Source organism: Neorhizobium huautlense (genome assembly GCF_030811685.1).
GTDB classification, from domain to species: domain Bacteria; phylum Pseudomonadota; class Alphaproteobacteria; order Rhizobiales; family Rhizobiaceae; genus Neorhizobium; species Neorhizobium huautlense_A.
In genome coordinates this window covers 56,872-98,862 of record NZ_JAUSRF010000020.1, presented here as the reverse complement: position 1 = coordinate 98,862, position 41,991 = coordinate 56,872, and the positions used below count along the sequence as shown (strand labels likewise).

The following is a 41,991-nucleotide window of genomic DNA, read 5'->3' as shown; positions in this document are numbered from 1 at the left end:
TCTTCATTGCCTCATTCGAACGCGGCCGGCAAACCCGGTGGTTCGCATAAAACAAAACCCCGCCAAAAAATGACGGGGTTTGTCAGCGGTCTGAGGCCGCCTTACCGGCGGCCTTTCATTTTCCTGGTGGTTCAGGCAGCTTTTTTGCCCTTGTCGTTTGCGGATGCTTTTGCAAGCGACGTCAGTTTCTTGTCGGTAGCAACCTCTTCCGAAAGGTTTTGCTCAAGGAGCGGCACAGCTTCCTTCAGACCGAGCTGCGTGGCCCATTCGATCAGAGTTCCATAGCGCGCGATCTCGTAATGCTCGACAGCTTGGGCTGATGAAATCAAGCCAGCGTCGAGCGCGGATGAGCCCTTGAATTCCTCAATAATCTCTTCGCCTTCGGCAATGATGCCCTGGATGGCTTCGCAGGTTTTGCCCCGTGCGGGTTTTCCGAGAAGCTCGAACACCTGTTCAAGTCGATCGATCTGGCCTTGGGTTTCTTCGCGATGTTGGAGGAAACCTTGCCTGCCCTCTTCGGACTGGGATGCTCGTGCCATCTTGGGCAGGGCCTTCAGGATCTGCTTTTCTGCGAAATAGATATCCTTCAAGGTATCAAGAAACAGGTCGTCGAGTGTTTTGGCATTAGCCATAACCGTCCTCCAACTTTTTCAGATGATGCAAAAGGCGGCAGGACTTGGCCGCACCATCCAGAATCAGAAATGACTGGTGGTCGCAATCAGTTCCCGTACGGCAGCGTACAAGGTGTTAGCTGAGACAGCTCCAACTTACCGCCTTCATCGTCGGCACGACGACATTTCATCGCATAGGATCATGCTGGAAAACTCTTAGTGGCCGCACCAGGCTCTAAGGATGCTGCAGTCTCGGCCACAGCACGCACCGATCGAAGCGAGCTGACGAGCCAGAGACGGCGCACGCGATTGGAACAATCTGATGTCTGATCAGGTTACCAAATAGCTTCTCACTGCGGCCGATCGACCGTGGAGGACCGACTTATATTGCGAATTGGATGATCGATGACTGAACTTTGGGAATATCCGGTGGAGATAGATACCGGTGCGAGCGGTGGATTGAAATGTATCAAAAATAGCCGAGAGGCAGTTGCGTCTCTGGCTATCGATTTTCCTAGAGGCGGGGCGGATGCCGGATTGGCAAAGAAAGTCTGCCTTCGGGCGGTCTCTGGTACCGTCCCGGGCGACAGCGCGGCTCAGGCTTTCAGGGTTGCCGCGCGAAGTGCTGGCATACTTCGGGAATGAGCCTCTGATGAAACCAACGTCGCTTTTACTGGTTCATCTCTCATCACCCTAAGGAGCGATCTGATGTCAGACAATAGCACCACCACAATCCGTGCGATCTTCGCAACACGCGAGGAAGCCGATCTTGCGGTCGAACATCTTGTGCAGAAACATGGCGTTCTCCGCCCGGACATTTTCGTTCAGGCCGAAGATGCTGAAAACACCGTCGGTTCGGCGCCTTCAGGCGGTGACATGTCTCGGTCCAAAGGCGCACGCAGGGATGCCCCAATTGCCGGTGATATCGAAGTTTCGGCAGACATCGCCGCAGACCAACCGGCTTCTATCCAGCGCACCATGGGCGAGATTGGCGCCATGCGGGTTTCGGGCCGATAAATGGTGGGTGGGATTATTGGAAACGTTGAAAGCGCAATGCCCAAATGGGGAATATTGGAGGCTACGAAATGGATGAGTGGCGTCGACGGATTTCAGACGACCTGGAAAAAATGGTCGATCGCGCGGTAACGGCGGGTGCGAGGCAAGAGGATATCTTTGTCGAACTTGCAAGTTCAGTCGAGAAACTGAAGAGCGCCCACGACAGGGATCCCGATCCAGCGGACGCACCCTCCGAGATTGCCGTTGATGAACCTGCCAACGAGTGGCCGGCCGCAGAAAAGTGACCGGCGGTGGTACGGTTTTGCGGCAAGCACACTTGTCGGATGCGCATGATCGTGATGCACGCATTGTCCTGATCTTTGCAAGCAAAAGAAGACGCGAGCTTGGGCAGCGCGTGTTTTACCTATCTTGCGAGCTGTTTGATATGATGATCAACCGGTTCTGGCGGAGTTCCGGCGTTCTGTGACGGGCATGTGGAGGGGAATCGCGCCGTGCGTTCCGCTGCGGGTCCGTGCAGCTACCGATCAAGGTTGGTGACTTCACTCGCCGCAGTAAGGCTGTAAAATTTTCCGATAGAGGTCAGATAGCTGGAAATGTCGGCGACGAGATGTGATCGCGAGCCGTACCTTTCTACGATACGGTCGAGCTTGTGCGCGACCTCTCTGTATTGGCCCCGGGGAAGGTCGGCATCGCCAATCACATAGCCAAGACCGGGCAGGGCAGTGATGTCACACCCGGTATCGACGATTGCCGCTACAAATTCCGGGATGTCCTGTCTCTGCATCGTTTTCATTTGCTGTCTTCGCTTCGTTACGGTTGCTTTCGAACATAGGTAGTCGGCAATAGCTATGCGGAAAGCACTGTCCGTCAACGCGTGCTCCATGGTCCAATACCGTACATTCGGTGTTTCGTTGATGAATTTGGTGCTCTTGTCGCTATGCTCCGCAGCATGAATGTTCGCATATCGGGATTTCGCATTTGCCTCACAATTCTTTTAGATGGTTGCAGCCGCCAGGCTCTGAAAGCTGGTATGGCTTTTTCCACGGAGAGAAGTGTGCCGAAGTCTGGGCTGAGGGGATTAGAGGAAATCGTATAGCGCGTTGGTGTTGGGAGGTAGCCGAGTTCAACCTGCATGGCGACATCGGCGGCACTGGCAACGATGACGTTGATCGTTATTCCGCCCAGGTCGTTGCGGCCGATGCCTATCTGGAGAAGGACACTTTATCGTAACTCGCATTGGTACGATTCCAGCCCGTAGACCTATAAACTGGAACTTCGTCATGCGGCCGCCGTCCACGGGAACGGCTTCACCAGATCAGGCGGCGGAGTGGGTTTGCAGATGTCATATCAATCCTTGAGAGGGTCGTGGCCCCAATTCATCAACGAGTGCCGCCACGTCGAATGTTCGACATCTTGCTTAGGCCCACCCTGAGCGAGATGCCGGTGGACGTACCCGACGACCTTATTCATGTGAGCATAATCGTCCTCTTTGAGATCTGCCTTCGACTTGTGCTTGATCTCGACGATCCGACGACCGGAGTGGTGTCCGACGGTCTCGCCACCACCGTCGCCCGACCACCTCGCAGCCTTGCTTTCGTCAGTATCGAGCCAGTCCTTGAGCGTTGCGGGTGCCATGTTCACGGCCTGGCGGAATTCGGCCAGACCTTGTCGCGATCCATCTTCTGCGCGGTCATATGGCATCTCCGGATACAGCGTCGACCGCGGGCAATTCGATACGCTCATTATCTTCGCCGTCCCAGTACTCGATCGCCCGTGCCGATACCATGATCAGCAGAATGCCCGGAGTATCGACGCCCTTTGGAAACCAGCGATCGAGATCCTTCACCCAATGTTGCTCGAACTGGGCCTTGTCGCGGATCAGGCTCGCTTCGCCATCGATCGCAATAAAGATGCCCGGCTTGCCGAGGATGCTCGGTGGTGCGGTAAAGGTGAGGGCGACCCTGTTGTCGCGGCCGATCTCGCTGACCTTTTCCGTGTCTTCGTATGAGAAGAACCAGGAGTCGCCATCATACGCGACATCGCCGTTATTGCTCATTGGACGGCTATTGATCCTGCCGGATCCACCGTTGGTGTTGAACATGCAGAAGTCGATCTTTGCCAGTTTTTCTGAAAGCTCTTCCATCGTCATCGTGCTTATTGTGTTCTCCTCATCGGTCATGATGTGAGAACAACTGGCGTCACTCTACGTTCCCCGCGACATCCTCAGTGTACGAACTGATCTCGAAGAGGTTGCCGTCGGGATCGCGGCAGTAGACCGACATGAGCTTGCCGCGAGCACCGTCTCGTGCAACAGGACCAAGCAGCACTTGAACATCGCATGCCTTCAGATGGGCGATGGTATCATTCGGCGAGGCTTCGGTCAGGAAGCAGAGGTCGTCGCTTCCTGCTGCCCCATGATCAGCGGTGAACCATTCGTCCTTGCTCACGGAGACCGGCCTAAGATTGATGCGCTGCTTTCCGAACAGCATGGCCGTTCTCGGACGTTCAGGATCCGTGCCGTATTCCAGCCGGTCCATTCCTAGCACGCGAGTGTACCACGCGGCTGCTCGCTCGACATCCGCCACGTTCACGACAATGTGGTCAACTGCCTGCACCGTAAACACCGATTTCATCTGCGATCTGTCCTTCCTTCGTGATTAACCAATTGCATCGGGTGACCGAGAGCCATAGCGTGTGTGCCATGCGCGGAAGATTACCAGCAGATGTCGCACTTCGTCCGGACGACTTGGCAAAACTCGAAAGGGTGTTCGCGCAAATGATCCCGGAGCACGACACACACACGGACGAATTGGCCATGCTGCTCATCCGCCTCTTTCAGGATGGCATTGACGACGAGCGCCAACTGCTTGCCGCCGCTGAGAAGTGGTTCCGATAATATTGATCATCCTACCGTCCCGAAATCGGATGATCCAACGCAGTTGCCGCAGGAATTGCACGTGAAAGTCCGTCTCAAGCGCTCAGGCTCGAGATCTTCCGGATGTGATAATCTCCGCTAAGCGCTTGGGCGTTAATCCACGAGCATCAACACCGACATCGAACTGTCGAGGAACTGGTTTGAGCCTCCCGTGCGAGTGCCCATGCAGGTTGATCGAACCCTTTCCCATCTGGTTCCACGTCCGGAACGCGTAATGACAAATGATAAGATGGTGTCCTTCGTCATGAACTTCTGCGTAGTGCTGAACGCTGGCCCATCCGCTTGAGTGAGTGGTCGTTTCCGGATCGTTGTTGCCGATGATGAGGTGTTTGCGGCCGTTAAGCTCGCCAAGGAGCGCTGCACAGTCTCCAGCTCTGGCCGACATGAAGTCGCCCAGATGCCATACGTCATCATCGTGACCGACCACCTCGTTCCAGTTTACGATGAGCTGAGCGTCGTGTTCAGCTATGGTCGCAAAGGGTCGGCGATCGATCCGGAGGACACGGGGATCTCCGAAATGCGTGTCGCCAGTGAAGAAATTCATGTCCTTTAGCCGAATTGACGGGCCGCTGCATAACCGCACGCACTTGCAGCCGCGGTCAGCACCGTTCCCCATACCATGTCGACGATGCTTAGAGTCACTGGCCAGCCTTTGAGGGTCGAGAGGTTCGTCATGTCATACGTTCCGTAGGCAGCGAGTCCGAGAAGGGCACCGTATCCCACTGCTGTCCATGGCGAACCCGCGTCCAGACCCGGGCGCACCGCTAGTATGACAATTGCGGCTGCGAAGAAGAGATAAAACATCGCGGCAACCGCCAAATTCGGGGAAGGTAGCATCAGGTCGCCGAGCTGGTCTCGGTAGAAGCTCTTGGCGATCAATCCCAGCCAGACTGCGTCGATCAATAGAAACGAGAACAGCGTCCCGGCGTAGGCGATGCCAAATGTCTTCATTGGGTGAGCGATCCTGCTTGGGCTTTTGATGTTGGACTGAACACCCGAAGGTCTGTGTTGTTCCCCACGGCGGATATCAGACGCTCGGATCCGGGATCGTGCGCAAAGCAGGCCGGAAGCAATGCACGGCGAACGCCGATCATCCGCATGGCACGACCGGTGACAACCATCCCAAACGCGTCTTGGGCACGGAACAAATTCCATCGTGGACGGTTCTTTCAGTGCATTCGAACCGGGTGCAGGAATTTGGAGTAAGACCATGAAAAAGATTGCTTTTGGCGTTGCCGCCGTTCTTCTCTCGACCTCTGCTGCCTTTGCTCAGAGCGAGACGCCGAAGACCTCGCAGACGACCCCTGCTGTCTCGACTTCGGGCGAACAGAATCCGGGCGCGCCTGTTGCTGGCAAGAACAGCTTCACCGAAGCTCAGGCGAAGGAGCGCATCGAGGAAGCTGGCTACACCGATGTGTCCGGCCTCAAGCTCGACGATCAGGGCATCTGGCGCGCGATGGGCTCCAAGGACGGCAAGCACGGCAACGTCGCGCTTGATTTCCAGGGAAACATCACCATGGCCCAGTAAGCCAGTCCCGAACCAACAAGAACAATACAAATAGGAAATTCCCATGCGCACGATTTCAGGTCTCTACGACTCTTACGACGATGCCCGCTCGGCCGTTAAGGCTCTCGAAGATGCGGGCGTGCCGTCTGATCACATCAGCATCATCTCGAATAAGGACGGCAAGGAAGACATCGAAGGCCAGGGCAATAACGCTGCCGAAGGCGCTGGGACGGGAGCTGGCGTCGGCGCTGTCGCCGGCGGTGCCGGCGGACTTCTGACAGGCCTCGGTATGATGGCCATCCCGGGCGTAGGTCCGGTCGTAGCCGCTGGTTGGCTTGCTGCTACCGCCGTGGGTGCAGTGGCAGGCGCTGTGGCCGGTGGCGCGGTTGGCGGCATCGTTGGTGCGATGATCGAATCCGGCGTCAAGGAAGAAGACGCCCACGTCTATGCCGAGGGTATTCGCCGTGGCGGATCGGTCGTCGTGGTTAAGGTCGAGGACGACAAGGTCGCGGCCTCGGAAGCCATCCTCCGCAGCTCGCGCTCCGTTGACCTCACTGCTCGCCGTCAGGCCTACACGACCGAGGGCTGGGATCGTTTCGATGAAACTGCAGATCCCTACACCGCGGACCAGATTGCGGCCGAGCGTGGTCGCTACCGTACGGACCCGCGCATCTGACGTGTACGGACATCGCTAGACGTGAAGGCCACTCCATGGAGTGGCCTTTTTGCATCATAGAGCTCGAAGGATTGCTCGAGAGGCAAGGCGGCGCCTGTCGAGTTGGAACGAAGTGAGGCCGGGCATGGTTGGCTCTGAGCCCCAGGATTGGAAGGAAGGTCAGATGAAGCATGTTATCGTAGAGGTCTCGGTCACCAGTGCTGAAGGAGAACGCATACCGGTCGGTCTCATGAACACGGAGCAGGCACTGTCGCTCCCGCATGATATGAACATCGAGGTCTCCCATCCTGACCACGATGCGGGCGACACTGAAATCTTCATGGACCGGGCCACCTTCCAAGATCACTTGGCGACGCTTTAACGCGACGCCCCACGAGACAGCATTCTGATAAGCAAAGGACTGGAACCGATATGCGAACAGCGTGTTGGATCACCAAGGTCGCGGCGTGCCAATCGGGCGTGACGGAGACGGTGAACGCAACGGTTTTCCCGATTTCTCGCTGCGGGCAACGGAACGCCAGGCGAGCACCTTTACCTGTCCACTGCGGCCTTAACCTGTAGACTGGCCAAGTACGTACCTTCGACCAAATGGATCACTTGTTATGCTCGAGGGAATGGATTCGAGCTCCGTCAAGGGCCTATTGCGCAGTCGTGATTTAGACGCAGTCCCGGCTATGCATCTCGTTCAACTATCGCCCCAACGTGAATCATGCCCGCTTTGAGGATGTCACAGTAGACGCCAAGGGATCGGCCGGCGTGCCGGACAATTGACCTCAGGACTTCCGCTTCTTCATCCAATCCAGGCTGGGCAACAAGCGTCATACCACAGCGTTTCGCTGGTTCGGTTATCTTGCACATCGAGGCACCGAAGTGCACCGTTTCATCGATCCAGCCCATTTCGGCGAAACCTGCATCCGTTTTAGCATCAACCAGGATGTTGGGGCGAAATCGCCGCCGGTCGATCCTCGCTAATGGCACGAACGTTTCCAGTTTCTTCAACGAGGCGGTGGTCACGACGTGAATGGGAGCCACGCCGTAGCGATTGCTTACCTGTGGCAGCGACACCGTTCGCTGATCCGGTTCCATATACCGACCAACAGCAACGTTAAATCCGAAATGGTCACTCAGCATCGGCGGGAGCCGTGGATCTGCGACATGATGCCAAGTCCCATCGGGAAAACAAATCCTTGCGCCTTCGGCGTCGATGGCGCTGTTCAGGAACAGTGCCGGGCGCCATCTTGCGTCCTTTTCCGGTGCAGCCACGGATCCAGTTGCGGGATCAAAAAGAGCGTATTGGCGGTCGCCCTCTACACCTTTTCGTCCAACCAAGACGTCGCTGCACAATTCTCCGCCCAGCGAACTGACAGGGTAGCGCCAAATTTCCTTGATGGTTCCGATCGTTTCCATGGTCTGCGAATGCAAGGACACAGAGTTTGTTCCCGAGCTCAATCAGGCGGACATCAACAGAGGTGATTTCGCATCGGCGATGTGTTTCAGGATAGCGTTTGCTGCGGTTTCGCCCAGCTCGGCCGCACTGGTGATCCCTTGAACAAACGGGCGCGCGTGCAACAGGAAAGGGATCGCGACACAATAGAGCTGGTTGGTCAGAGGTGCGGTTTTGACCGGGCGGTACTTTTCGTCGACATCGATCCCTCCCGTTCGCATGATTGCTGCAGTATCGTCTTCGCGGATGAGGTCTACGGGCGCTGAGGTCGGCGCTTTTTTGACGCCGCGTTGCTGCAGCAACGTGGGAAAGGGAAGGTCCTGTGCAGACAGCGCAGTTTGACCAGTCGCGTCGATGAAGCTGTCGAAGATCTCCACTTGTTCACCCATAACAACCCTCGCACCCCGTGCAAGGTCGTCCGTCTCGATCTCATAGTTCTCATCCAGCCGAACAATTTCCAGCCGGCCGGCATTTCGAAGCGCCAACAGCCGCTTGATCGACAGGTGCGGTACGGTCGCATATTCATCGACAAAGATGCTCTTGAACGAGCGATTGAAGCGCTGCAGGTCATTCGCGTCGAGATGCGGGATTGCCCGTTCAATGATCTCGTGGGTGATCAGGATTGCATAACGCCATGGAATAGTGAACTGCCGTTCGTAATTGCGCTCGGCTTCGGCCAGATTTGCGGCCGCCCAGACGAATGGGTCGATGTTCGAACGTCGGCCGTAATAGGCTTCAGCAAACGTATCGACAGTCAGAAGGCTCAAGCCGATCTCGGCGGCGTAGTCCGGATCTGCAGCAGTGATCTCCTTGCGGAAAAGATCGAAAACTCTGTCCAGCAGCTGCACGGAACCGGATTCAATTTCTGCATCGATAGCCTGTTTCGTGCAGACCAATGGCGTACGATAGGGAAGTGGGCAGTAGAAATCCGCTTCGGGCAAAAGCCCCTTGCGGGACATCATGGCAGCGCAAAAGTTATCGCCGCCGGAGGCCGGCTGGAATTGCAGATCTCCGGCCGCGTCAAGTACGAATGATCCGCGCGATGACGCAACCGTCAAAAGAGCATCTATTCCGCTCAGAGACGTGCCCAACACACCGAGCCTGCCGTGCCCAGCCGATCTGAGCGCTGCCGCCGGCCATGGCGACGAAAAGTAGCCGGGCTGTACCTCGGTTTGTGCCGGCCAACTGTGTCCCGTTGCCATCACGACATGATCGAACACCGCGTCGAATTCGCCGTCAGGTCCACCGACTATGAGGCGGATATCGTCCGCACCGAGAGCGATATCGGTCACCCGGTGGCCGCTGTAAACTTCGATAGCGTGACCACGGTTTCGACCATTCGTCAAAATCGCTGTGAATTGATCCTGAAAATAGTCGCCTAGGACCAGTCGTGGGTAGAATTCCCGTTCGTTGATTTTCGTGCGCACGATGGAAAACTGGTCGAGATATTCGTCGCTCTGGTGATTGAGCCAATCGACGAGCGTTTCACCCAGCATCGGGATTTCGATGCTGGGAATGTTAGAGAGCATGACCGGATCATTTGCACCGGGAAGGTAAGGGGTTCCTTTCCCCGCATTCTGCTCGGCCTCATAGACGTTAATAAATAACGGGATGGCGGATGTGATCAGGTTTTTGAGAGTGAAGATGCCGGTGGGCCCGGAACCGATAATGCAAATCCTGCCGATCATACGCGATTACTCCAGCGCTGCCCGTCGCGGTATTTGCATCTAACGGCGACGGTGCGGCGCGGTTCCTGCGAAAGCTTGATCTGTACGTTTGCGGACTGATGACAGAGTGTGCCGCTCCCAGGACGCCGGGAACCGGATCAAGGAGGAATTGTTGGTCCTGTTACAACGCCAAAACAAACGGAGTTCAGGGGAAACGATGTCACGTCTCGTGTGCGCAATATTTATCGACGGCGAGAAGGTTCTGCTGGTGAAGCGTGCCCGTCACCGAAAATGGTCGCCAGACAAATGGGATCTGGTCGGTGGCCACGCAGAAAAAGGCGAGGGGCTCGATATTGCTCTCGTCCGCGAGTGCCAAGAGGAAGTCGGATTATCGCCTCTAGCATTCAATGAGGTTGCCACACTCTACGAGGCGGATGACAAGGATAGGGGATCGCCATTTCACATCTACGTCGTCAGACAATGGACAGGCGGGGTGGCCAAACTACTGGGTCATGAACATTCGGAACTTGATTGGTTTACGGCTGGCGATATCGAAGCTCTTGAATTGGCAATGCCGGAATACCGCGAAGTGCTGATCGAAATTTTGAGTCAGGATTAGGCGTGTTTGCGATGATAGCAGCATAGGAACGGCATTTTGTTATCGCGGTTCGAACGCGCGGCGTCTGCCCTATGTGGGCGGACGATCAACACAGACTGCCCTATTTGGGAAGCCGCGCAAACCACACGGCGTAGGGTGAGTTTTTGACAAGATACTGATTAAAGTCAGGTTCGCCATCGTTCCACCAGACCGGCCCTCGCTCGCCGAGCGCTACCTTGGCATCGTTCACGCGTTGGCGCGCGTCTGCGAGTGCGTGAGCGTCTCCTTTCGCAGCTCGCACATCCCGCCTCGCAGACATCAATGCCCTAACCAGTCGCTGTCTGGTTTCTTCGTCAAGGGCGGGATTGCTTCTGCGCCAAAGGCGACCGCGCACAACAAAATATCTGCCGTCCGAAGTTTCAGGATATCTGTCGGCCGTTTTCGCCATCACAACAACGAGCGTTGCGCGGGTTCGACGGTTTGGTTCTCGCGAGCGTATCCACGGCTCGTCAACTCACTTTGGGCGCTGAAACGAATATCGACATCCCGGTCGCCAAGAAATTCCTGAAGGCCGGCCAGACTGAGCCGATCCCAGCTCTTGCCACGGTCCGGCCCCGAGGGTACGCGCGGGAGCAGTCCCGGTTCGTTGCTCCACTTCAATAATTGCTCGACGGATGCGGCATTCAACAGGTCTCGCAGGTGACGGGCGGTAACATAGGCGTCAGGCATGGCTCTGTGGGCGGGCAAGCCAATATCGTGGATCAGTCCCTCCGGCATTCGCTGATAACGCAGCATCTGATTGGAAAAACGCGGTAGATCAGGCCAGATCCGCAGCGCGCATTTCCAGGTGCATATCCAGAACGCGCCGCCCGTGAGGCTTGGACGGCAATATCTTTGCTCGAAAGCGGCGCGGTGTGCCGCCAAGGCCCGAACACCACCTTCCGGCTGCAGGATGCCAGGCGCCACCTGCTTCCAGAAGGGTGCGTTGATAACGTCTTCATCGCGAATGTGGTGGATTGCCATCGTCTCGGCGGAGATCGCGCGGCCGGGGTTAACGAAACGAGCTCCGCGCTCCTCGCTGAGGCTCCATTCGCCATCACCGACACGAATGACGTCCTGCCAGCCGATCTCGCAGACGTCGTTCGGTCCGTTTCCGGCTGTCTCCAGATCGATGACGCGAATGCGGGTTATCGACACGATCGCTGCTCTTTCAATCTTTGCCCGATTGTAATCGAGATGAAGTGGGACTGGTTCCCTTAAAATCGATTGCGTGCCGATCGGATCGGATCAGGAACTTCTGAGAGGCTGTCGCATTGGCGCTTGAGATATAGGAGAAACCAATGACCCTGACGCATCCCGCCCCCAGATACACTCTCGAAAAGCTGCAGGAGTCATATGACTTGAGTATCCCGCAGGCCGTCAACATCATGGAAAAATTCGGATCGGAAAAAGATCGGATCGATCGCTTCATGCGCCGTTGTGATAGACATCGCGGCCTCAAAGCCGGAGGAACAAAATCCCGAACCTGATGTTTTCTCATCATCAGAACAACAAAAGGAGGAAGCATCATGGACTGGAACCGCGTTGAAGGGAATTGGAAGCAGGTGAAGGGCAAGGTCAAGGAACAGTGGGGCAAACTCACTGACGACGACCTCGATGTCATCAATGGTAAGCGTGACCAGCTCGAAGGAAAAATCCAGGAGCGCTACGGTTACCAGAAGGACCAGACCAAGAAGGATATCGACGACTGGTATGGTCGTCAGACTTGGTAAACCATGTCCGTCAAACCCCGCTTCGGCGGGGGTTTTTCTTTGGAACGGAGTTTCCGTCCGATTGTTTTGCAAGCCCATCATGCCAAAGGAAACGTAATCCGAATGTCTGTAATTTTATGGGATAAGCCCGTTAATGTTCACGGGCGCCTATTTTTTGGTCCTCTCGAAGCCTTGGCATTTCTCGAAACGACCTTGTCCGGGCGCGCCGATCTTCACTACCGGCTGGCATGCTCCATGATGAACGATGCGGTGAACGGTCGCGTCTCGCCTGACGAGGCACGAGAATTTTTTGAAGCTGTCGTGGCTGAAACTTCCGACGAACACAAAAGCGAACTGCTTTTGGCCAGTTGAAGGCATGTCGTTGCCAAAAGACGAAGCGATGATCTTTCTTTGCGTTTCAGCACGGAACCAAACTCGCATGCTGTCGTTTTAAGGCGCCACGAAAATTCGAGATTACAATGGCATACGAGGAAATACACATGAAAACGATTATCGCTGCCGCAATGACTTTCTCTTTGATGGGCACCGCCGCCTACGCTCAGCAGCCTGCAGCTCCTGCAGCATCCAGCGCTGACGCCGCGATTGTCGGCCCGGGCATCGCTATGGGCAAGGCAGCCACCATGCCGCTCAAATATGTCGAGATCCAAGACACCGATCTCGTGACCTCGAAGCTCGTCGGTATCAATATCTACAACAAGGCCAACGAAGAGATCGGCGAGATCTCTGACGTCGTGATCGGTAACGGCAAGTCGGTTATCGGTGTCGTCGCAAGCGTCGGAGGTTTCCTTGGCCTTGGAAGCAGCTATGTGGTGATCGATCCCGCTTCTCTGGCGATCGCAGACGATAACGGTACCTGGAAGGCCTATGTCGATACGAACAAGGAAGACCTCTCGGCCGCACCGAAATTCGATTACGACAAGATGAAGAAGTAAGATTTAGCGAGACTGTTTTTGCCGGCTACCACGGATGTACTGGGGCTTGCTGAAACATGCGCGAGGGCCGGGCGAGAGATCGCCGCGGCCCTTCGGTGTACTGGGAGATATGTCAGCTTGCTATGAGCACGGCCTTCAAGTGCAGGTCGCAGCGGACAGGTAAAGGTGCTCGCCTGGCATTTCGTTGCCCGCAGCGAGAAATCGGAAAAACCGCTGCGTTCACCATCTCCGTCATGTCCGATTGGCACGCTGCGGACCCTCTTGACAACCTGCCGCATCCAGCATCGTTCCGTACAAAATTTCTGACGGCATTGAAAAACGGACGCAACTCGAGAAGGCGGCGCGTTTTACGGGCTCGCGATCTGGCTGGCAGCTATGGAGCCTGCGTTTTGGTAGCCCCTTCAAATTGCGCCTTATCGAGCCGCGCGTTCAACCAGCAGCCGACGCCATCTTTCGATATATCCATCAACATATCGCTGATTAATCCCGGATGCCGACATTTGAGCTTCGAGCACTGCCAGGTTGAAGCTCTCGAGTGGTGTGTTCGCTGGGAACACCTTTAATGCGTATTTGAAAGTGTCCTCCCAACTGCGTTGCGTCGAGACGGTTTCGTCGAGAAGGTGAGGGCGATAGCTTTCAATGAGTTCACCTAGGGTCATGCCTGCCGCCTACCATTCGATGTCGCTTCCATCATAAGCAAGGTAACGTCCGGTTTCGGTCAATCCGTCAACTGCTTTCAGGATCGATGCGGATGCTTCGTCTGCGCTAACGGTAGCATGCTTGCCTGAATATGGGTTTGATAGCGACGTGCGGACGGTGCCAGGATGTACAGCAGCTATCACGGCGCGTGGATGTGAACGTGAAATCTCGATGGACGCCGTCTTCACGACCTGATTGAGCGCGGCCTTGGATGACCGATATGAAATCCAGCCGCCCAGGCGGTTATCACCGATCGACCCAACACGCGCTGAAAGAAAAAATGCGATTGACCGCGCTTGCTTGTCCAGCAAAGGCAGAAAATGTTTCGCGACGAGTGCAGGACCGATCGCATTCACCCGAAATTGCTTGAGCATGATTTCGGGATCTATTTCCCGAAGGGCCTTTTCTGGTCCACGATCACCCACAGTCAGGACACCGGTTGCGCAAACCAGGAGGTGTATGGGTTTGCCTGACAGGCGTTCAGCGGCCGCCGAGATTTTTGTCTCATCCAGAAGGTCGAAACTGTCTTGGCTGCGAGACAGGCCATTGAGGTTGCCGATGTTGGGATGAGTTTTGAGACGATCGAAGATTGACGATCCGATCCCGCCGCTTGCACCGATCACAACGGCGTTGAAGCCGTTGGGCAATGACTGCGGGATGGGTGTTGTAAAATCAATGCTCATAAGGTCCCAGGTTACAGGCACATCTGCCGTTGTGATAGGCCGGCCGGTTGACGTCTTGGGGGCGGTAGCTTGATGCCAAGAAGAGTGGTGGTCCCTTAGCATAGGGCTGGTCCCTTGCGACGAACGGCTTTAGCCGTCGTCAACGACATCCGTTTCCGGTCGATCACCGCCTTCGACATGCTGTGTCTGCCAACGACCGTCAGCCAGTTGAAACTGGATTTCGACATTGTCGCCACCGATCTGCTGGCCCTGTGCTGCGTCGTTCGCGGCTGCAAGCGCAGCTTCATGGGACGGGAACGGTCCGGACCAGACGTCATCAACCCTGTACGCAAAGCCTCCATCGTGTTCTGCCACGTGATATGTCGCATTCGCCATCCTAATCTCCTTCGTGGTGATGACGAACGTTGCCGCGCGTCGCCGGTTCCGTTGACGTTGCAACAAGCGGTTTTCAAAAAGATCGCTGCCCGGCCGATAGGTCGGTGGGAACACCTTTTGCCGCGGTCGGTTCTGCCACATGACAAACGTCATTGAGAGGAGATTACGATGTCTAATGCGACGCAAGGCGGCGGCGTTTCCCACGCCAACACTGGTACGACCGCGACAAATTTCGGCGGTTCGGTCGAAAGTCGAGCGCAGCGGGAAGATGCCGCACGTCTGGAAGCTCAAGGCAAGGCTAGCGAGGTTCTCAACGTCTATCGTCTTGAACCGACCGCGGCTCCTTCCGATCCGCGCTGGGACAATTCGCCTTCAATGGGCGTCGTCACGGTCGCGGCGCGAACGGCAGGCGACGCCAGGATCGTCGCAACTGGGCTGGAACTGGATTTTCAAGAAATCGATTCTGCTCCCGCTGACGATGTCACGACGAGAAATGCCAGCGCCTTCCGGGATGAAAAACTTTACACCGTGATCGAGCTGGAGAACGGACGGGTTGATCTGACACGCGGCGTCGTCGAGGGGGAGACTGTCGTTGACCTGATCAAGCCGACACAGCTTTGATCGACGAGCCCCGCAACTCCGGTAAGATGGCCTGAATGACAAGATACTTTTTCAATATTCAAAGACATGACGTCCTGGAGGAAGATCCCGACGGTGCGGAATTCGACACGTTGCAACAAGCAATACAGGAAGCGGTTCTGGCAGCGAGAGAACTTCTTGCGGAGAAAGTCAGGCACGGCGATATCGTCGACGGAGATGCCTTCAAGATCACCACGGCAGACGGCGAGGTTGTTCACAGCCTGCCCTTGAAGTCAGTGCTGCGGCTTGAATGATCGAGTAGCTAGAACAGGTCTGCCATGAGGCGGCGGTATTCCGCCTCAGGACGGCCGTAAGCGTCGTGACCAAACTCTTCAAGGCCCGCCCGATTGCGCATTGTGATAAGGCCGCGCTCCGATCTTATGAAGCCGTTTCCCTCCAGAATATGGAGAGCGGTCGTGACGCTAGGCCGCCTCACGGCCAACATACGCGCAAGAAAGTCATGTGTTATGGCGATCTCGTCGCCAATCACGCGATCGTCGCACATCAGAAGCCAGCGGGCCAATCGCTCGTTGACGTCATGAACTGCATTTGAAACAGCGGTATAAGCGACCTGGACAGCAAATGTCTCGATCGCACGTACCATGACGAGCGCGAAATGCCGATTGTTCTGCATCGTTGAGCGAAAGCTTTCGTAGCTTACACGATGCCCCTCAGCGTCGACCTGAACCACTATGTCGTATGAGCTGAGCTCCGAGCCCACAGCGGCGGAGCTCGGGATATAGCCCTCATAGCCGAATATGCCCACTTCGGCAGAATGCCCTTCCGGCGTGCGGGCAAATACGGACCCGATCCCATCGGACAGGAAATATATGTGCTCGATCGGATTTCCAGTGGAGGCCAGCATCTCCCCGCGAGGCAGGGTGACAGGCTCGAGCTGTGAAGCAATTGAACCAAGGTCGCCGCCTGGCAGAGCATTCAGCAGTTTGTTGCGAGAGCGAATAGACATTGTGTGGATCTCCATTGCCCGGTCAACCCACTGTCGGCATCGCGGTTCCACCGAATGCCGTGAAATGCGCATAGCGGCTTTCTATCGGCCCAACGCCATGGGATTTTTCTCTGGAGATCGTGGCACTGTTGTATCAATTAGCGAGTTAATCCGACAACGAACCCGATCGCCGCCGCCAAGCCAATTGCCTGCCATGGCTGCCGGCGGATTTTGCTTTTGACTCGCTCAGTGGCGCGGTAGCGCAAGCTTTCAAACTCGTCTCTCAGAGCGGCGGCCTGCTCACGCGGCTCAGCATAGGGGTCGTTGCAATGCTCCAAGATCGAACCAATTGCCTCATCTACACGCGGTGCATCAGATGCCGCTACGTTTTGACCAGATCGAATAGGCGTGGTCGTAGCGGTAACCGAAACCGGATCGGAGGCGGGGAAACTATCTTCCAGGCCCGTGTCGAGAGAGTCAGTCGATATCCGGGCCGATCGCTCTTTTTCGAACGCTTCGGCTGCCGGGGATTGGTTGAGCGACATTGTAATCTCCTCCTATTACGTGTTGCCCCGCCGTCAGCACTATAGCTCCACCGGGCTCCGAGGGACACGGCCATTCGTGAAGTGTGCTGTCACGCGCTTCCGTTAAGTCCGAGCCGTCAGGATTAGTTGCGTCCTCCGAACTGCTGTACGCTAACGTACCCTTTTAGCTGACGGTGGAACGTCCTGGAGGTGGGCAGCTTTCCCTAGCCTGATCACAAAAGGGAGAATGCGATGGTTACCATGGTAGGCAACGAGAGTGATTTCGGTAAACTTGTGAAGGATCTGATTTATCTGGAACACGACGCTATTGCAGCGTACGAGTCGACGATTGAACGGCTCGATGATAAGGCACTGAGCGCCAAGGTGGCTGACTTCCACCAGGATCATCTCCAGCACCTTTCGACGCTGAACCAGATCGCCATGGAGTTGGGCATCGAGGCACCGACTGACGGCGATATGAAGAAGATGCTGACCACTGGCAAGGTCGCGCTGGCCGATCTCTTCGGGGACTCCGCTATCCTGAAGGCGATGAAGACGAACGAAGACGATACGGTGACGGCGTACGAGCGCGCCTCTCGGCACGAGGGTGGGCGTGTGGAATCGAAGGAATTCTTCCTGAAAGCCCACCAGGACGAGGTTCGTCACCGCACGTGGTTCGAAGCGACGGCAAAGCAACTCTGATGTTTGACTAGGGTGTGGTCGCTACGGATGGTGTCCTTGCGGCGCGAAACATCAAGGCGGCACCGATCATGGCGCTCTGTAGGACACAACGGAGCGCTGTATCTTGTCTATTTTCGCAGCGAGCAAGCGTGGCAAACGAACCAAGTCTCGTCATTCTTTTTCATGGTATTGGTGCGTCCGGTGCTCCGATGATGCCGCTTGCATCATCTTGGCAGCTAAGCTTGCCGGATACACGCTTTGTATCGCCAGATGCACCGTTCCAACGATCCAGTGGCCCAGGTCATCTGTGGTTTCATATTGATGGCGATCAACTGCGGCCGGATCGCTTGAATGAAACGAGAAGCGCTTTCGATAGGACCGTAGGAGAGATTGTCGATCGCGAAGGGTTTGCAAATGCGCTGCCCCGTGTCGCCTTCGTGGGCGTGTCGCAGGGCGCGATCGTTTCGCTTGATGCTATCGCCTCGGGCCGTTGGAACGTGGGTGCCGTGGTTGCATATTCCGGAATGCTGCCGCCGCTTCCTGTGTCACCCGCCAGCAAAAGCACACGGATCCTGTTCGTCCATGGACAGAATGACCGGACTATCCCCTCGTTTGCCTCCAGCTTGGCTTCTTCACAATTCGAAGCCGCGGGCTTCAATACCGAACTGAAAGTAGAGCCCGGTGTCGGGCATACCATTTCGATGACAGGTGCTCAGCACGGTCTCGTGTTTCTCAAATCCCATCTCGCCTGAGTTCCCAAAAGATAACCATGCTGGAATCATTGCTGACAATCGCTCCAATCGTCTCGGCCGCTGCCAGCATCGGCACATTATGCATCTGGGCGGTCTATCTTCAGATATTTGTGGGGGGACATCATCGGCAGATAAAGCCTATGCTGGTCATTAATCACGGGGAAGGGCGAGCTTTGAACGCACATTGCCTTGTAACCAACATGAGCAAAGAACCCGTCCATATCCAGAGCGTTGTGGCAAAAGTCCTTGCCGACGGGAAAACGTATACGGCTTATATCACTGACGCAGAAGATATTCGTCGATCAGGCATTGCGACTGGATGGCAGCGCATGACACGCCAGGGGCCACTTCAGCCTGGCACAATGGTCGATATGGGGACCTTTGACTGCATCCTGGAATATGCGGAGTCGACTGCGATCGAAAACGGCGACGAACTGCGCAGGAAGCTCGAGGAGTATGCGGAGACCATCGAGATAATCATATTGGGAATATACGGGTCTGAAGACTTGCTCATCGGGGCATCGCGTAAGTTCGATGTCGCCGGAGCACCCAATGGGGCGGGGCTACGAGCATCCGAGGCCTTGACCCGTCAGATAACGCGCAGGCGTGAGCGTAAAAGGCTATTGAAAGAGCTGAATGCGCAGTTATGAGAGGTTGGTCAGCGTCAAAGTACTGTCATAGGTGATGACGAAATGGCACTGGCGAGAGCTTACGAGGGTGCAAAAGCCGTGGAGATATCGGCACTATGGCGAATTCGCCATTTTCCCGAAAACTGATTGCCGTTAGGTTGCTGACATCAGAATCACGAGCTTATTTCCGTTGCGCTGCCTAGTCACGCTTTCCATCACACTTTTTACTCTGATTTCATGTGCCCGTCCCGGGCCCGAGACCCTGACCGTAGTGACACCTGTCGCCAAAGCGACGGCCGTCTCGATCCTTGTGGCAACTGATCGCGTTCCCGATCAGAGCAAGGCTGGCGCGTACACCGCGGGCAGGGGAGACACATTACGCTATGCGGAAGTCACCGTTTCGATCCCTCCAGGTCACCGTCCCTCAAAAATCGAATGGCCGAAATCCAAGCCAGACCCGCACAACACTTTCGCAATTATCGCAAGGCGGGAACTGACGGCGCGGGAGTTTGCAGCCCTTGCTCGCGGTCCCTCAAGGTCTCCCGCTCACGGTCACGCTGGCATATTCGTCCATGGTTACAATTACAGCCATCAAGAAGCTCTGTTCAGACTTGCACAGATGACAGCGGACTCCAAGGTTGGGGAGCGTGCAATCCTGTTCGATTGGCCTTCGCAGGCAGAGGTGACCGGCTACGTCGCCGACAAGGATTCGGCTGCCTTCGCCCGGGACGATCTGACAACGGTTCTGTCGAACCTGTCCGTGGCTGGGGTGAAATCCACCATCCTTGCCCACAGCATGGGGGCCTGGCTGGCGGTTGAGGCTGTTCGCCAGTTATCGCTGACTGGAAACACGAAAGCACTACGATCTATCGACCAGATGGTTCTTGCGGCTCCCGACATCGACATTGACCTGCTGCGCAAGCAGTTGTCCGTTACCGAAAAACTTTCGAAACCGATTGTCGTGCTGGCATCCAAGGACGATCTCGCGCTAGCACTTTCAAAACGCCTTGCCGGATCGGCCGCCACTGCCGGATCCCTCGATATTGACGATCCACGTACGCGTGAGCTGGCGGTCAAAGAAAACATCGAGGTAGTTGATATCTCGAACATCCCATCGCTCAATGGAACCAATCACGACCGATTTGCATCTCTTGCTGCAATTTATCCGCAGCTACGTCAGGGGTTCAGCAATCCGGTTGCCGGGACTGGGGCGCTGGTGCTCAATGGCGTTGGCGGAGCAATCTCGGCTCCTTTCCGACTGGGCGGTGCGATCCTTGCACAGTAATGCTCGTGACCCGTCAAAGATTCTTGAGATTTATAGCGATGGCTCGTTCAACGCAGCATCTCGGATAGGAGGATGGGCATTCATTGTCCTCTTAGCCGGAGATCCGATCTTCGAGAAGAATGGATACGAGCCGGGAATGGACAACAATCGCTTCGAGTTGCTCGCGGTTACGAAGGCTATGGCGTGGATCGAGGCAAACGCCAAAAACATGGGTGTCTGGCTCTGGACGGATTCACGACACGTCGTTGAGGGCTGCTATCGTTGGCGTAAGATTTGGCGAAATAACGGGTGGCACCGGATCACTGCCAACGCTCATGCGCGGCGCCGAAGCATTCCGAATGCCCTTTTATGGCAAGAGCTCGACACGCTTCTCATTCATAATGCGAGCGTCGAAATCCAATGGTGTAAGGGGCACGCGGAAACGCCGGGCAACATCAGGGCTGACATGCTCGCAAGGCAATTTACGTGACTGATTGTGCGGCGGCTGGCCCTGCCGAGCAATCTGTGTGACTGACACAGCGTCTCTGATCTGGGGACGACAATGGAGCAATGCTCGTGGGCGCATAATAGAAGACAGCCCACCAGATGGCAGGCTGTCGATTCCATGTGGAATTGCGGGATTGTCAGTTATACGGCGAATTGCAATAGGCCCGAACCCCAGCGCGCGGAACGTAGGTATTATCCGATGCACGATAGGTGCGATAACGGTTCGAGCACCACTGGGCGTGGCTGCTGCCATACGACTGGCGTGGGGCCGCAAGCGCTCCGCCGATGATCGCGCCTGCAGCAAGTCCTCCGATCACAGCGCCGGCACTCGGGCCGCGGTGGTGGCGGTGTCTATAGTAGCCACGATCGCCACGATGATGTCGCCACTCACGATGGTGACGGCGATGATGGCGATACTGCACTTGTTCAACATTCTGGATCTGCGGCGCCGACACGGCAGGGACAGGCATCGCAGACGCTGCTCCAAGCGACGTGAAGGTCATCAATGTGGACAAGGATATTGCGCTGAAAATCTTTGTGATGGTTTTCATGAAGGTCTCCTGAGATCAAGGCCATGAAACGGGCAGTTTGCCGATAAGTTCCTTGTCTTCATTGCAATAAAAGCCTGACTGCTAAGCCGTGAACTCGGCGAATTGAAGCTTGTGGAGCTCCCGGAAAGAGCGTAGGCGGACCATCATGAATACGCATGTACTCCGCTCAATTGCTTCGGCGCTCCTCATTTCCGCTATCCTGGTTCTGATCTCAGCATACCCGCTTGCGATCTTACTCCCGACTTGGTGGGGATATGAAAACCAACCGGTGGAGAATACTCAAGTCGTGATTCTTTTCGCCGGGTTAGTCGCTTCCTTTTGGTTTTCGTATCGGTCGAGATCCGCGGGGCGATGGTTTGGTTTTGCGGCCGCACCGATCCTTCTCATCGTTATCGGACGTGAGCTGAGCTGGGGCGCCGTTTTCCTTGAACCAACGAGCATGGGGGAGCATGGCCCTCTCTATGCGTCACGGGGTCTCTGGTACAAGCCTATAGTGGCTCCGGTTGTAACCGGTCTGATTATCCTCTGCATCACAGTGGTCACGTTCACGCCCACAGCAAGAGCAGTTATCAGATTTTTCAAGCACCGCGGGGTACCCTTCTGGTCGCTCATATTTACTCTGACGGCAATGCTGGTTTCAACGTCTGCCGAGGGTCACCTCCCGCTCGTGCCTCTCGACCGTATCCTTGAAGGTGGTGTCGCTCAGCTCGTAGAGGAAATCGCCGAACTCAGTGCCTACGCGGCAATGGTTGCCGGGCTGTTGTTTATCATGGCCGATCTCGACAACCAAAGCGGTCCCTAAGTTCAATCGATATCGTGACGTTCTGCAAGAGCCGCACTTTCAGTGAGCCGTCGCGTCCTTAACACGCGAGAATGGGCCGAAAGCAAGGTGCTTTGATCTATTTCTCATCTGCAGGACGCGGACCTTCTTTTTTAGGCTTGGGTGGCTTGTTGTGAACGGTCGCATCTTCAGACCCGGTGATAACGGTAGGCTTAGCGCTGTGTACACCATCGGCCTTGGGATCTGCCTGTGAAGGGGCGTATTGCCCCTTCGCGTCATCTTTCGGGTTTCCCATCGTCATTCCTCCATGGATTGTTATTGGATGGCAACGGCACGGTCCGCGACGATCCGCACGGGGATCGCTTTGGCGGCCGGCGTTTTCGACATTTCGTCGTGGTGATCGATCGCGTTCAGCACGTTACATTCCGGGTAATATGCACCGATCGTACCGCGCGGCAGTTTGTGAGCGACGATCGTCAGGCCGGAGAGCTGCCGATGTTTGCCATCAGCAAAATCGCTGACGAGCGCAACTGTCTGCCCCTCATGAAATCCGGAGGCGGCAATGTCATGCTCTGACATCAGCACGACATCGCGCGTTCCTTCGATGCCGCGGAAACGGTCGTATTCGTTATGTCGACCATTTTGAAACCGGCGGCGATGCCGTCTTGCGCTCGGCCTGCAAACTGTCGCTGGAAGGCATCGTGTCGAAGAAGCTGGATGCGCCTTATCAATCCGGACGAAGCGATAGCTGGGTGAAATCGAAGTGCAGGGCAGGCCATGAAGTGGAAATCGTGAAGGGAGCCACGACCCGATCGCCGACCTTCAGCTTGGAATTGCCACGACCAACCTCCACGACTTCGCCCATCGTCTCGTGGCCCATCACATCACCGGCATGCATGCCGGGAACGAAACCAAAAGACGCTACCTCGCCTTCGGACAATGCGGGCCGCCGGGAAGGACGCGTGCTCAGATCAAGCGCCGCATGACGAAGATGTCGAGCGTTCCCGGATGGCCACTGAACCGTCTGCGCGACCCGAAGCGGCCTACAGCGCGGCAAACACCTTCTGGAGTTGCTCCAGGGGGACGGGTTTTGTCAGGTGGAAATTGAACCCGGCCTCCGTCGCCAGCTCCTTGTCGCGATCCTGACCCCAACCGGTCTGGGCGATGATCGGCGTGTGTTCGAACTCTGGCTCGCCGCGAAAGGCCTTGCAGACCTCGTAACCGTTCATTCCCGGCAGACCGATATCCAGCAGAATAACATCGGGACGATAGTGCCGTGCGGCATCCAGAGCCTCACGGCCATCATGGACTGCTTCGAACTCGTGGCCGATGTCTTCCAACATCATGCCCAGCGTGTCGGCGATAATCGGGTTGTCATCGACCACAAGCACTTTAAGTGAACGAAAGGATTCCATCCCTTGTTTCTGCTGGGTGGCCACCTGCGGCTGCTCGGGCGCAGCCGCTATCGGAAGCCTGATCGTAAACCGGCTCCCTTTGTTGGGTCCGGCGCTATAGGCGTCAACCGATCCACCGTGCATTTCGACTAGTTGCCGGACCAGTGCAAGACCGATACCCAACCCGCCCTGCGATCGCTGCAAATGATCGTCGATTTGCGTGAACAGTTGAAAGACCTTTGATTGCATGTCTAACGGAATGCCGACGCCGTTGTCAGTCACCCGAATAATCACCTGCTGTCCATCGCGGCTCACATGGAGATCGATCAGCCCACCTTCGGGTGTGTATTTGGCCGCATTGTTCAAAAGGTTCGAAATCGCTTGCGACAATCGCACCTGATCACCGTCCACCCACGAGACATCGCTTGGCATCTCGATTGTCAACTTGTGGTCAGCACCATCAATCAGAGGTCGGCTGGATTCCACCGCCGTCCTGATGATGTCATCGATGCGCACCGTGTTTTTCCGGAGTTCGATTTTACCCTGGCTGACACGTGATACATCGAGAAGGTCATCGATAAGTCTGACCAGATGGACTAGCTGTCGATCCATCATGTTGCGGATCTCGGCGGCATTCACGCCGCCGGGATTGCGTTGCAGAATGTCGAGTCCATTCCGCAGCGGCGCCAGCGGGTTGCGCAATTCGTGCGCCAGCGTGGCCAGAAACTCGTCCTTGCGACGATCGGCATCCTTCAGCGCCTCGGCCTGCTGTTGCAACTCGTCACGCTGCGCTGCGATCTGCTGGCGTTGGCGATAAAGCTCGAAAAAAACCTCCGCCTTGCTGCGCAGAACATCCGGCTCGATCGGCTTTTGAATGAAATCGACGGCGCCCGCCTCGTAGCCCTGAAACCGCCACCGGCTATCGGTTGTATTCCCAGCCGTGACGAAAATGATCGGCACCCGGCGCGTGCGTTCATTTCCACGCATGAGTTCGGCCAGTTCGAAGCCATTGAGCCCGGGCATCTGAACGTCGATCAGGGCGAGCGCCACGTCATGTTCCAGGAGAAGTTCCAGCGCCTGGTCGCCGGAGCGGGCCTTCAGCAAGTTGAGACCGTCACGACGAAGCAAAGCCTCGAGAGAGATCAGGTTCTCCTCGAGATCGTCCACCAAAAGAAACGAAACCTGGCCCATATCAGCCGATCCTCCTCAAATACTCAGATATGCCATCGAGCGACAGAACTGTCGCGTCGGGGCACAACGCCAGGCCCGCTTCGGGCATTGCAGCGGCAAATGCAGTCTGTGGATCCTGAATGATGACATGGCCGCCAGCCCTCGCGATCGCTACAAGGCCTTTGGCACCATCGTGATTTGCGCCGGTCAGAAGCACGGCGACGACCGCAGCTCCATAGACATCTGCAGCGCTTTCAAACAGCACATCGATGGAAGGTCTGGAGAACAGGACCGGCTCTTCATTGGTCAGGCCGAGGGTTCCCTGGTCTTCGACGAGAAGATGGTAATCCGGTGGCGCGAAGTACGCCGTCGCCGGCCGGATCGGCTCCTTGTCTTCAACCTCAATGACCTCAATGCTGGATTTGGCGCCAAACAGCTCTGCCAGTACACTGCGCTTGTCGGGCGGGATATGCACGACGACCATGATGGGAAGGCGAAAATCCCCCGAGAGCGTCGGCAGGATGCTCGTCAGAGCTTCCAGCGCGCCGGCAGAAGCTCCAATCACCACCGCTTTCGGATCGGTTGGTATCATTTGCCGATCCTCTGATATATTTTTTCCTGGCGGACAAATTCGCTGAAGTCGTCTGCATGTGCCGAAAAACGAAGGCTTTCCTTGGCGCCGATGCCCAGAAAGCCCTTACGGGCAAGTGAATCGCGAAACAGACCGACTGCGCGATCCTGCAACGCCTTGTCGAAATAGATCATGACGTTGCGGCATGAGATCAGGTTCATTTCGCCAAAGACCGCGTCGGTCACAAGACTATGATCGGAAAACACCACGCGGTCGCGCAATGTCCGGTCAAACGACACCCGCCCATAACCGGCACTATAATAGTCGGACAGGGATGACCTGCCCCCGGATTTACGGTGGTTTTCGGTGAACAGCTGAATCCGATCGACATCGTAGACGCCGGCTTCGGCGATCTGTAATGCATCCTGATTGATATCGGTGGCGTAAAAGATCGTCCGGTCTTCCAGCCCTTCCTCCCGAAACAGGATGACCAGTGAATAGAGTTCCTCGCCGCCGCTGCAGCCGGCAATCCAGATCTTGAGAGAGGGATAGGTCCTCAGATGTGGCACGACGACCTCGCGGATAGCTCGGAAATAGCCCGGATCCCGGAACATCTCGCTGACCTGGACGGTCAGATAGCCGAGCAGCCGAGGCAACATGGTTTCGTCATGCAGGGCGCGTTCCTGCATCGCCGAGATCGTTGCAAAGCCCAGTTGTTCCCGCGCCTGGCGCAAACGGCGTTTGATCGATCCCGTGGCATAATTCCGGAAGTCGTAATGATAGCGTAGGTAAAGCGCTTCAAGCAGCAGCCGGATTTCGATGTCCTCGACCTTTTCAAATGTCTCGATCACCGGGGCATCCACACGCGTACGAGGGAGAGCAGCTTTTCCACGTCGAGCGGTTTTGCCATATAATCGTTGGCGCCTGCCTCGATGCAGCGTTGCTGATCATCCGGCATGGCCTTGGCCGTCAGGGTTATGATCGGAAGTTTTTTCCATTCAGGTTTCTTGCGGATGGCGCGGGTTGCCGTCAGGCCATCCATGACCGGCATCATCACATCCATCAGCACAAGGTCGAAAGCCTTTTCCGGATCACCCTGGGCCTGCTCAAGCTTGTCGAGGGCCTCCTGACCGTTACGGGCGATTTCGATGATCGCGCCGCGCGGTTCCAGGATGTTGGTCAGTGCGTAGACATTGCGGACGTCATCCTCGACGATGAGTATTCGTCGGCCTTCCATGAGCGCGTCGCGGTTACGCGCCTTGCGGATCATTTTCTGCTGCTCGTCGGGCAATTCAGACACGACCTGATGCAGGAACAGGGACACTTCGTCGAGAAGGCGTTCCGGCGACTTGGCGCCCTTGATGATGATGGACTTGGAATAACGGCGCAGCCGCTGCTCCTCGTCCGCGGACAGAACGCGCCCCGTATAGACGATGACCGGCGGGAAGGAATGGCTGCTGTCACCGCTGATCGTTTCCAGAAGGGAATAGCCGGATGCATCGGGCAGGGACAGGTCGAGCACCATGCAGTCGAATGTCTGCTCCTTGAGAAGCGTCAGGCATTCGGCCGCGGTTCCTGCGCTTACCGTCTCCACGTCATGCGAGGTCAGGAGCCTGGCCACCGCCTCGCGCTGGACTTCGTTGTCTTCGACGATCAGAACGCGATGAACGCCCTGCGACAGTTTTGCGTCGAGCTTCTGTAGCACCTCGACCAATTGCTCGCGCTGGACCGGCTTCATGATATAGCCGACGGCACCGAGCGAAAGTGCTGTCTCGGTGTAGTCGTCTGCCGAAACGATGTGGATGGGGATATGCCGCGTCCGGACATCTCGCTTCAGGCGGTCGAGGACCGACAGGCCGGATTGGTCCGGCAACCCGACATCAAGCACGATCGCGTGCGGCATATGCTGTTTGGCAAGCTCCAGGGCCTCATGCGCCGTTCCCGCGACAAGCGCCCGGAATCCCATTTCGCGGGCGAGATCACGCAGGATCGATGAAAACGTGTCGTCGTCTTCGATGACAAGCAGAGTACGCCGACCATCGCTTGCGACCGCCCGGTCGTCTTCGACAATCTGATGGCTGTGTGCGTGTATAGCCGGCTTTTCTTCGATCACCTCCGGCTGATGCGTTGCGAGCGGATCGGCGGTACAGATATCGCGCGACACGACATGCGACGGGTCATAGGAGACCGGAATGACCACCGTGAAGGTGCTACCATGATTGTGTCGACTTGTCAGATGGATGACACCGCCCAGCAACCGGACCAATTCCCTGGAAATCGACAGGCCAAGCCCGGTTCCACCGAACCTGCGACTGATTGTGCCATCGGCCTGGTGGAAGGCTTCGAAAATATTGCGTTGCTGATCCTCGGAGATGCCGATGCCGGTATCCGTGACCGCCAGTGCCAGCTGGTCGTTGGCGGCACTGCGGAGCGACAGGACGACCTTGCCCTTTTCCGTGAATTTGAATGCATTCGACAACAGGTTCTTGATGACCTGCTCGAGACGTTGCGGATCGGTCTCGATTACCGCGGGCGCTTCGGGAGCGATCTCAATCTCGAAGCCAAGCCCCTTTGATTTCGCAACCGGATCGAACAGCTGTCTCAAGCTTCCGACCAGCCTCTCGAGCGACACCGGTTCCGGTCTGATATCGACATGGCCTGCCTCGATCTTGGAGAGATCAAGAATGTCGTTGATCAGGTTGAGGAGATCGTTGCCCGACGACTGGATAGTCTGGGCGTATTTGACCTGCTCGACAGTCAGATTCTCATCCGGGTTGTCGGCCAGAAGTTTGGCCAGAATGAGCGACGAGTTGAGCGGTGTGCGCAGCTCATGCGACATGTTGGCCAGAAAATCGGATTTGTACCGGCTTGCCTGTTCAAGTTCGCGCGCCTTGAGCTGGACGGAGGCGTTGACCCGCTCCAAGTCATCGCGCTGGCCTTCAAGCTGCTGGGCCTGTTCTTCGAGTTGCGAGTTCGTCTGCTCGAGCTCGACCTGCTGCTGCTCCAGTCGCGCCTGTGACTCCTTCAGTGCCCGGCCTTGTTCCTCAAGCTCCTCGTTGGACACCCGCAACTCTTCGCCCTGCACCTGTAACTGCTCAGCCTGCCGTTGCGTCTCGCGGAGGAGGTTCTGAAGATCGCTGCGGTATTTCGCCGATCGTACGGCCGTGGCAATCGAGGCGGATGCCTGGTCAAGCAGGGTAAGGATGGTGTCGTCGACCGGACGAAGGAAGCCAAGCTCGATGACCGAGTTCACCGCGCCATCAATGCTGCCGGGTGATATCATAAGATGACGTGGCTTGTCGGCGCCAAGCGCCGATCCGAACGCAAGATATCCATCCGGCAGGTGTTCAATGATGATCGGCTTGCCTGCTGTGACCGCTTCGCCGAGCAATCCTTCTTTCGCCTTGAAATGATCCGGTATGCTTGCACTATTGGGAACGCCCCAGGTCGAGACACGCTGGAATTGGTCATCGTCCTTGACGAAGATGGCGCCGGCAACAGCACCGGTATAGCGGGTGAGGAAATCGAGAATGCTGTCGCCAAGGTCTTCGGTTCGCCGATCGCCCGTCACGGCGGTGTTCAATGCGACTTCACCGGACTGCAGCCAGTTCTGCCGTCGCCTCGACAGTGTCGCCTGACGCACCAGGACTGCGATTGCGACCGTCAGCAGGACGCCGAGCAGACCAGCGAGAACGCTGCTGGCGAAGGCTGTCGTGTATGCGCTTTCCATCTCGCTGAGCCGCAATCCTCTCAGGCGAGCCTCTTCCTGCCGCATCGCGGTCAGTTGCGCGCGCACGGCATCCATCTCAACCTTGCCGCGGTCTGAATTGACGACCGCAAGCGCAGCCTCGGCGTCTTGCGTGCGCCGAAGCTCAATAGTTTCACGCAACTCAGACAGTTTGCCATCGACATGCGATTTGAGCGCCACGAGCCTCTGCTGTTGCGAAGCATTGTCGCTGATCAAGCTCGCGAGCGCGTCCAGGCGCCTTGGAATAGCATTGATCGCAGTGTTGTAAGGCTCAAGGTATCGGTCGCTATTTGTCAGCAGAAAGCCGCGTTGGCCCGTTTCGGCGTCCTGGATGTAGGACAGAAGGTCCGATAGCCCGACGATGACCTCATGCGAGTGAACGACACGCTGATTGTTCTCGCGCAGGGTCTGGACATTGTACCAGGAAACTCCGGCGCTGATGACGAAAAACGCCAGCGCGGTCAGAAGGCTGAAAGAGACCGACGGGTCGAGTCCGAGGGTCCGCCTGGAAGGCGCCGCAGCATGGGACGTTTTCATGAAAATCTCGAAAGAGGAGGGGTTATAGAGATGGCGTGATCGTTAGCGGGAATGTGATGTGGGCGCAACGACGGGTTTCATAGCCAGCTTCGGGCCGAGGGTTTCGGCAAGTGGCGCTTGGCGAGCTTGACCGGAGTGATTTCGGTTTTGAAAATAGCGGCACTTGGAGTGAGCCGAAACGGCTCCACGGTACCCCCGCTGACAGGGGCCATTTGTAACATTCCAAAGTCATCCATTTTTTGATAATGCCTCACATCCAGCCGCCAAATGCATTGCAACGGAAAATGTTCCGACGCGCGATATCTTTTTTCACGGGTTGGCTGAGCAATCGCGATGAAAGCCCGTCAGGTTCGCGTTTTTGCGGACGTCTGGCGCTCGGGTGACGCTTGTCTGCCAGGTGGGCAGTTGCGCAATCGCAGCTGCTGCCGCGCGACGGTTTGTGGCTGCCATTTAGAGAAGCTGTCGGTCTCGATTGGCTGCGAGCGCGTCCAGGACATCCGAATTCTGCCGACCCCACCCATAAAGCAGTTCCAGCGGTTCAACGAAGCGCTTCCCAAGCGGTGTAAGAGTGTAGTCAACTGCCGGAGGCACGGTGCCGTAAACGCGTCGTGTCACAAGCCCGTCCGCCTCCATATCGCGCAGAGTTTGGGTGAGCATCTTCTTCGAAATTCCAGGGAGGCTTCGTTGCAGCACGCCGGTGCGTGCACAGTCTCCCAGTCGCGTATGGAGCACGTGCAAGATCATGCTCGTCCATTTGCTCGCAAAAATTTCGAGTACGCGACGCGAAGCACAGTCCTCGCGCCACTCGTTATCCGGTGTTCCTGCACGCATGGTGGTTACCTCATGGTGTCTATGTCCCATTCGGGTGCCTTCTGGCAGATCTGGCGTCTGCAAACTAGATCATTCGCAGATGCAAAGGAGCAGACATGACAAAAAGAGCTCTGATCGTTGGCGCAAGCGGTATTATCGGTAGCGCGGCGGCCGACCTGCTGCATGATGAAGGCTGGATGGTATGGGGGTTGGCGCGCAAGCCATCACGGCAGGGCAGCGCCATTCCCGTCGCAGCAGATTTGCTGGAGCCTGCCGGTCTCGCAAACGCGCTCTCGGGTCTCGATCCGTCACACGTTTTTATCGCAAGTTGGTTGCGGCAGCAGACTGAGGCAGAAAACATCCGCGTCAACTCGGCAATGGTGCGAAACCTCCTCGATGCCCTACGACCTGCCGGGTCGGTGCGGCACATCGCGCTCGTTACAGGCTTGAAACATTATCTCGGCCCATTCGAAGCCTATGGAGAAGGGCTGCCGCAGACGCCATTCCGGGAAGAGCAGGGCAGGCTCGAAGTCGACAACTTCTACTACGCCCAAGAAGACGAGGTTTTTGCTGCGGCCGAGAAAGATGGCTTCAACTGGAGTATCCATCGCCCTCATACGGTCGTCGGCAAAGCGATCGGCAACGCCATGAACATGGGCATGACACTGGCCGTCTACGCCACGATCTGCAAGGAGACGGGCCGGCCTTTCCATTTCCCTGGAAGGGCAGCCCAATGGGACAGTCTTACCGACACGACAGACGCGCGTCTTCTGGCCCGACACATGCTCTGGGCATCCACCACGCCTAATACGGCGAACGAGGACTTCAACGTCGTAAATGGCGATATTTTCCGTTGGAGCTGGATGTGGAGCCGTATCGCGCAGTGGTTCGGGATCGAGCCAATGGCCTTCGATGGTCAGGTAAGACCGCTGCAGGAGCAGATGGCCAACGACGCTGAGATCTGGCGCGAGATAGCCTGCCGGCATGAACTCGCGGAAGGTGATCTCACCCGTCTCGCTTCGCCGTGGCATACGGATGCTGACCTTGGACGGCCGATCGAGGTGGTGACGGACATGTCGAAAAGCCGGAGACTCGGGTTCCTTGATTATCAGGCAACGGATGATGCATTTTTCGGCCTGTTCGAGCGATTGCGCGCTGATCGAATTATACCGTAAGCTTGGGAGAGGCCTGTCGCAGGACATTGCGGCACGCCGTCAGGTTTTAGACGTCGCAACTGATCGCAGGGGCTTGCTCGCTGGATTTCTCGTCATGTCCTTCAACATGATCAATGGTTGCTCGTGATGGACTGGGAGGCAATCGACATCGGGATTGTCCTATTTCAACCATAGCAGCAGGATCGGCAGCCTGCCGTTGATGCCAATAACGTTGTAGGTTGCGAACTTCACGGATAGCTTCGGCGCTGTTACTTCATCAATCCAGCGAAGCATGTTGCGTCTTGGTGAAAGCTTCCGTTGCTGAGGGTGGCTGAGGCATCGGCGCTTTGGCTCCCGCCTCTCGTGCCAATGCGGTGAGCTCGACCATGATGCGCCGCGCCCTATCAATGACCTTGGCTTCATTCACCAGGTTCTCGTCGATAACCTGCACGGGAACCGTCTCACCGGCTCTTGACGGGAATTTCACGACCCAGTGTCCCGTGGCTTGGCGGTAGACTTCGTTATTCGTCGCATGCATGAGATCTCCTGCCAGAAAAGATTGGAGTAGAGCAAACATCAATGCGCTATGCCGTGCCCGTACCAGGTATAGGTCCCATCATCATAAAATGGCGGGCGGACCGCCTGCAACCGGCGCCGGGCAAAGGCATCTGCCTCGTCAAACAGGATAGCAAGCCGCTCTCGGTCTCGAACGGCGCGATCGAGGAGTTCAACGATATGAGCGCAATGGACCTCATTTGCTTCTTGCCGTCTAGTGCGAGCGGAAGCGGGGGACAGGCTAATGCGAGAGCCGACATCGGGTTGGAACTGGGCGAGCAGATGTCCGATCTCGATGAAGCGGCGTCTGCGGCCAGATTGGCCTGTAGTCGCTATGGCCAATCGAAATGCAGCTTCGAAGGTCTGCCTTGAGGCCGGCAATAGGGTTTCATCGAGGATATCGTCACCCAACAGCAATTCTTCGATGAGCAGAGAAAGGTTATCAACGAGATCCGTCGCTGCTTCCAGGATCTCGGCGTCCGAAAGGCGAGAGTTGTCAGAACTTCGGGCATCGTAATGAAATTGCATGGACTTACCTCTTCTGCAGCAACGTTTCCGTCACGGAAAGGTTGCGGATGTGCGGATCAAGGCTTGTTGCACCGTCGGAGAGCCAGAGCTGGATCTGCGCGATCGAAAGATTATGGGAAGAGTTGTTGGCGTTGCTCGACGGTCAGCTGGACACGAGGGCGCGAAGGGTCCAGGTCAGTGCCAGGCATTGTCGGCGCTTTTAATCCCATCGATTCATTCGTCATGGTGTGCATGCTCTGTGTGGAAACGAAGGATTGGCAAAGCGGGAAAGGCCCTGCGACGCACCTACCCCGCCTCCATCGAACCAATGGGAGAAAGGATCCCGCGTCTTTTCAATGCAAGGCTGGCCGTCTGCTTAAACATGATCGGTATGCCCACCCGCTGCAATAGGCAGGATGAGTGAAGAAGCAGGAGGATATAGAGACCGTCCGCCTGTTGTGGTGAACGGGTGGTTAGCCACACCGACGCCACGGACTAAGTCGCGGACGCACCCGCCTACAAACGTGGCCGCAGTCGCTCGGCGGTAGTCTCAAAAGACGAGACGAAAGCGATATGCTGCAATCTAACAACGGGCGTTTGATCGGCGCTACAGTCATCACTGGTGGGTACAGACGGCGCAACTGATGTGCCCCGTCCGACTGTTGCCGCTCTGGATACGTTCAGAACTCTTCCCAGTTATCGATGGCTGCAGCCGTCGCCGCACCACCACGGGCGCCAAACGCCTGGGCGATCTTGCCGACCATGCTGCGGGCAGGGGAAGCCGCCGGCGTCGAGCGTGGCGAGGCGGCCATGGCCGCAGCCGTCTGGCGCAGGGCCGATGCCGGATTTGCCGAGGCGCCATTCTGACCGAGCTGGAACTGGCTGATCAGTTCGCGCAGGCGGCCGGCTTCGGTGGCAAGCGTCGCGCCGGCGGCATTGGCTTCTTCCACCATGGCGGCGTTCTGCTGGGTCACCTGATCCATCTGGTTGACGGCGGTATTGACCTCGGAGAGGCCGACCGATTGTTCGCGCGAAGACGTGGCGATCGAATCCATATGCTGGTTGATGGTGACGATATGCGCCTCGATGGTGCGCAGCGCATCGCCCGTCTCCCGCACAAGCTTGACGCCGGTGCCGACCTCGATCGAGGATTTTCCGATCAGGTCCTTGATCTCTTTTGCCGCATTTGCCGAACGCTGGGCAAGCTCGCGCACTTCCTGCGCAACCACGGCAAAACCCTTGCCGGCTTCACCGGCACGCGCCGCTTCCACGCCGGCATTCAGTGCCAGAAGATTGGTCTGGAAGGCGATGTCGTCGATGACGCCGATGATGTTGGAAATCTGGCCGGAGGATTCCTCGATGCGGCCCATCGCCTGTACCGCATTGGCAACCACGGCACCCGACTGGCGGGCGCTTTCATTGGCCTGGATCGCCACCGTGCGGGCCTCTTCGGCGCGCTTGGAGGAGTTGCTCACATTGACGGTGATCTGGTCGAGGGCGGCTGCCGTTTCTTCCAGCGAGGCGGCCTGCTGTTCTGTACGCTTGGAAAGATCGTCGGCGCTCTGGCTGACTTCGCGCGAGCCGCTGTCGATCGAGCTTGTCGCCTGTGCGACGGAACCGAGCGTGCCGCGCAACTGGCCGACCGTGGCGTTGAAATCGGAGCGCAGGCTTTCGAAATCAGCGGCAAACGGACGGTCGAGCTGGAATGTCAGGTCGCCGGAGGACAGGTGTTTCAGGCCGTTCGCAAGTCCGTTGGTGGCTTCCGCCATTTCCTCGGCGCGAATGCGGGCTTCCTCGGCATTGCGGCGACGCTGTTCCTCGGTCATGTTGCGCTGTTCGTCGGCCTGGCGCTCCAGTTCCCGGGTTTTTAGCGCATTGTCCTTGAATACCTGCACGGCGCGGGCCATGGCACCGGTTTCATCCGGGCGGCCTTCGCCTTCGACACTTGCGTTCAGGTCACCGGCGGCGAGGCGTCCCATGGTCGAGGTCAGGCGGCCGATGGCATTGCCGAGCGATTTGGCAAAGAGGAAGAAGGCGGTCAGCGCGATGATCGAGGTTGCAAGCGTGACGCCGAGCATGGTCAGGAGCGCGGTGCGGGCCGCAGCGGCGATTTCCGTCGTATCCGTGCCGATCTCGAAAACGCCGATCTTGTCACCGGAGAAGGATTCGAAGGGGACCGCCTTGACCAGCATGTCGCGGCCATCAAGGATTGCCTTTTCAAAAACCGGCCTGCCATCGAATGCTGCCTGTACCGTTTCGATAGGGAGTAACGAATTGCCGTTTTCGGTTGAGGACTGGTTGATCAATTTGCCCTCCGAGAGGACGTTGACAGCTACCTCTGCACCCAACTTCTCGGCCAGAGGGGAGAAATAGGTGTTCGACAGTTCCGTACCGATATCAACAACGCCGACAACCGTTCCGTCTACAATGACGGGTGCGACGGCATAGATGCCGATTCCGGCCTTGCCAGGCTCAATACCGGAGGCCAGCTTCCCAGTCGAAACGGCGGCTTCAACCGTCTTTCGACGGCCCATGACATTATCCCCGAACTTGTCAGGCGAATGCATGCGGGCGACCACGTCACCCTTTGCATCCGCGATCGTGATGATCTGCAGTCCACCGGCATCCTTCATTGCCGTCATGTTACGGGAGAACTTGTTCAGCAGCCCCTGCCGATCTTTGTGGCGGATATAGTCCGGCAGGTCAGGTTCGCCTGACAACACAAGTGCGAGAGCTGACGCAGAGCGTTGGATTGCGGCCATATCGGTCTGGATCACGTCCAGGTCACTTGCTGCGGCGCTATAGAGAGCGTCTTTGCTCATAACGGCCTGCCGGTACCATGCGAGCCCACCGATGGCAGCGCTTGCGAACAGGACAGCAGCAAAGCCGTAAGCGGTAATTTTGATCCAAAGCGGCTTCGTAACCGATAGATGCGTCATTCGAAATCTTTCAAAGGTCGGTCTGTGTCGCAGGGGCTTATTGGCAAAAAGACTGAATTTTAGATAAAGATGAACAATTGGAGGCGCCTCGATATCAACCATTCTTGGTTATATTGGCGGGCCCGGTTGTGGCGATAACGCCGTTTGTCCATATGGTCAGATTCTGACGAAAACCTTGGCAAAGCTGCAATCCGTCTCCTCAGTCACGTGTACACCACGCGTGTCGATCAGAAACGGCGGTGGAAAAGTCGAGCTATCCGTACGCTAGCGTACGAGAGCAATGATTTGGGCTTTTTCCGTCTTCCGAAATCTCTCGCGATATGCAGCGACATGCGTGTCGAAGCGCGACACCGTGAGCAGCCGAGGGACGCGTCTTTCAGTTTGCCAATCGCTGTGGCATCTATTGAAATCAGGACTTTTTGCCTTTCTCAAACTGAATGAAGCGATCGAAAATGGCCTCCACGGAACCAAGCAGCGGACTTCCCCGTTCTCGGGCAGCCACTTGGAGGGAGATTGGTTATGCATTTCAAGTTTGCAGTTGTTCTCACCACGGCCATCGTGTCGGTAGCCGCAGTTGGGCATGCGAAGATGGACTGGCACCTCTATGGGGCCGTGCCTGTAACGGGTGACCGGACATTGGAACTGGCCTACAGCGATGCGCTCGCACGTTGCAGGCTGGAGAATTATCTGCCGTACGAAGATACCTCGGTTTTGGCAACGCACTATAATGCACCTGAAATGCGTAGCTGCCTTTATCGTAAGGGCTTCATATATCAAAACAATGAGCCTCATGCGTATCCGGTCCCAAAGGTCACCTATAAAATTAGATAGGTCTTCCGCACCGCGTCGCTCGCAACAGGATCTGTTCAGCGTAGGCTTCGACACTGCCAGAAGGATGCCGTCATCGGGCGACGAGATGCGGACGGACGCCCGTTTTATTTGCGCAGAGGTGCAGGCCAATCAGGTGTGATCGTGTCTCAAGTCGTGTCGTCCCGATCGCGATTGGCCGCTACGGACGGCGCGCATCAACCTTTGCGATGAAGCGGGAACACAAGCACGTTGTCGGCATTGGCGCCCCTGACGTAGAGAGGCTCAATGATGACCGGTAGTCTCAGCAGATACCGTGCCAGGCGTGATCTCAAAATCGACCCCTGAGCCGAATGGTGACGATGTCGACGTCTGCCCGAGTCGATGCGTTCAGTGTAATTGGTCGAGGGCGAACCCCTCGTCAGAATGGTGCTCGCGGAGGCCCTGATCAATCAACGCAACCATGTTTCTGTTGCCACGAATGTCCTGGGGACCATAGCCGTAGTCGGGCGCAATCCGAGTTGCCTGCCGGATGCCTCGCAGGCGACGCATTTTCGTGGGTCTCAGCCACCGAGATCTTCCAATACTATATGAGGCGAAATCAAGCCCCAAGGCCAAGGCGCGCCTCATATGCTTTTTGATTTTCATTTCCTCCGAGACGGAATGGCGATGGTACGCGCATGAACGCGTGCCATGCCGTCTTTCGAAAGACCATCGGTCGATCAGCAGCGATCGACGTACCGGTTCCCGTTTCGATCACGATAATAGCAGCGGCCAGGCTGGTCGGCAACATTGCCAATCAATGCGCCCGACACGCCTCCAACAGCTGCGCCGACAGCCGCTCCCCTCACATTCCCCGTCGCGACGCCGCCGATAACGGCGCCACTTGCTGCTCCGATACCGGCACCGCGCTCGGTCGAAGTGCATGCCGAAAGAGACAGGACTGCCAGAACTGGGATGATCATGCGTTTCATGAGAACCTCCTTTTTACCCATAGGAAAACAAGTCACAAGCTGAACGGTTCCGCGATTTGCCCTGATCAGGTGTTTTACAATTTTTAGGGGCTGTTCTCCGTCTCGGCTGCGAAGCTGTAGAGGTCAAGCACCGGTCGATGCCATTGTCGGGCGATATCTTTTAACGGGAGCGGCAGTCGTGTCGAACATCATTATCTGCGAGGCGCAGCAACCGTTCCGTTTGTCTCGCATTGTCAGCCAAATCTTGGTTAACAGGGCGTGGCGATGGGCACGAGTTTCAAGTTGGAAATGGTGGGCTGGATGCTGATTGTCACATTCGTGGGCGCGTGTCTTTTCATGCCTGCATAAATGACGGTCTGTAATCTATGTCGGGGAGCCGCATCAGATCGCATGGCATGGTTCCATAATAGTTATTACCTGAAATTACGTTTGTAAGGGCTATTTAGTAATGCGACAGTTGGGCCAGTTAGAGATGCGACAGTCTCGCCTCTTTGCGCACTGGTCAAAACCAACGTTGGGAGCAAGGATGACGATCTTCAACCTGGTCGAGACCATGAGCGGTCGGAGTCGTCATGTCCTTTTTGATCACCATGTCGCAGAAAGAGTTGCATCGCCTCGAACTTATCCAAAAAATCCGTGACGAACGCCTCACCGTCGTCCAGGCCGCCGAACAGCTCGACCTCAGTCGCAGCCAAGTCCACCGGCTGCTGCAGGCCTATGACCGGGATGGTCCGGCCGGCCTTGTTTCCAAGAAACGATCACGGCCGAGCAACCGGCGCCATAGCGAAGAGTTTCGCAATGCGGCACTGGATCTGATCCGTGAACGCTATCTGGATTTCGGTCCGACGCTGGCGCGCGAGAAGCTGATCGAGCTGCACCGGATCTCGGTCGCCAAGGAGACGCTTCGGCAATGGATGACCGAGGCCGGCATCTGGATCTCGCGTCGAGAGCGCAAGAAACGGGTTTTCCAGCCACGCGGTCGGCGCGACTGCTTTGGTGAACTGGTGCAGGTGGATGGCTCGCATCACTGGTGGTTCGAGAACCGCGGTCCCAAATGCGCCCTGCTCGTTTATATCGATGACGCCACCGGCAAACTTCTGCATCTGCGCTTTGCCCGATCAGAGAACACGTTCGACTATCTGCATGCGACGAAGGCCTATCTTCAGCAATGGGGCAAACCACTGGCCTTCTATAGCGACAAGCACGGCGTTTTCCGCGCGCTCAATGCGTCGAAGACGGACAGAACAAGCGGCCTGACGCAGTTCGGCCGAGCGTTGTATGAACTGAACATCGACATCATCTGTGCCAACACCCCGCAGGCCAAGGGCCGTGTGGAACGTGCCAACCAGACGCTTCAGGATCGGCTGGTGAAGGAGATGCGGCTGCGCGGTATCGACACGATCGAGGATGCCAATGCCTATGCACCTGAGTTCATTGCGGATTTCAACGCGCGTTTCGGCAAGCCGCCGCGCAACCCGAAGGACATGCACCGGCCATTGGCCGACCATGACAATCTCGATGGCGCCATGTGCCACAAGGAGGTCCGCACGCTGTCGCAATCCCTGACGCTGCGCTACGACAAGGTGCTGTTCATCCTCGATCCGACCGAACGTTCAACGCCTTTGGCGGGCAAGAAGGTGATCGTCTGCGATTATCCGGACGGACGGCTCGAGATCATGCATGATAGCTTTGCCCTGCCCTACAGGACTTTTGATACGTTGCGCTCGGTGCACCGCGCGCAGGTCGTCGACAACAAGCGGCTGGACGACATGCTGTCTGTCGTCGCCGAGATGCAGGCAAAGCGTGAGCAAAAGCACGAGAGAAGCGGCCCACGCCGCACCGGCCAGACGGATCATATGTTCGGCATTCGCGACGGCAGCACCGCCAACGGTTACCAGAAGCGGGGCCGAAAGCCGGGGCGGCGGACGGATTTCATGAACGATCCGGCAGTGATTGCGAAGCGGGAGAAAGCGTTATCGAAGCAGCCGCCAGCGGCGGAATAAAGATCGTCAATGGATCCCGATGTCGCTTTGCGTGTCCGATTCCAGCTGCAGGCAGGCGGACCAAAGCGGCGTCTTGTGGAAGGATCCATCCTGGAAAAGCGTGAGCCCCTCTCGTGCCTCGTAGAGCAGGCCGAGCCAGCACAGGCGCCTCAGGACGCCGTATTGGACGTCGGATTTCAGTTCCCAGGCTTCCAGGGTCATCTCGGTGTCCGACAGGGGCGCGAAGTCTGGATTGAGGATTTTCACAACATCCAGTGGCGTGCACCCTTCTCTGGCCTTGATATTGAGAAGGTTGAGGAACATGCGCCACCAGCGTAATCGTAGCCGAACGTCCTCTTCCCGGTCGGTCACGTGGACATAGGAATAGAGATATTCCGTGGCGACCAGATCGAAGAAGGTTTGCGGGTTCGCCAGAAACTCGCGGCCGCGTTTGGTCGGCAGCAACACATTCTTTTTCCGGCGAAGCAGTTTCAGATGACGGGTCATGTCGCGTACGACCCAGAGCGGCGGCATGTCGCCTTCGTTGAGCACCTTGTTCATGCTGTAGAGGTCTTCGGCAGTGAAGCCAGGCCAGAGAAAGTTGACAGCGGCCCAATGGACGAATTTGCGGTTCATGGCGCCGGTGGCCGTCAATCCTATGCCTCCCTCACCGTCGGCATAGGCAACGGCAAGCAGCATGCCGCGAAGAAGTGGTGACAGCGCGGCGACATCGACATTGCCCTGCAGTTTGATTTCCGGAAGCATCGTGCGGCTTTGATCCCTACCCGCCCCATGCAGGTGAGCCAAGTATCAACCGGTGGCGTAACAATTGCTACCGAGAAAGCTAAAGCCGAAGATGAGCATCGTCACCCGCCCCCGCTCCTCCCTTGCAACCCGGCCCAGCCGGTCGGATCGGGGGCTGATCGTCGGAGAAAGACGACATCGGTGTCGCGCTTCTAACTGGCTGAGAACGTCGCAGACCTATTCAGCTTTGACATCTTTAATTAATTGGAGTACAATAGCCTATTTGGAGTTTTTCGGCTGAGGGTTACAGTTTCGTCGCGCTCTCATCGTGCAGACGACCGTATCGTCTACAAACCATTTCCTCGCAATGCATTCTGCTTGAATGCCGCGCACCGGGGTTCTCTGCCAGGACATGAAGCCCCTCCGTCGAAACCGAGGCCGCGAAGCTCAACTACCTATGTCCGTTGCACGATAGGAGCGTCTACCAAGCCTAGACCAGATCGCCCGAAGGGGTATTGAGAAATGCCTCGAGCTCGATGATGCTCGTCATAACATCTTTGAATTGCGGGATTTCACCAAAGATCATCGCAGACATTCGATCATAGTCCCGGGCGAGCTTAGCTATCATTTCCGCAGTTGGAACGAGGCGGTAGCTTCCTGGAAATGCACGGTCGTAGCGATGATCCGGGGCGCGGAACATGAGTTCCTTGTGCGCGCGGCAGGCCTCCGCCAAATCCTTCATTGACGCGGTTTCCTTGCCGTAAGCACTATTCGTCCAGATCTGATGGACATCGTAGTAATGGCGAGAGTAGCGATTCAGGTCCGGGATGGGCCTTGCCGCGTCCTTCTCTGCTGCCCGTTTCTCGGTGGTCTCCGTCATTGCATGAAGAATGAGGACCTTCTCCCAGAACGTCCGCTCCGGCTTAACAGTCGTTACATTGCCCACCGTCAAAACACTGGCTGAAGCGAACTCAGCGGCGATGCAAGGAACGATCATTCGAGTTTCGACTGGAACGGGATCTGGGCGTGCGCCGCCCTCAATACGCACGGCCGGTTGAACATAGTCGAATTGCCCACCGAAGACGCTTTTGTAGCCGACAACGAGGACGTCGTGAGCATCACGCTTTCGATAGGCATCGAAACCGAACTCAACAGAAAAATGCCCCGCGTCGTCAATCGCTTCCTCGGTCTCGGCAATCTTCTGAAGAAGCTGCGCTCGGAGTGCGCCAGCTATATAGTCTCGTGCTGCGGCGTCGACTTTGTCGGCAAGCATCTTCTGCTGCTGGTTCACGGAAACCTGTGCTGCGATCTCGGCTTCGAGCGGCGCCGCGATGTCTGCCTTATAGATACCGATGTCGATATCCTCCGAAAATCGGCTGATGACGTCATAGGCTTTGCTGAGGCTCGTGCCTCCCTTGAAGTACAGGTTGACGGGATCCCTCCCCCGTTGATTGAACAGGAAATCGAGAATCCAACATACATATAGGTCTTTCTCGACATTCTCGGCACGGGTCTTCAGCTGCGCGGCGACCGTGGCGTAAAGGGCGCGACGCTCGTCCTGGCTCGAACGGAGAATTTCAACGAATGTGTTCTGCATTGGTCATATCTTTTGATTTCACAGCGCCGCCACCGGTAGACAGTCCATCAGCAATCTCCCTCGCCGCCTGAAACATCCAGGCTGGCAGGGCATCCACGTTCGAGCGCAGATCGTCGGCGATGGCCTGACGATACGGGCTTTTTTCTAGTTTTCGGACGATCCCGTTTATTGCCGGCTCCAAAGTTTTTCGGTCATCCCTCAACCAAGACAGCGCCTGCACAACACGCATGGCTGGGCGCCCTGCCCAGAATGCGGTCTTGGCAGCAGCCCTCTTGAAATCGAGCTTGTAGATAACCGGTTGAGAAACGCGCG

Annotated in this window: 52 protein-coding genes and 2 pseudogenes (1 of these 54 only partly in view); 24 read left to right on the top strand and 30 right to left on the bottom strand. The window is 56.7% G+C overall.

Annotation, left to right across the window (positions count from 1 at the left end):
* Positions 1-131: 131 nt before the first annotated feature.
* Positions 132-632, bottom strand: coding sequence for a YciE/YciF ferroxidase family protein (locus J2T09_RS23280; protein WP_306839071.1), 501 nt, complete (start codon positions 630-632; stop codon positions 132-134).
* 384 nt (positions 633-1,016) lie between these two features.
* On the opposite strand from J2T09_RS23280, the gene J2T09_RS23275 reads away from it, so the two are divergent.
* The 3 genes from J2T09_RS23275 to J2T09_RS23265 all read left to right on the top strand — a co-directional run bounded on the left by J2T09_RS23275 (position 1,017) and on the right by J2T09_RS23265 (position 1,912).
* The gene (locus J2T09_RS23275; protein WP_306839069.1) at positions 1,017-1,256 is read left to right on the top strand and encodes a DUF982 domain-containing protein; all 240 of its coding nucleotides are present in this window, start codon (positions 1,017-1,019) and stop codon (positions 1,254-1,256) included.
* A gap of 63 nt (positions 1,257-1,319) precedes the next feature.
* Positions 1,320-1,628, top strand: a complete 309-nt coding sequence (locus tag J2T09_RS23270) for a hypothetical protein (RefSeq protein WP_306839066.1) — start codon at positions 1,320-1,322, stop codon at positions 1,626-1,628.
* Positions 1,629-1,696: 68 nt separating this feature from the next.
* Positions 1,697-1,912, top strand: coding sequence for a hypothetical protein (locus tag J2T09_RS23265; RefSeq protein WP_306839064.1), 216 nt, complete (start codon positions 1,697-1,699; stop codon positions 1,910-1,912).
* A 233-nt stretch (positions 1,913-2,145) separates the two neighbouring features.
* Here the strand turns inward: J2T09_RS23265 and J2T09_RS23260 are convergent, their stop codons facing one another.
* The 4 genes from J2T09_RS23260 to J2T09_RS23245 form a co-directional block, all read right to left on the bottom strand.
* Entirely contained in the window at positions 2,146-2,421 is a 276-nt protein-coding gene (locus J2T09_RS23260) for a hypothetical protein (RefSeq protein WP_306839062.1), read from the bottom strand.
* Between the two features lie 554 nt (positions 2,422-2,975).
* Positions 2,976-3,263, bottom strand: coding sequence for a DUF3140 domain-containing protein (locus J2T09_RS23255; RefSeq protein WP_306839060.1), 288 nt, complete (start codon positions 3,261-3,263; stop codon positions 2,976-2,978).
* A gap of 55 nt (positions 3,264-3,318) precedes the next feature.
* Entirely contained in the window at positions 3,319-3,786 is a 468-nt protein-coding gene (locus tag J2T09_RS23250; RefSeq protein WP_306839079.1) for a pyridoxamine 5'-phosphate oxidase family protein, read from the bottom strand.
* Between the two features lie 40 nt (positions 3,787-3,826).
* Positions 3,827-4,261 (bottom strand): VOC family protein, encoded by a 435-nt coding sequence (locus J2T09_RS23245; protein WP_306839059.1) that lies wholly within the window; start codon positions 4,259-4,261, stop codon positions 3,827-3,829.
* 113 nt (positions 4,262-4,374) lie between these two features.
* Here J2T09_RS23245 and J2T09_RS23240 point away from each other — a divergent pair, with 113 nt between their 5' ends.
* Complete coding sequence (locus J2T09_RS23240; protein ID WP_306839057.1) at positions 4,375-4,524, top strand: hypothetical protein; 150 nt, start codon at positions 4,375-4,377, stop codon at positions 4,522-4,524.
* Between the two features lie 82 nt (positions 4,525-4,606).
* On the opposite strand, the gene J2T09_RS23235 is transcribed toward J2T09_RS23240, so the two are convergent.
* Both J2T09_RS23235 and J2T09_RS23230 read right to left on the bottom strand, forming a co-directional pair.
* Positions 4,607-5,107, bottom strand: a complete 501-nt coding sequence (locus J2T09_RS23235) for a hydrolase (RefSeq protein ID WP_306839055.1) — start codon at positions 5,105-5,107, stop codon at positions 4,607-4,609.
* A gap of 5 nt (positions 5,108-5,112) precedes the next feature.
* Positions 5,113-5,514 carry a DUF2177 family protein gene (locus J2T09_RS23230; RefSeq protein WP_306839052.1) on the bottom strand — a complete coding sequence of 134 codons (402 nt, stop codon included), beginning with the start codon at positions 5,512-5,514 and terminating at the stop codon, positions 5,113-5,115.
* Between the two features lie 259 nt (positions 5,515-5,773).
* Between J2T09_RS23230 and J2T09_RS23225 the strand changes: the two genes are divergently transcribed.
* The 3 genes from J2T09_RS23225 (at position 5,774) to J2T09_RS23215 (ending at position 7,107) form a co-directional block, all read left to right on the top strand.
* Complete coding sequence (locus J2T09_RS23225; RefSeq protein ID WP_306839050.1) at positions 5,774-6,091, top strand: PepSY domain-containing protein; 318 nt, start codon at positions 5,774-5,776, stop codon at positions 6,089-6,091.
* Between the two features lie 43 nt (positions 6,092-6,134).
* Positions 6,135-6,746 (top strand): general stress protein, encoded by a 612-nt coding sequence (locus J2T09_RS23220; protein ID WP_306839049.1) that lies wholly within the window; start codon positions 6,135-6,137, stop codon positions 6,744-6,746.
* Between the two features lie 163 nt (positions 6,747-6,909).
* Complete coding sequence (locus tag J2T09_RS23215) at positions 6,910-7,107, top strand: hypothetical protein (RefSeq protein WP_306839047.1); 198 nt, start codon at positions 6,910-6,912, stop codon at positions 7,105-7,107.
* 311 nt (positions 7,108-7,418) lie between these two features.
* Here J2T09_RS23215 and J2T09_RS23210 read toward each other — a convergent pair whose 3' ends face one another.
* Both J2T09_RS23210 and J2T09_RS23205 read right to left on the bottom strand, forming a co-directional pair.
* Positions 7,419-8,153: an MOSC domain-containing protein gene (locus tag J2T09_RS23210; RefSeq protein ID WP_306839045.1), complete on the bottom strand. Its 735-nt coding sequence runs from the start codon at positions 8,151-8,153 to the stop codon at positions 7,419-7,421.
* A gap of 42 nt (positions 8,154-8,195) precedes the next feature.
* The gene (locus J2T09_RS23205; RefSeq protein ID WP_306839043.1) at positions 8,196-9,878 is read right to left on the bottom strand and encodes an FAD/NAD(P)-binding protein; all 1,683 of its coding nucleotides are present in this window, start codon (positions 9,876-9,878) and stop codon (positions 8,196-8,198) included.
* 196 nt (positions 9,879-10,074) lie between these two features.
* Between J2T09_RS23205 and J2T09_RS23200 the strand changes: the two genes are divergently transcribed.
* Positions 10,075-10,476 (top strand): NUDIX hydrolase, encoded by a 402-nt coding sequence (locus J2T09_RS23200; RefSeq protein ID WP_306839042.1) that lies wholly within the window; start codon positions 10,075-10,077, stop codon positions 10,474-10,476.
* Between the two features lie 426 nt (positions 10,477-10,902).
* On the opposite strand, the gene J2T09_RS23195 is transcribed toward J2T09_RS23200, so the two are convergent.
* Complete coding sequence (locus tag J2T09_RS23195; RefSeq protein ID WP_306839040.1) at positions 10,903-11,652, bottom strand: DNA polymerase III subunit epsilon; 750 nt, start codon at positions 11,650-11,652, stop codon at positions 10,903-10,905.
* Between the two features lie 143 nt (positions 11,653-11,795).
* Between J2T09_RS23195 and J2T09_RS23190 the strand changes: the two genes are divergently transcribed.
* From J2T09_RS23190 to J2T09_RS23175, 4 genes are all read left to right on the top strand, one after another.
* Positions 11,796-11,984, top strand: coding sequence for a hypothetical protein (locus J2T09_RS23190; protein ID WP_306839038.1), 189 nt, complete (start codon positions 11,796-11,798; stop codon positions 11,982-11,984).
* Between the two features lie 39 nt (positions 11,985-12,023).
* Positions 12,024-12,227 carry a CsbD family protein gene (locus J2T09_RS23185; RefSeq protein WP_306833312.1) on the top strand — a complete coding sequence of 68 codons (204 nt, stop codon included), beginning with the start codon at positions 12,024-12,026 and terminating at the stop codon, positions 12,225-12,227.
* Between the two features lie 3 nt (positions 12,228-12,230).
* Positions 12,231-12,578, top strand: a complete 348-nt coding sequence (locus J2T09_RS23180) for a DUF982 domain-containing protein (RefSeq protein WP_306839036.1) — start codon at positions 12,231-12,233, stop codon at positions 12,576-12,578.
* Positions 12,579-12,706: 128 nt separating this feature from the next.
* A complete protein-coding gene (locus J2T09_RS23175) occupies positions 12,707-13,159 on the top strand; it encodes a PRC-barrel domain-containing protein (protein ID WP_306839034.1) in 453 nt (150 codons plus the stop codon).
* Between the two features lie 413 nt (positions 13,160-13,572).
* Here the strand turns inward: J2T09_RS23175 and J2T09_RS23170 are convergent, their stop codons facing one another.
* The 3 genes from J2T09_RS23170 to J2T09_RS23160 form a co-directional block, all read right to left on the bottom strand.
* A complete protein-coding gene (locus tag J2T09_RS23170; protein ID WP_306839031.1) occupies positions 13,573-13,818 on the bottom strand; it encodes a hypothetical protein in 246 nt (81 codons plus the stop codon).
* 9 nt (positions 13,819-13,827) lie between these two features.
* Positions 13,828-14,541, bottom strand: a complete 714-nt coding sequence (locus J2T09_RS23165) for an SDR family NAD(P)-dependent oxidoreductase (RefSeq protein ID WP_306839029.1) — start codon at positions 14,539-14,541, stop codon at positions 13,828-13,830.
* Positions 14,542-14,670: 129 nt separating this feature from the next.
* Positions 14,671-14,916, bottom strand: coding sequence for a DUF2188 domain-containing protein (locus J2T09_RS23160; protein WP_306839026.1), 246 nt, complete (start codon positions 14,914-14,916; stop codon positions 14,671-14,673).
* A 168-nt stretch (positions 14,917-15,084) separates the two neighbouring features.
* Between J2T09_RS23160 and J2T09_RS23155 the strand changes: the two genes are divergently transcribed.
* Together J2T09_RS23155 and J2T09_RS23150 are read left to right on the top strand one after the other, a co-directional pair.
* Positions 15,085-15,537 carry a hypothetical protein gene (locus J2T09_RS23155; RefSeq protein ID WP_306839024.1) on the top strand — a complete coding sequence of 151 codons (453 nt, stop codon included), beginning with the start codon at positions 15,085-15,087 and terminating at the stop codon, positions 15,535-15,537.
* Between the two features lie 35 nt (positions 15,538-15,572).
* On the top strand, positions 15,573-15,809 hold the full coding sequence (locus J2T09_RS23150; RefSeq protein WP_306839023.1) for a DUF6894 family protein: 237 nt from the start codon (positions 15,573-15,575) through the stop codon (positions 15,807-15,809).
* Between the two features lie 8 nt (positions 15,810-15,817).
* Here J2T09_RS23150 and J2T09_RS23145 read toward each other — a convergent pair whose 3' ends face one another.
* The gene (locus tag J2T09_RS23145; RefSeq protein ID WP_306839021.1) at positions 15,818-16,522 is read right to left on the bottom strand and encodes a Crp/Fnr family transcriptional regulator; all 705 of its coding nucleotides are present in this window, start codon (positions 16,520-16,522) and stop codon (positions 15,818-15,820) included.
* A gap of 137 nt (positions 16,523-16,659) precedes the next feature.
* Complete coding sequence (locus tag J2T09_RS27720; protein ID WP_306839019.1) at positions 16,660-17,046, bottom strand: glycine zipper domain-containing protein; 387 nt, start codon at positions 17,044-17,046, stop codon at positions 16,660-16,662.
* Positions 17,047-17,277: 231 nt separating this feature from the next.
* Here J2T09_RS27720 and J2T09_RS23135 point away from each other — a divergent pair, with 231 nt between their 5' ends.
* The 5 genes from J2T09_RS23135 (at position 17,278) to J2T09_RS23115 (ending at position 20,841) form a co-directional block, all read left to right on the top strand.
* A complete protein-coding gene (locus tag J2T09_RS23135; protein WP_306839017.1) occupies positions 17,278-17,727 on the top strand; it encodes a DUF892 family protein in 450 nt (149 codons plus the stop codon).
* Between the two features lie 128 nt (positions 17,728-17,855).
* The gene (locus tag J2T09_RS23130; RefSeq protein ID WP_306839016.1) at positions 17,856-18,458 is read left to right on the top strand and encodes an alpha/beta hydrolase; all 603 of its coding nucleotides are present in this window, start codon (positions 17,856-17,858) and stop codon (positions 18,456-18,458) included.
* Between the two features lie 17 nt (positions 18,459-18,475).
* The gene (locus tag J2T09_RS23125; protein ID WP_306839014.1) at positions 18,476-19,108 is read left to right on the top strand and encodes a hypothetical protein; all 633 of its coding nucleotides are present in this window, start codon (positions 18,476-18,478) and stop codon (positions 19,106-19,108) included.
* 250 nt (positions 19,109-19,358) lie between these two features.
* Positions 19,359-20,372 carry an alpha/beta hydrolase gene (locus J2T09_RS23120; RefSeq protein ID WP_306839012.1) on the top strand — a complete coding sequence of 338 codons (1,014 nt, stop codon included), beginning with the start codon at positions 19,359-19,361 and terminating at the stop codon, positions 20,370-20,372.
* Entirely contained in the window at positions 20,311-20,841 is a 531-nt protein-coding gene (locus J2T09_RS23115) for a ribonuclease H family protein (RefSeq protein ID WP_306839010.1), read from the top strand. The genes J2T09_RS23120 and J2T09_RS23115 overlap by 62 nt, the downstream gene beginning before the upstream one ends.
* 154 nt (positions 20,842-20,995) lie before the next feature.
* Here J2T09_RS23115 and J2T09_RS23110 read toward each other — a convergent pair whose 3' ends face one another.
* Complete coding sequence (locus tag J2T09_RS23110; RefSeq protein ID WP_306839008.1) at positions 20,996-21,409, bottom strand: BA14K family protein; 414 nt, start codon at positions 21,407-21,409, stop codon at positions 20,996-20,998.
* A 145-nt stretch (positions 21,410-21,554) separates the two neighbouring features.
* On the opposite strand from J2T09_RS23110, the gene J2T09_RS23105 reads away from it, so the two are divergent.
* On the top strand, positions 21,555-22,211 hold the full coding sequence (locus tag J2T09_RS23105) for a hypothetical protein (protein ID WP_306839006.1): 657 nt from the start codon (positions 21,555-21,557) through the stop codon (positions 22,209-22,211).
* A gap of 294 nt (positions 22,212-22,505) precedes the next feature.
* Here the strand turns inward: J2T09_RS23105 and J2T09_RS23100 are convergent, their stop codons facing one another.
* Positions 22,506-22,769, bottom strand: a complete 264-nt coding sequence (locus tag J2T09_RS23100; protein WP_306839003.1) for a hypothetical protein — start codon at positions 22,767-22,769, stop codon at positions 22,506-22,508.
* Between the two features lie 41 nt (positions 22,770-22,810).
* Here J2T09_RS23100 and J2T09_RS27645 point away from each other — a divergent pair.
* A pseudogene (locus J2T09_RS27645) lies at positions 22,811-23,020 on the top strand (hypothetical protein); the annotation flags it as partial.
* Here J2T09_RS27645 and J2T09_RS23095 read toward each other — a convergent pair.
* The 6 genes and pseudogenes from J2T09_RS23095 to J2T09_RS23070 form a co-directional block, all read right to left on the bottom strand.
* A pseudogene (locus J2T09_RS23095) lies at positions 22,975-23,103 on the bottom strand (alcohol dehydrogenase catalytic domain-containing protein); the annotation flags it as partial. The pseudogenes J2T09_RS27645 and J2T09_RS23095 sit on opposite strands and share 46 nt — an antisense overlap.
* A gap of 130 nt (positions 23,104-23,233) precedes the next feature.
* Entirely contained in the window at positions 23,234-24,775 is a 1,542-nt protein-coding gene (locus tag J2T09_RS23090) for a response regulator (RefSeq protein ID WP_306839000.1), read from the bottom strand.
* A 1-nt stretch (position 24,776) separates the two neighbouring features.
* Entirely contained in the window at positions 24,777-25,346 is a 570-nt protein-coding gene (locus J2T09_RS23085; protein ID WP_306838998.1) for a chemotaxis protein CheB, read from the bottom strand.
* Entirely contained in the window at positions 25,343-26,176 is an 834-nt protein-coding gene (locus tag J2T09_RS23080; protein ID WP_306838996.1) for a CheR family methyltransferase, read from the bottom strand. The genes J2T09_RS23085 and J2T09_RS23080 overlap by 4 nt, the downstream gene beginning before the upstream one ends.
* Positions 26,173-29,610, bottom strand: a complete 3,438-nt coding sequence (locus J2T09_RS23075) for a response regulator (protein ID WP_306838994.1) — start codon at positions 29,608-29,610, stop codon at positions 26,173-26,175. The genes J2T09_RS23080 and J2T09_RS23075 overlap by 4 nt, the downstream gene beginning before the upstream one ends.
* Positions 29,611-30,060: 450 nt before the next feature.
* Positions 30,061-30,441, bottom strand: a complete 381-nt coding sequence (locus J2T09_RS23070; RefSeq protein ID WP_306838992.1) for a winged helix-turn-helix transcriptional regulator — start codon at positions 30,439-30,441, stop codon at positions 30,061-30,063.
* Between the two features lie 95 nt (positions 30,442-30,536).
* Here J2T09_RS23070 and J2T09_RS23065 point away from each other — a divergent pair, with 95 nt between their 5' ends.
* Positions 30,537-31,595, top strand: coding sequence for an SDR family oxidoreductase (locus tag J2T09_RS23065; protein ID WP_306838989.1), 1,059 nt, complete (start codon positions 30,537-30,539; stop codon positions 31,593-31,595).
* 256 nt (positions 31,596-31,851) lie between these two features.
* Here J2T09_RS23065 and J2T09_RS23060 read toward each other — a convergent pair whose 3' ends face one another.
* From J2T09_RS23060 to J2T09_RS23050, 3 genes are all read right to left on the bottom strand, one after another.
* The gene (locus J2T09_RS23060) at positions 31,852-32,112 is read right to left on the bottom strand and encodes a hypothetical protein (RefSeq protein WP_306838987.1); all 261 of its coding nucleotides are present in this window, start codon (positions 32,110-32,112) and stop codon (positions 31,852-31,854) included.
* A 38-nt stretch (positions 32,113-32,150) separates the two neighbouring features.
* Positions 32,151-32,657 carry a hypothetical protein gene (locus J2T09_RS23055; RefSeq protein WP_306838985.1) on the bottom strand — a complete coding sequence of 169 codons (507 nt, stop codon included), beginning with the start codon at positions 32,655-32,657 and terminating at the stop codon, positions 32,151-32,153.
* A 659-nt stretch (positions 32,658-33,316) separates the two neighbouring features.
* Positions 33,317-35,575: a methyl-accepting chemotaxis protein gene (locus J2T09_RS23050; protein ID WP_306838983.1), complete on the bottom strand. Its 2,259-nt coding sequence runs from the start codon at positions 35,573-35,575 to the stop codon at positions 33,317-33,319.
* A 519-nt stretch (positions 35,576-36,094) separates the two neighbouring features.
* Between J2T09_RS23050 and J2T09_RS23045 the strand changes: the two genes are divergently transcribed.
* Entirely contained in the window at positions 36,095-36,406 is a 312-nt protein-coding gene (locus J2T09_RS23045) for a hypothetical protein (RefSeq protein ID WP_306838981.1), read from the top strand.
* Between the two features lie 698 nt (positions 36,407-37,104).
* Here J2T09_RS23045 and J2T09_RS23040 read toward each other — a convergent pair.
* Positions 37,105-37,356: a YMGG-like glycine zipper-containing protein gene (locus tag J2T09_RS23040; protein WP_306838979.1), complete on the bottom strand. Its 252-nt coding sequence runs from the start codon at positions 37,354-37,356 to the stop codon at positions 37,105-37,107.
* Between the two features lie 572 nt (positions 37,357-37,928).
* Here J2T09_RS23040 and J2T09_RS23035 point away from each other — a divergent pair.
* Positions 37,929-39,359, top strand: a complete 1,431-nt coding sequence (locus J2T09_RS23035; protein ID WP_306838978.1) for an ISNCY family transposase — start codon at positions 37,929-37,931, stop codon at positions 39,357-39,359.
* A 6-nt stretch (positions 39,360-39,365) separates the two neighbouring features.
* Here the strand turns inward: J2T09_RS23035 and J2T09_RS23030 are convergent, their stop codons facing one another.
* From J2T09_RS23030 to J2T09_RS23020, 3 genes are all read right to left on the bottom strand, one after another.
* Positions 39,366-40,103, bottom strand: a complete 738-nt coding sequence (locus J2T09_RS23030; protein ID WP_306838976.1) for a hypothetical protein — start codon at positions 40,101-40,103, stop codon at positions 39,366-39,368.
* Positions 40,104-40,572: 469 nt separating this feature from the next.
* Entirely contained in the window at positions 40,573-41,679 is a 1,107-nt protein-coding gene (locus J2T09_RS23025; RefSeq protein WP_306838974.1) for a nucleotidyl transferase AbiEii/AbiGii toxin family protein, read from the bottom strand.
* A protein-coding gene (locus J2T09_RS23020; RefSeq protein WP_306838972.1) for a DUF6088 family protein crosses the window boundary here: on the bottom strand, positions 41,660-41,991 show its end. Its footprint extends 397 nt past the window's final position; 332 of the gene's 729 nt are visible here — the last part of the coding sequence; the start codon falls outside the window, past its right edge — the gene reads right to left on this strand; it ends in the stop codon at positions 41,660-41,662. The genes J2T09_RS23025 and J2T09_RS23020 overlap by 20 nt, the downstream gene beginning before the upstream one ends.

Coding starts and splice junctions, on each gene's coding strand:
- J2T09_RS23280 (WP_306839071.1), bottom strand. CDS start 632: ATGGCTAATGCCAAAACACTCGACGACCTGTTTCTTGATACCTTGAAG.
- J2T09_RS23275 (WP_306839069.1), top strand. CDS start 1,017: ATGACTGAACTTTGGGAATATCCGGTGGAGATAGATACCGGTGCGAGC.
- J2T09_RS23270 (WP_306839066.1), top strand. CDS start 1,320: ATGTCAGACAATAGCACCACCACAATCCGTGCGATCTTCGCAACACGC.
- J2T09_RS23265 (WP_306839064.1), top strand. CDS start 1,697: ATGGATGAGTGGCGTCGACGGATTTCAGACGACCTGGAAAAAATGGTC.
- J2T09_RS23260 (WP_306839062.1), bottom strand. CDS start 2,421: ATGAAAACGATGCAGAGACAGGACATCCCGGAATTTGTAGCGGCAATC.
- J2T09_RS23255 (WP_306839060.1), bottom strand. CDS start 3,263: ATGGCACCCGCAACGCTCAAGGACTGGCTCGATACTGACGAAAGCAAG.
- J2T09_RS23245 (WP_306839059.1), bottom strand. CDS start 4,261: ATGAAATCGGTGTTTACGGTGCAGGCAGTTGACCACATTGTCGTGAAC.
- J2T09_RS23235 (WP_306839055.1), bottom strand. CDS start 5,107: ATGAATTTCTTCACTGGCGACACGCATTTCGGAGATCCCCGTGTCCTC.
- J2T09_RS23230 (WP_306839052.1), bottom strand. CDS start 5,514: ATGAAGACATTTGGCATCGCCTACGCCGGGACGCTGTTCTCGTTTCTA.
- J2T09_RS23225 (WP_306839050.1), top strand. CDS start 5,774: ATGAAAAAGATTGCTTTTGGCGTTGCCGCCGTTCTTCTCTCGACCTCT.
- J2T09_RS23220 (WP_306839049.1), top strand. CDS start 6,135: ATGCGCACGATTTCAGGTCTCTACGACTCTTACGACGATGCCCGCTCG.
- J2T09_RS23215 (WP_306839047.1), top strand. CDS start 6,910: ATGAAGCATGTTATCGTAGAGGTCTCGGTCACCAGTGCTGAAGGAGAA.
- J2T09_RS23210 (WP_306839045.1), bottom strand. CDS start 8,153: ATGGAAACGATCGGAACCATCAAGGAAATTTGGCGCTACCCTGTCAGT.
- J2T09_RS23205 (WP_306839043.1), bottom strand. CDS start 9,878: ATGATCGGCAGGATTTGCATTATCGGTTCCGGGCCCACCGGCATCTTC.
- J2T09_RS23200 (WP_306839042.1), top strand. CDS start 10,075: ATGTCACGTCTCGTGTGCGCAATATTTATCGACGGCGAGAAGGTTCTG.
- J2T09_RS23190 (WP_306839038.1), top strand. CDS start 11,796: ATGACCCTGACGCATCCCGCCCCCAGATACACTCTCGAAAAGCTGCAG.
- J2T09_RS23185 (WP_306833312.1), top strand. CDS start 12,024: ATGGACTGGAACCGCGTTGAAGGGAATTGGAAGCAGGTGAAGGGCAAG.
- J2T09_RS23180 (WP_306839036.1), top strand. CDS start 12,231: ATGTCCGTCAAACCCCGCTTCGGCGGGGGTTTTTCTTTGGAACGGAGT.
- J2T09_RS23175 (WP_306839034.1), top strand. CDS start 12,707: ATGAAAACGATTATCGCTGCCGCAATGACTTTCTCTTTGATGGGCACC.
- J2T09_RS23170 (WP_306839031.1), bottom strand. CDS start 13,818: ATGACCCTAGGTGAACTCATTGAAAGCTATCGCCCTCACCTTCTCGAC.
- J2T09_RS23165 (WP_306839029.1), bottom strand. CDS start 14,541: ATGAGCATTGATTTTACAACACCCATCCCGCAGTCATTGCCCAACGGC.
- J2T09_RS23160 (WP_306839026.1), bottom strand. CDS start 14,916: ATGGCGAATGCGACATATCACGTGGCAGAACACGATGGAGGCTTTGCG.
- J2T09_RS23155 (WP_306839024.1), top strand. CDS start 15,085: ATGTCTAATGCGACGCAAGGCGGCGGCGTTTCCCACGCCAACACTGGT.
- J2T09_RS23150 (WP_306839023.1), top strand. CDS start 15,573: ATGACAAGATACTTTTTCAATATTCAAAGACATGACGTCCTGGAGGAA.
- J2T09_RS23145 (WP_306839021.1), bottom strand. CDS start 16,522: ATGTCTATTCGCTCTCGCAACAAACTGCTGAATGCTCTGCCAGGCGGC.
- J2T09_RS27720 (WP_306839019.1), bottom strand. CDS start 17,046: ATGTCGCTCAACCAATCCCCGGCAGCCGAAGCGTTCGAAAAAGAGCGA.
- J2T09_RS23135 (WP_306839017.1), top strand. CDS start 17,278: ATGGTTACCATGGTAGGCAACGAGAGTGATTTCGGTAAACTTGTGAAG.
- J2T09_RS23125 (WP_306839014.1), top strand. CDS start 18,476: ATGCTGGAATCATTGCTGACAATCGCTCCAATCGTCTCGGCCGCTGCC.
- J2T09_RS23115 (WP_306839010.1), top strand. CDS start 20,311: ATGGCGTTGGCGGAGCAATCTCGGCTCCTTTCCGACTGGGCGGTGCGA.
- J2T09_RS23110 (WP_306839008.1), bottom strand. CDS start 21,409: ATGAAAACCATCACAAAGATTTTCAGCGCAATATCCTTGTCCACATTG.
- J2T09_RS23105 (WP_306839006.1), top strand. CDS start 21,555: ATGAATACGCATGTACTCCGCTCAATTGCTTCGGCGCTCCTCATTTCC.
- J2T09_RS23100 (WP_306839003.1), bottom strand. CDS start 22,769: ATGTCAGAGCATGACATTGCCGCCTCCGGATTTCATGAGGGGCAGACA.
- J2T09_RS23090 (WP_306839000.1), bottom strand. CDS start 24,775: ATGGGCCAGGTTTCGTTTCTTTTGGTGGACGATCTCGAGGAGAACCTG.
- J2T09_RS23085 (WP_306838998.1), bottom strand. CDS start 25,346: ATGATACCAACCGATCCGAAAGCGGTGGTGATTGGAGCTTCTGCCGGC.
- J2T09_RS23075 (WP_306838994.1), bottom strand. CDS start 29,610: ATGAAAACGTCCCATGCTGCGGCGCCTTCCAGGCGGACCCTCGGACTC.
- J2T09_RS23070 (WP_306838992.1), bottom strand. CDS start 30,441: ATGCGTGCAGGAACACCGGATAACGAGTGGCGCGAGGACTGTGCTTCG.
- J2T09_RS23065 (WP_306838989.1), top strand. CDS start 30,537: ATGACAAAAAGAGCTCTGATCGTTGGCGCAAGCGGTATTATCGGTAGC.
- J2T09_RS23060 (WP_306838987.1), bottom strand. CDS start 32,112: ATGCATGCGACGAATAACGAAGTCTACCGCCAAGCCACGGGACACTGG.
- J2T09_RS23055 (WP_306838985.1), bottom strand. CDS start 32,657: ATGCAATTTCATTACGATGCCCGAAGTTCTGACAACTCTCGCCTTTCG.
- J2T09_RS23050 (WP_306838983.1), bottom strand. CDS start 35,575: ATGACGCATCTATCGGTTACGAAGCCGCTTTGGATCAAAATTACCGCT.
- J2T09_RS23045 (WP_306838981.1), top strand. CDS start 36,095: ATGCATTTCAAGTTTGCAGTTGTTCTCACCACGGCCATCGTGTCGGTA.
- J2T09_RS23040 (WP_306838979.1), bottom strand. CDS start 37,356: ATGAAACGCATGATCATCCCAGTTCTGGCAGTCCTGTCTCTTTCGGCA.
- J2T09_RS23035 (WP_306838978.1), top strand. CDS start 37,929: ATGTCCTTTTTGATCACCATGTCGCAGAAAGAGTTGCATCGCCTCGAA.
- J2T09_RS23030 (WP_306838976.1), bottom strand. CDS start 40,103: ATGCTTCCGGAAATCAAACTGCAGGGCAATGTCGATGTCGCCGCGCTG.
- J2T09_RS23025 (WP_306838974.1), bottom strand. CDS start 41,679: ATGCAGAACACATTCGTTGAAATTCTCCGTTCGAGCCAGGACGAGCGT.